Consider the following 57,671-nt stretch of genomic DNA (forward strand, 5'->3'; position numbering starts at 1 on the left):
CAGCATCCTTGACCACTGATCGCTGCGCTGGAAAGCCGGTGTACAGCACAACCTGATTATCCTCGATATGGTAGCCGCTACGTATGCTTTCGCTGCAACCCAGTAACAGGGCGACTATCGCGGCCAATGGCGAGTAAGCCAGTATTTTCTGAAAAGAGAATTTCATTCGATGGATGCGTCAGTCTATTACCAGCTACTACCCGAGCCTCCGCCACCTGAACTTCCGCCACCCCAACTGCTTGAGGAACCACCCGAATAACTGCTTGACGAACTATAGCTACTGCCCGATGAAGAACTTGACGATGAACTACTTGACGAACTTACCGTTCGTTTGGCAATCACATGCGCCGTTTCTTCCTGATGACCACAGGCTTCGCATTTGTAATTTTTGATGCTACGTCCTTCACGCTCATACGTAGCGTTTGCCACAACCCGGCTTTCGGTAAAATGCATAGTGCGTGAGTAACATTTTCGACAGCGATGATACGTAGCATCTTTCAGATTTTCATAGCCAATCGTTTCGGTGACGTTGTGAATCGGATTCCGCCACACATCGTAATCGACCGTTTTTAGGCGTTGCTCTACCTGCTGATAATCAGTCAGAAACCCTAACTCTTCACGATCATCTAATTTGGTCAGTTCATGCCCGTCAGCCGAACGTCGTGGATGATTTCGTAACGTATTGAGCCATTGGTTATCCTGCTGTTTTACCAGCCAGAACGGTATTGGAAAAAGGATCGCTTTAAACCATCCCGTTGCCATAGCCAGCTTCCAGCGATCATATTGCTGTTGCTCCGACATAGAACCGAAAAGTTCTCTAAATTTTTTGAGTCGACGCCAACGCGCTTCCCAAAGCACCAGACACATGTAGGCATACAGTATGCCAAGAACCTGCCAGCCGGGCAGCAGTCCCTGCTCGCGAAGCTGAATAAAAAGCGAGCCAAGTAGTATTGGCATCAGTATACACAGAAAAAATCCCCAGCTCCATCTGGTCAATCTTGATTTTGAGATTGCCTGTTCAATACTGGTTGTGGTGGCATCGCTGGATTTCAACCATACCATAAAAAGCTTCACCAGCGTCAGAAAAATGGCGAACAACATACACAAGACCATCACTCCCCCAGCACTTACGCCGTGATAGGGCTCAGGCTCATACTTCGATTCATCGTAAACTTCCTCTTTAGCTTCGGGTGTCGTGAGAATATAAATAACCTGTTCCACACCCGCCTGTATCGCTTTGTCGAAGTTTCCTTCTTTGGCGTGGGGAATCATGTACTGAGTTTGAATCCGTTTACAGATCGCATCCGGCAAAACGCCTTCCAGCCCATACCCGGTTTCCATCTCAATCCGGTGCTGATCGTTTACCAGCAGAATCAACAAACCGTTGTTTTTATTCTTATAGCCCAGCCCCCACTTGCGAAACAACGTAGTAGCGAAATCTTTGGGAACCGCTTCTCCGATAGAATTCACGCAGACAACCGCAACCTGCGCCGTTGTCGAATCTTCCAGCGCGCCCAGCATCGTATCAATTTCTTTTACGACGGATGCCGACAGGATCTTATCGGGATTGCTAACGTAGTGACTACTACGTTCCTGCTTCGGATTCGGCACCGTTTCGGGCGTGTATGCCTGTGAAAAGCACCGTATTGGTAAACTACCTACCAGTAACCAGCAAAGGATCAGGAAGTGGCGGAGTTTCTGATTCATGATCGAGGAAGTGAGATGTCGGAATAGCTAACTATCTGTAAAACTGATCAATAAATCAGTAACGTATCGTTAGAGTTGATAAGTGGAAAGGTCTGACCAGAAACCGGCTGTAAGTAGTTAATATCTGGCGGAATTTATATCGGATTCGTACAACGCTTCGGATAATTTCGGGGTCTTATTTCTAAATCCTCTCAACGATGAAGTATATCCTCATTCTCCTTTTCCTGATGACCGGATTGGCCTGTTCTCCATCCGACGACGCAGTTCCGGCCAATAATCAGCTTGTCGGCAAATGGCAATTGCTTACGTATTGTATGCCCTCTACCGGTTCGAGCTGTACACAAATTACTGTACCTTCCGACAAAGGGGTGTTCATTACGTTCCGAAACGACGGAAGCTTCACGGAGAGTTACGAAAATACAAAACCCGTCGATTATGCTTTCTTAGGTTGTGGTGGCGGAGATTATTCTATCGAAAGCAATTCAGTACGCATCAGAGCCCTGTGCATGTCGTCAACGTATGGGCGGTTGATGCAAATTGTTTCTGTCAATTCCACCCAACTCATACTCAACCCTTTCGGCACAGGCGACTATCTTTTTGTGAAGAAATAGCTTGTCTGCAAACAGGTTATACATCTGCGCTTACTTTTGTAGGTAGTACAGACAAACAAACATGACAACGGGATTGGTTTTCGGGAAGTTTATGCCGGTCCATAACGGACATCTGGCTCTAATTGATTTCGCCCGAAAACAGTGTGATCATCTGATTGTGTCGATGACCGTTGCGCCTGATGATGTTATTGACGCTACGTTACGCCTTGGCTGGCTCACTGAGTTGCTCGCTCCTTACCCAACCATTGAAGTTGTTACGGCAGCCGACGATTTTCATGACCCAACGTTGCCGCTCTGGGAAGCTACCAGATTATGGGCCGATTTCATTAAACAGCGTTTTCCGAAGGTAAGCGTCTTTTTTGCCTCAGAGGAATACGCAATTCCGCTGGCGCATCATTCTGGTTTACGCTACGTTCCGTTCGATCCGCCCCGACAGCAGGTTCCCGTTTCGGCTACGTTGATTCGGCAGCAACCTGCGCACTATTGGGAATTCATACCCAACGTAGTACGGCCATTTTTCGTCAAGAAAGTCTGTCTATTCGGTCCCGAAAGTGTGGGAAAAACTACACTCGCACAACAATTGGCAGTAGCCTATCGAACGCAGTACGTACTGGAAATGGCGCGTAACTTCATTACGTCTAATGCGTTTATTATAGATGATATTATCCAGATTGGGCGTGCTCAGACCGATGCCGTAAAAGCCGCTGAACGTACCGCTAACCGAGTTTTATTCTGCGATACAGACTTGATTACCACGCAGATTTATTCCGAAATTTATTTCAATCAGATTCCTCCCGAACTGACCACGCTGGAACGTAGTATTCAGTATGATACGTATATTTTACTGGACACCGATGTAGCGTGGGTAGCCGACAGTTTGCGCGATCAGGGTCATCGGCGGGAAGAAATGCTGATTTGGTTTCGTGAAGAACTCGACAAGCGAAAGCTAACGTATCAGTTCATTTCCGGCTCGTATGCCAAACGGCTGAACAAGGCTATTGATGTGGTTAACGATGTGTTACGTTGGCCATGTAATTATATAAACAGAATTGTATAAACAAGGGACACATAAACAACCGTAAAAGCCGTTAAAAGCTACTAAATCAGTTTTAGCAAGACCACAAAATAGGACGTTTTTTAGATACGAGTTTATAAAACAAAATATATTAATTAGAATTTTTAGAAGAATATTAAAGCATAATACTCTGATAATTATGATATTGCTTATTTTGTATTATAACTTTGTATTGAAACTAAAAGTCAACCTCTATGGCAGTTGCCAAACAATTTCTCAAAAGCAAACCCCTTGCAAAAGTAACGTTTGAATTGTCGGCTGAGGCCGTCAACGGTGCTAAAACGGTCGCCCTGGCCGGTGAGTTCAATGGTTGGGACGCTAGCTCTCAGGTCCTGAAAAAGCAAAAAGATGGTTCATACAAAACAACCGTCGAACTGCCTGTAGGAGGTGAGTATCAATACCGTTACGTGCTCGATGGCACGAAATGGGAAAACGATTGGGCTGCTGATAAATACGTAGCCAGCGGTATATCGAGCGAAGAGAACTCGGTTGTTGTTCTCTAGGAAAGACATTTACGTCAAAAAAACGGGTAATCAGATTAGTCAATTAGACTCCTGATTACCCGTTTTCATTAAAGGTCTTTTACCAAATCAGGTAAACTAAACCGTAAAGCTATCTGATTCAACGTAAGCTTTAATCAACGCCACTTCACCGTCTTTACCCGGTTGCGAATTGCCGTGTTCCATCCCAAAGATAAACTCTTTGTTTTCGGCCTTTTGCTTCTGGTAAATGTATTTAAAGACGTTTTTATAGTTGATTTCGCCGGTTGTTGGTTCTTTACGTCCCGGATTATCGCCAATCTGGAAATAGCCGATTTCGCTCCAGCACCAGTTAATGTGCGGAATAATGTGGCCTTCGTTCTTCTGCATGTGATAGATATCGAACAGAATCTTACAGGCTGGACTGTTCACCGCGCGGCAGATTTCATACGTCTGATCGGACGTGCGCAGGAACAGGTTTGGCGTATCGCTGAGCGGCTCCAATACCATTGTCAGGCCAGCGGGAGCCAGAATATCGGCCCCACGACGTAGCGCATCGATAACGTGACCTGTCTGGATACCAATCGGCAAATTCCGTTCAAAATCGCCGGGTACAACTGTCGTGAATTTGGCGTTAACCCGTTTGGCCGTTTCTACCGCTTTCCGACAACCATTCAGGAAAATATCGACGAATTCCTGTTTGCCAGCCGCCAGTGTATTCTGGCTGTTTCCGCCTTTATCAAGCACAAAAACGCCCATCGCCATATTGAGCCGGGCCATTTCTTTAGCAATTTTTTCCTGCGTTGCTGCATCACGTCCCATCATGCCGTTATCTTCCAGTGCCGTAAAACCCATATCGGCCATAAATTTGAGCTGGTCGATCAAGTCTTTACCTGCACTGTTTTCGAACATACCGAAGTGCGGAGCGTATTTTAGCTTAAAATTATTTTTGGCCAAAAAGTTAGGCTGGGAATGCCAGTTTCCGGCTACAGATTCGCCTGCGACGGCAGCTCCTGCCAGTCCGAAAGTCGATTTTACAAAGTTGCGTCGTTGCATGATGGTTTCAGAACCGGGATTTAACAGATTGATGGACTCAAACAGATTTTGTTTTCGCTTCAAGAAGCAGTTTTATCCATCAACAAAATCAGCTTAATCCATCAATCCGTTAAATCTCGGTTTTATTTGCGTTTTAAACTTGCTAGATATTCTACTAAATCCACTAATTCCTGCGTACTCATGGCTTCCTGTAAACCGGCGGGCATCATCGACGAGTCGATTTGTTTCATCGAAACCACATCGGCCATTTTGTAATTCTGCACGGCCCCTCCCGGAAACTTCATTTGCAGGTCGGTTTCGGTTTTACTCGACACGATACCCGTCATTGAACTACCGTCTTTAAATTTCACGTCCCAGCCTTCAAAGCCAAAGCTAATACCGGCGTCGGGATGCAAAATAGCCAGATATTGGCCTTCCTTGGGCAATTTAGAACCGATTTCAGATAATTTCGGGCCGAAATCCTGCCCATCGCTGTTGACCTGATGGCAGATAGAGCAGTTATTTTTGAAGACACTTAGCCCTTTTGAGGCATCGCCAGTCATGGCTAATAGTTCGTCCATAGCCGGAAGTTTTTTACCGCCTGCGCCCTGACTACCATCCAGATAAGTGGCTGCCGTTTGCCGAATATTCCGACGCCAGTCGTTGCTAACACCCTGCACAGCCGCTTTTTTGTAATCGCCTTTAATATCGCCCGATTTCAACAACGCCAATACCATATCGGCCCCTTCGCCACTACCACCCAAGGAACGAGTTGCTTCCCGACGTAGTGGAGCCGAACGTTTCTCATCCAGAGCTACTGTTTTCAGCATATTGATGGATTCTTTGTTGCCAACCCGACGTAGCGCAATGAGCATATTGGTAGCGGCTTCGGCGTCGCTGCCGTTCAGCACACCCCACACCAACGTAGCACCCTGTTGTTTAAGAAGTTGACGAGCCGCATCACGACCCATACCGTCCATTGCCTTTTGAATAGCTAATTGCTTGAGCCGTTCGTTTTCTGAAGTTGGTTCGTAGCGAGAGACCAGTTCAATATATTCGGGCTTTCCATAAACGTCGGCCATGACTTTTGCCAGTGCTTCTGTAGCCACCGAGGAATTTTTTACAAAGGCCGGGTCGAGGTGACGTAGCGCCAGTTTTGTTACGTCGGCGGCCGGCGCTCCGGTAGAGCCGCTATTAGCTTGCAGAATTCCCAATAGTGCATTCGATTTTTCAGTAGCACCGGGGTTAAAATCAAAAGCCCGGAAATAACGTAGTCGCTGGTTCAGATCAACCGAAGCATCACCTGCCAGCTTTGCCAGCAAGGGCACCGATTCTTTGGTACGGGCCCGCCAGACAATATCTCTACCAGCGGCATTAGCCAACGGATCAACTTGCTTTGCCCATGCCGTGTAGTAGGTATCCCAATTTCCATCGGCACCGATTCCGAGTGCTTCCAGCGCCCAGCGATCCTGACCGTCGTACTGACTGGCCAGTTGCGACCAGAGTGCGGGTGCATCAGCCGATGTACTCCGACGTAGTGCTATGGCACATTCTCGACGTACCTGTGGATCAGGGTCTTTAACCAACTGTTTTACATAGGGAATAATATCAAGTTTACGCTCGCGAGCGGCACGTAATGCCGTGATACGTATATCTGGATTGTCGCTTTTCAGTGCCGATTCAATATGTTTTGTGCCTTTATCCAACTGACTCAGTAGCCACAACGCCCGTGCTTTCATGCGTGGATTATCTGACGTTTTGTACAGTTTCGCCAGCGCTTTTTCGGCTTTTTTTCCCATGCCGTGCAGTTTCTGCCAACCCGCGTAGCGGAATGCCATGCTGGGACTTTGCAAGGCTTCTATTGCTCCTTCGGTTGTCGATACGTCTAGTTTTGGAATTGTGTAAGGGGAGTTGGGTGGAGCAACTCGGTAAATACGTCCCCGTTTCTGATCGCCAGCCTGATGGCCGCCCACACCGGGATCATACCAGTCGGCAATAATCAGCGAACCATCGGGCGCTACGCATACATCGGCCGGGCGAAACCACTGATCACGTGCCCCTTCGAGCAGGTTCACGATCTCAGCTTTATAGCCAGCACCCTGCTTTTGCACCGGATACGAACGTACTACGTTAGGGCCAGCATCACAGTGAATTACTTGATTTCGGAAAACTTCGGGCAATAATTTCCCTTCGTAAACAATGATTCCGGTTGGCGAACCGGCTCCGGTTTGAAGCAGATTCGGTACTACCCCGGGATCGTTCAGGTGCCAGTGACGTAACGGAATTTCGGATTCAAGATTATCGCGGTTTGCCTGCCAGCCCGCTCCCGTCATCTCGTCGGTATAACCGTAATTTCCGTATTCCATTACGTAGTTAATCCGAACGCTTTTATTCCCGTCATCGTCGTTGTCAGACTGCCACATCGTACCATATGAATCGACAGCTATTTCGTAATTGTTGCGGAAGTTTTGTGCCAGCAGCTCTACGTTCTTTCCATCAGGATCGCAGCGAAACACCATGCCCTGCTTGAAATTTTGCTTGTTGATAGTTTTTCCACTGGCTACGTCCGTAATCGCATTACCATCTTTATCGAGCAATTGCTCGCCCGAGTTTCCAAAATTGAAATACCATTTTCCGTCAGGCCCAAACACAAACGTGTGCATGCCGTGGTCATGCTGTTCGCCACCGATTCCGGTAAAAAGTAGTTCTTTTTTATCGGCTTTATCGTCGCCATTTTCATCGGTAAATACCCAAACATTCGGGCTATTCGAAACGATAACTTTATTGCCATGCACCCAGATACCTAATGGTGATTCAAGTTCGGGGCCCTGATAAAATACTTTACTTTCATCGGCCTTTCCATCGCCGTTGGTATCTTCCAGAATCACGATCCGGTCGCCTTCTTTTTTGGTCGGGTTTCCGTTGATGGCTGGGCGATAGTTGTACGCTTCACAAACCCAAACGCGCCCCCGTGCATCAACATCGATATTGGTTGGATTGGTCAGCATGGGTTCGGCAGCAAAGAGCGTAGCCTCAAGCCCCGGCGCAATGTTCAAGCTACCAACGGCATATTTGGGATCGTGCTTATCATCGTCGCCAAGTTTCGCGAACAAATTCGTCAGATACGATTCCGACGCTTTGTTAAGGTTGCGATTCTGATAAGCTCCTACGAAAAGACCACCCACTACCAGACTGGCAGCCGATAGAAGAACAGTCTGTCGGGAGCGGTCAGACCGTTTTTTTGATAGAAATGAGAACATGTGTTTATCGCTCGGGTGAAGGATTTCAGGAAAAGGGTATACGTTACAAAATGCGTAACAGGGTGATTTATACCTATCCGTGTGTCATTTTCAGCCGATGAAGTTTGGAATTTCTTTAGGTTCAAAGCGCAATTTGGCCCATTTGATACGTAGTAACTGCTTGTTTTAATCTACGCGCTACGTAGTTAAATCTACCCACTTTCTACAATTAACGGTAATGCTGGTGTTGGTTTATTACGTAATACCTGACACTACATAGTGCGCAACACATCACTACGTTAGCGAGTATTATTTTGTAATGGGGCTGATTTCAGGGGAATCTCACGACGTAGTGCCGTAGCCATTTCATTCAACACGTTTCCCGAAGCCGCCTGATTACTTAGATTGATACGTTCAACAGGCTGTTTATCCAGATCATACAACTCTGTACTCTTCACAGAGCCATCCCTATAATTCCGCCACTCGATATATCGATAACGACGATTACGTACCGAATACCCAATCAGGTCAGGGCTGTTTTTATACGTCCACGGTCGTGGGAATTGGCTAACTGCTACCGACCGATGCGCTAGATTAGTATTATCAAGCAGTTTTACGAACGAACGTCCCTGCGTTTGTTTCGGAGAAGGCAACTGGCAAAGCGCCGTCAGCGTTGGAAACAAATCGATCAGCTCTATCAATGCCTCACTACGTTTATTTTTTGCTTTACGAAATGGCGCCGATACAATCAACGGAACCCGAACGTCGAGTTCATAATTCGATGTTTTTGTCCAAATCCCATGTTCGCCCAGATGAAAGCCGTGATCACTAACCAATACAACAATCGTGTTCTGACTTAAACCAAGCTCGTCAAGTTTTTGCAGTAAGCGCCCTATCTGCGCGTCGACATAGCTAATACTGGCGTAGTACCCACGACGTAACTGCCGCTTCGTAGCCTCTTCCAATTCTCCTTTAAGTGGTATATCCGTGTATCCGCGAAGTTCGGCTGAAAGATGTCCAGCGTAAACGGGCGCATCTGTAGGCATTTGTTCATTGGTTTGGCTGGCAAACTGTTCTGGTCGATATTTTTTCCAGTAACGTTCGGGAGCCGAAAAAGGCAGATGAGGTCGCCGGAAGCCAACCGCTAGAAAAAAGGAGTGCTTTTTTAACTGGTCCAGCGCCTGCATTGCCGCCTGCGCTACCCGCCCATCAACATAAGCAGTATCCGACACATCCGCCTGTTCGGTGGGAGCCGCTTTCCAGAATCCTTTACCACCGTTACGGATATTTTCGGGCAATACGTATTTACCGCCTGCTTCATCCGTAATATGCAATTGTTCCGGTACTGACCAAGATTGCGCATCCTGATGATCGGCAGGGTCATGAAAAATCTTACCAATGCACTGTGTTACGTAGCCTTGCTGTTTAAACTGCTCTGGCAATGTTACTACGTTCGGCAAGTACGTTCGAACGGGTGTATTAAGATCCCATACACGAATCGAATCGGGACGAAGCCCGGTCAGCATCGATGCCCGCGAGGGTGCACAAACGGCCTGCTGGCAATACGCTCGTGTAAATGTTATTCCATTACGAGCCAATTGGTCGATATTCGGCGTTTGCGCTATCGAGTCACCGTAGCAGCCCAGATTTGGTCGTAAGTCATCAACAACAATGAATAGAACATTCTGTCGGCCTTTCGCATACGTAGTATTTCGAGCGTATTGGAAGCTTAACCCAACTATACTGACAACGCTTAGTAATATACACAGGTGCAGCGATTTCATTATTCAATAAATTAGCTCATCAATAAAGAGCTGCCTTTTTGAAATTTGTATAAATGTACTACTTATTCAGCAAATCATTACTTTAGCATTTCCGTAGGTCGGTATACATAATTCTTCTACTACCGATCTCGAGTATGAATGGAAGCGACACCTAAGATAGAACCGATAATTACCACCACCATGGCCGACCAGGTGGAAGAACGACTACGTGAATACATTACGCATAAAGCGTTTAAACCGGGCGATGCTATCCCGAAAGAAATAGAACTAGCTGAAGCACTGGGCGTTAGTAGAAACGTAGTGCGCGAAGCGTTGAGCCGACTTCGGATGTTAGGTATGATTGAAACCAAGAAACGCCGGGGTATGATTCTGACGCAACCCGATATTCTGAGCGGATTGGAACGGATGATGCACCCGCACATTCTGGGCACCGATACACGGAAGCAGATTTTCGAGTTTCGGCTGGTGCTCGAAGTTGGTCAGGCAGCCTTGTTGTTTGCCCGAAAAACCGATGCAGGCATTCAGAAGCTGGAAAATATTGTTAGCCGGGAAGCACAGGTTCAGACGATTCAGGAAAAAGTTGATTGTGAAATTGCGTTTCATTCAGCTCTTTACGAAATGGCTGGCAATGAAACGATTAAGCGTTTTCAGGCCATGCTAATGCCCGTATTTGAATACGTAGTGGAATACGAAACAGATCATGATTTTCACACGGTTGGCTCGGTAACCCACCGCGATCTGGTAAACATTCTTAAACACGGTACGCCCGAAGAATTCGCCAGCGGAATGCTACGTCACTTAGAACCGCATTTGCTACGTCTGGGCTAAAATTTAACTATCCAACAAAAAAGTAGTAGAAAATTAGGAGTTTTTATAGTTGATTATTTATTTCGCATTTATATGTACTACATAAGTGCAAGTAGAGATGCAGATTACAGACATAACGACTCGCCTGATTCGTATTAGTGCCGGAGCCTGGTTTCATCCTCGACCAGTTCCGGCAGGGCACGTACCGTATTGGGATTTTCCGCTAACTACGTTGCATACCAGCGACGGTATTGAAGGATATACTATGGACTATGGCCCGCTGGGGCAGGGACGAGCCTCGGCTTATGCAGTGCACGATGTTTTTTATCATGATCTGGTCGGAAAAGATCCGCTGAATCACGAAGCCATCTGGCAGGCATTTCGGCAGAAACAACGGCATCTTTACAATCTACGCGAGGCCATTTGGGGAAATCTGGACGTAGCGTTGTGGGATATCAAAGGAAAAGCTGCGGGCATGTCTATTGCTAAGCTTCTTGGCCAATACCGCGATAAAGTGCCTACCTACGCTACGTGTCCCCCACAGACAATCACGACTCTTGAGGAACTGGAGCAGGAAGTAACGCAGAAGATTAAACAGAGATTTCGAGGTATAAAACTTCAGTTATCGGGCGGCTCCGCGCTGGATATTCCCCGACTTCGGAAAGCGCGGGAATTGGTTGGGCCAGATTTCCCGCTCATGCTCGATTCATCAGCCGTTTTATCGTTCGACGATGCCTTAAAGATTGGCTATGAACTGGATGAGCTTCGCTACGAATGGTTCGAAGAGCCATTTCCAGATGCGCACATTGGTCTGTTGAAAAAGCTGGCCGACTCCATCCGAACACCGATACTGGCTGCCGAAACGGTTGGTTTATTTGAATTACCGAATTACATGTGTCAGGGTGCCATTGACCTCATTCGGGGTGATGTGCATCATAAAAGCGGCATTACGGGTATTATGAAAGCACTGGGCATGTGCGAAATGATGGGTTACGGGCTCGAAATCCATACCGCCGGTGCTCCCCTACTCGATGTTGCCAACCTGCATGTAGGCTGCGCTACGCGATTGTCCCGGTTTCTGGAGAGCCATCACCCTATGTTTCGGTTTGGGCTAAAAAATGATCCGCTGGAGATTCGGGAAGATGGTTGCCAGTATTGCCCAACGGGGCCGGGTCTTGGTGTTGAGTTAGACTGGGACTGGCTTGATAATCATACTGTTGAAATAATCCGAGGTTGTTCCTATTAGTGTTACACATGCCCTTATCCGATGAATCTAAATCCAAAGCCTCAACTTGTCAATCGACCACTCGAAGCCACCGATATTCGGGGTAATTGGGCTACGTTGATGCTACCTATTAGCGACGATGACTCCATCGATTTTGGTCGGCTGACCGACGAAATCGATACGTTGATAAGCTTCGGCGTCGACGGTATTTATTCGAATGGAACGGCTGGGGAATTTTACAATCAGACTGAAGCCGAGTTCGACCAGATTCACGAATTACTTTCAAGGAAATGCCATGCAGCCGGAATGCCATTTCAGATTGGCGTCAGTCATATAAGTCCAATCCTGTCGCTGGAGCGGTTGAAACGGTCGCTACGTTGGGAACCCGGCGCTGTGCAGGTTATTCTACCCGACTGGTTTCCGCCCACTCAATCTGAAATCGTTACGTTCCTAAGCCGTATGGCGGCTGTTTCGCTCGATGTTCGGCTGGTGCTTTACAATCCACCTCACGCCAAAGTCAAGCTGACACCTGAGCAGTTTGGGCACTTAAAAGAAGCGATTCCGCAATTAGTTGGAGTGAAAGTACCGGGTGGCAATAGTGAATGGTACGCACAGATGCGGCAACATATGCAGGGCTTATCAGTCTTCATACCGGGTCATTTTCTGGCAACGGGCATACAAGAAGGCGCTCACGGAGCTTATTCGAACGTAGCGTGCTTGCACCCAAAACTAGCACAGCGCTGGTCAGATTTAACACAAACCGATCTCGGCCAGGCACTGACTTGGGAACAGGGTATTCAGCAATGGATGCGTGAATATATTGCCCCGTACATCACTGAGAAAGGGTATCCAAATCCCGCTTGTGACAAATTCATGTCGGTAGTTGGCGGCTGGTCGGAAGTAGGGTGCCGTATGCGCTGGCCGTACCGTTATATTCCGGATGAAGATGCAACAGCTGTAAGACTAGCGGCTCAAACGTTAATTCCCGCTTTCGCTGAGGAATTCGCGGACAAATGACTTCACGTAATTAAATGTCATTATTTCCATAAGGAATACAAAAAAATAGGTCACTTGCTTTGAACTTTCCAGAATTCTAAAGAACATTGTGTTATTATGTCCTACTTATTCACATAACAACAAAATACTCTTACTATTCCTACTTAATCCAATTTGTTATGCTAAAGTGTTCTATAATTCATGTTTGTAGCTGGCTGGTCGGACTAATCTTCTGGGTTAGCGCATCCAATAGTCAGGCGCAAACCCGATTGCAGGTGCAAGGGCAGGTTACAGGCGGAGACAACGACGGTTTACCGGGCGTAAGCGTCGTTATAAAAGGCACGACAACCGGTACTGTGACCGATATCAATGGCGCTTATACGTTGTCGGTACCGGCGACCAATGCTACGTTGGTCGTTTCCTTCATTGGCTACGTAACACAGGAAATTCCGGTCAACGGACGTAGCCAGATCAACATATCGCTTAAGGAAGATGTAAAGGCGCTGAATGAGGTAATTGTTGTCGGTTATGCCGAACAATCTCGTGCTAAAACGAGTGCATCGGTTTCGAAGCTCGACAATAAAGAGTTGCAGAATATCCCCTCAGCTAGTCCGGTGCAGGCATTACAAGGAAAAATGGCGGGAGTTTCCGTGCCGGTTCTGTCGGGCCAGCCGGGGGCAGCGGCTAATATTGTAATCCGGGGCGGCACTACGTTAAATCCGTATGGCACCAGCACCGGTACAGGCGGTGGCGATTTGATTGGCGCTATCCAGTCCAGTAATCCTTTGGTGGTTATCGACGGTGTTTTCCGGAATTTCAACGACGTAAATTCCGATGATATCGAATCCCTGCAAGTGTTGAAAGATGCTGCTTCGACTGCCGCTTATGGAGCGCGGGGGGCCAACGGCGTTATCATTATCAAAACCAAGTCAGGAAAAAATAATAACGGTCGTGGCAACGTAACGTTTCGTTACCAGCATGGCGTTGAAACACAGGCGCGTAATTACGAATATCTGAACGGACGCGACTACCTGACACTGGCGCGTAAAACCTGGGCTCGTGGGCTCGACGTTTTCGATATTAATACAAAGCTTTATTCGGCTGGTAATTCGGCTACTACGCCTACTTATACACGGCCCGGCCAGTATGGTGCTGCTTATTTTACAACAGCTTACCTCGATAATCTGGTTTCTGTGGAAGGACAGCCTTACGTCAATAATCTCCTAGCCAATGGCTGGCAAACTATCGATGATCCGCTCAATCCGGGCAAATCAATCATCTTCAAAGACAACCAGTATCAGGATCTTATCTGGAAAACGGCCAGTACCAACAATTATAACGTAGCAGTCGATGGTGGAACCGAACGTAGCAATTACAACGTATCGTTAGGCTACGTCGATCAGGGCGGGGTGTTTCTGGGAACGGGCTACAAACGGTTCAGCGGACTGGTAAATGCTGGTTTCAAAGTAAGCGACCGATTTAAACTTGACGCGAATCTGTCGTACCTCTGGAACGATAACAAATTCGTCGACAATACGCTCAATCAGCTGGTACGTGGGGTTCGAATTACGCCCCTAAACCGGATTTATGCTGAAGATGGTAAGCCTTTTCTAGGCGAAAGTGTATCGGTTCGGAACCGATTACACGAACTGTATTACCAGAATCTGAATGCCAATACCGAGCAAACTACATTCCGGCTGGCGGGTGATCTGGAAATCGTAAAAGGGCTTCACTACCGACCATCGGCATCGCTCTACGTTAATAATTACCAGTACATTTTCTTTGAGCGGTTTTTCCCCGGTCAGCAGGTACAACGGCAGAAAGTCGAACAGTCGAACCAGAGTCGACAAATCATGACCGATCACATTCTGCAATACGATCACACGTTTGGCTCGCAACATAATCTAACCGCTCTTGTTGGTTTCAACTTTACCCGATTATCAGCGTTTAACCTCGGCGCAAACGGACAACGGTCAACTAACGATTATAACATTACCATTTCGGGCGACCCGCAAACAACGTCGGTCAATGGCGTACAGCAACCGAATTTCACGGTTAGCTCTACGTTGAATGTCAGCAAAACGGCCAGCTTTTTCGGGCAACTTAACTACGATTACGACGGGAAATACTTGTTTGGCGCTTCGCTACGTTATGACGGTTTCTCCAGTTTTGCCCCAAACAATCAGTACGCGTTGTTTCCCTCCTTATCGGCAGGCTGGAACATTCATCGGGAATCGTTCTGGAAGGTGCCGTTCATGAATCAGCTTAAAATCAGAGCGAGTTACGGACAAACGGGCTTGTCGAACCTGAGCTATACTGATACGTATGGTGGCTACGGCGCACGGGCTTATGGTGGTAATGGCGGTATTCTCCGTACTACGTTGGCGAACCCGAATCTGCTTTGGGAAACGACAGAAACAGTAGATGCGGGTATCGATCTAAGCCTGTTCAACCGCGTTACGTTGACGGTCGACCTCTACAATAAACTCACCAAAAACCGGCTCGATAATTTACAGCTACCAACCGAATCGGGCTTCAACAGCATTCCGTTCAACATTGGTAAACTTCGCAACCGGGGTATCGAAATCGAGCTAGGTGCTACGGTGCTGAAAGCGGGAGCATTCTCGTGGAATACTAATTTCTCGTTTGCCTTTAACCGGACAACGGTGGTTGAACTGCCGCCAAATGGTCGGGATAAAAACCGGATCAATGGTGGTGCCGTTTATGACCCAGCACTGGGCCGCGATATTGACGTAGGTGGCTATGCCGAAGGCGAACGTCCCGGTGGCGTCTGGGCGTGGAAGTCGCTCGGCATTTACGCCACCGACGAAGAAGCGAAAGCCGCTCCACGCGATTTACTGGTTACGAGCGTCGCATTGGGGAAACCCAAACACGGGGGCGATGTGAACTGGGCCGACCTGAACAGCGACGGCCAGATCGACGGTAAAGATCTGGTATTCATGGGCTATCGCGTTCCAGATAAGATTGGCGGTATGCAGAATACGTTTAGCTGGAAAGGCATCACCGTTCGCTTCACGATGGATTACGCGCTCGGCCACATCGTCAGCAATGGTGCACTGGCCCGCTCTATGGGGCAGGCACGGGCTTCGAATGAAGGGGCACCCAGTCAGGCATTGAACAGCGATGTCTGGCAAAATCCGGGCGATGTAGGCAAAATATACCCTCGTTTCAGCTTCGGCGACGCCGATTTCGGCTACCGGAATCACTTACGTGGCGCATCGGCGGTCGGTTATACACAAGTTGGTCTGGAAGGCTACAGCACCGATAATTCCATTTACATTTCGAAAGGCGACTGGCTGGCATTCCGCGAGGTCTCTATCTCGTATCAGGTTCCCAAAACGATTACGAACCGGATCAAAACTGGTTCGATACAGCTCAACGCGGGTGTTTATAACCTGGGCTATTTAACCGGCTATACGGGTCTAAACCCAGAAGTCTATAAAGGCTTCGACGAAGGCGGTTATCCACGGCCTCGTCAGTTTACACTAGGTGCTACCATCCGTTTCTAACCTTTTCCGACATCGACGATGAAAAAGATACTTATAACCTGTAGCTGGATTGCCGCACTAAGCTGTTTCTCCTGCGAGAGCCTGCTGGAAGTAAAACCCGCTTCACAAATTACGAATCAGGTTTACTGGCAAAACGAAGATGATTTCTCGGCTTACCTGACTGGCATTTATCAGCTCTACCGGATTCAGATGAACGACCTGGCGTTCGGCGACGACCGTAGTGACAGCTACGTACAGGGAAGCCTCCCCCGTTTTTCGGCCTACTGGTCGCAGGTGATCAACGCGGGAAATTCAAAAGACTGGACACCGTATTACTCTGTTATCGGGCACGTTAATCTGCTGCTCAAGCAAATGGATGGTTTCAACTTTGCCAATCAGACGGTTAAAAACCGGACGAAAGCCGAAGCGCTTTGCCTACGAGCCAGTATGTATTATTACATGGCCAAAATCTGGGGCGACGTACCACTAACGCTTGATGCTATTGTCGATGAGAACGTACCGCTTCTGGCCCGCACGCCCGTTGCCGACGTATTCAAACAGGTATTTACCGATCTGGATGCCGCCATCGCGTTGTTTCCAGAAGCCGGCTTTGTCGACAAAAATCGCTATTCGAAGCCAGCCGCCTATGCCACCAAAGCTGATGCTAAAATGTGGACGGCTAAAGTTCTAAACGGTGGAGCCGCTGATTTCAACGATGCGCTGGCGGCCATTGCCGAAGTCGAAAAATCGGGTGTGAGTCTACTGCCCTCGTTCCGAAACATTTTTGTGTCGACCAATAAGAAAAATGCAGAGATTATCTTCTCCCTGTATTTCAACCGCAACGAAACGGGTTCGGATATGTATGCACGTAACGCGCTGCCGCTCAGCAATTATTCGGGTACGGCTACCAATGCAGCCGAGTTGTCGCTGGTGAAAGAGCCGGGAAATGCGCAGGCTGCCTACACCGCTAGTCCTGAGATTCGGACATTGATCGACAAATATCCCGGCGATACACGTAAGGACGTAAGCTACATCTGGGAATTACAAGGCACGAAGCAACTGCTGGCCTGGCCAAATAAATTTCGAGGCACACTCTACGCCGAAGATCGTATTGCCGACGACGATGTAATCATCTATCGGCTGGCCGATATTATTCTGCTAAAAGCTGAAGCATTGGCAGCATTGGGTCGCCCGGCTGATGCGTTGGTCGAACTTAACAAAGTCCGCAAACGGGCTGGCGTAGCCGACTTTACGACGACGGACAAACAAACCCTCGAAAAAGAAATTCTGGACGAGCGGGGCCGGGAGTTATTCCACGAAAATAAACGCTGGTGGGATCTTGTCCGGTTTCACAAAGGCGGCACCATTAACGTCTACAACGTAGTACCAAACCTGAAAGGCAAAACCACGCCGTTGTACTGGCCCGTTGCTACGCGTGTGCTGGCGCTGAACAACAAAATCAAACAAACCGAAGGGTATTAATTTGATTTCACCGTAGAGACAAGGCATGCCTTGTCTCTACATCCGGATGGTTATGGTAGATACAAAAACGATATGAACAGACTATTTCTTGCCGCTACGTTGTTTCTAGGCATCGGCCGTATCCCGGCAGAAACGGGCATAACTGTCAGCGAGAAACAGTTCGCGACGCCTGTGTTGACTGGCAAAACCAACAACCCGATTCTGCGACTGGCAATCAATGCAGCAGAAGGCATTTCTGACAAAGAGGCCACTACGTTCGCGTTCGATACAAAAGGCACAACACACGTAGCAGATATTACACGCGCCAGAATCTATTACTGTGGCACCGATTCGGTTTTAAGTACTGCACTTACCAGAAAAACCGCCGTTCTTTTCGGAGAAATAGAGAAAATTGGCAGTCAATTTTCGGTAAAAGGCAAGCAAGCACTCAAGCCCGGCATCAACTATTTCTGGCTTTCGTATGAACTGAAAAAAGGTGCGAATCTGATGGGTTACGTCGATGCTACGTGCGAGGTCGTGAACGTAGCGTCGGAACGTATCAAACCACAACAATCACCGAACGTAGTGAAGCAACGTATTGGTGTCGCGCTACGTCAGCACAACGACGATAATGTCCATACCTTCCGTATACCCGGATTAGCGACAATCAGGCGCGGTACGTTACTAGCCGTTTATGATGCCCGTCGTGGTAGTGCGCGTGATTTGCAGGGCGATATCGATATTGGTGTTAGTCGGAGTACGGATGGCGGTACTACGTGGGAACCCATGCGAATTGCACTCGACAAAGGTACGTGGGGCAATCTGCCGCAGAAATTCAACGGCGTTTCGGACCTCTGCATTCTGGTTGATAAAAACTCGGACAACATTTTCGTGGCCGGTCTGTGGATGTACGGCGTGCTGAACGACGAGGGAAAGTGGATCGAAGGGCTGAATGAAACAAGTACTGACTGGAACCATCAATGGCGCAACAAAGGCTCTCAACCGGGTTTCGATGTGAAACAAACGTCGCAATTTCTCCTGACGAAAAGCACCGACGACGGTAAAACCTGGAGCGAACCCGTTAATCTGACGCAGATGTGCAAAAAGGACGACTGGTGGCTCTGGGCACCGGCTCCGGGCGCTGGCATTACGTTAGCTGATGGTACGCTGGTTTTCCCAACGCAGGGGCGCGAACCCGACGGGCGGCCTTTCTCAAACATTACGTATAGCAAAGACGGCGGCAAAACATGGTCAACCAGCACTAAAGCCAGCCCCGAAAGCACCACCGAGAATATGGCCGTTCAACTGACTGACGGCTCTGTTATGCTAAACATGCGGGCGAACAAAAACCGGGGTAATCTATCAGCTCAAAATGGCCGGGTTATCGCCGTAACGAATGATCTGGGCAAAACATGGCGCGATCATCCTTCTTCGTCCAGCGCCTTACCCGAACCAACCTGCATGGGCAGCATTCATCGACATGAGTATACTTCAGATGGCAAGAAACGTAGTCTTTTGCTGTTCGTAAATCCCAACAGCAAAACCGACCGCGATCATATTACGCTGAAAGTGAGTTTCGACGATGGCATGACATGGCCTGAGAAGCACTGGATTTTGCTGGACCAGCTCAAAGGACGTGGCTACTCGTGCATTACGTCGGTAGATGAGAAAACTATTGGTATTGTGTATGAAAGCAGTCAGGCCGATCTGGTTTTTCAGAAAATTAAACTGGATGAGTTGCTAAAGTAGGGGTAAACCAAACCTCAACAAATTGAATATGCTATTGCCTAAATCATAGAACCGTATGAAAAACTTCCTTCTCTCCCTGATTGCCAGTACACTGCTAATGGGCAGTTGTCGAACGGCTAAAAACACGGCCACTACGAATCAGGAGCCTGTTTTTGAAACAACCGCTACGGTTTTCGATCCCGGTACTACGTATGCAACAACCCGTATTCCGGCGTTGGTCATGACTAAAAAAGGAACATTGCTGGCCTTTTGCGAAGCGCGGGTAAATAATATGAGCGACTGGGCCGATATCGACATTGTGATGCGACGTAGTACCGACGGCGGCAAAAACTGGGGCGATAACATAGTAATTGCCGCTCGTGAACCCAAACGCCCCACCTCGAACTGCACACCCATTGTTGACCGCGATGGCAAAACAATTCATGTGTTGTATCAGCGCAACTACAGCAATTGCTACTACGTCAAGTCAACGGATGATGGCAGAACGTGGTCGGTGCCTACCGACATTACGTACGCCTTCGAGAAATTCCGTCCCGAATACAATTGGAAAGTATTGGCTCCCGGCCCCGGTCATGCGATTCAGTTGCAAAAAGGTGCACGCGCAGGTAGACTAGTGGTTCCAATCTGGCTCTGCGAACCGAATCCGAAAATTCCGGGTGGCGATCACAGGCCATCCTGCGTAGCCACAGTTTTTAGCGATGATTTCGGCAAAACGTGGCAGCGGGGAGACATTATCACCAACACAACTGCTGAAATTAAAAACCCCAGCGAGCACGTAGCGCTCGAAACTACCGACGGCCGCGTGATGCTCAATATACGTACCGAATCGGACCCGCACCGCCGGATGGTTGCCTATAGTTCGGATGGTGCTACCGGTTGGACAAAACCAGCTTTCGACGATGAATTGTTCGATCCCGTTTGCATGGCAAGCCTGATTCGGGTAAGCGGTTCGGATAAAGGCGGCAAAAATCGGATTCTGTTTGTCAACCCCGACAGTGAGAACGATACGGAACCGATGAACAATCGAGGAAACCGCAAGCGGCAGAATCTGACCGCCAAACTAAGCTACGATGATGGGCAAAACTGGTCGGTAAAAAAAGTGATCGACCCCGGCAAAGCGGGCTATTCCGATCTGGCCGTTGGTCCTGATGGTATGATCTACTGCCTATACGAAACCAACGAAGCCGAAAAGCAATCCTGGCGCTATAAAGTCGTGCTCAAACGGTTTAATCTGGCCTGGCTCACCGATCAGAAAGACACAGGCAACGTAGCGACTTTAACGAAATAAATTACCTGAACGCATGTTAAATCCCCCAAAAACCGAAGGGCTGTTAGCAGCTCCATTCACACCGTTTCACGAAGATGGCTCACTCAATTTGTCGCTGATTCCAACACTGGTCGATAAACTGGTGGCCGATGGACTCAGCGGGGCTTTCATCTGCGGCAGCAACGGCGAAGGCCCGAACATGACTACGCAGGAGCGCATGACCGTGGCCGAAGCCTTCGTAAAAGCGTCGGCGGGACGATTGCCGATCTGGGTTCACGTTGGACATTCCAGCATTCGCGAATCGCAGGAGTTGCTACGTCATGCCTATTCTATCGGTGCCGATGCAGCCTCGTCGGTCGCGGCCTTTTATTTTAAGCCGTCATCTGTCCAGAATCTGGTTGATAGCATGGCCGAAATTGCCGCTGCCGAACCGAACATGCCGTTTTATTATTACCATATTCCGGTTCTGACAGGTATCGGGCTGGATATGGTCGAATTTCTGCGCCTGAGCGAAACCCAGATTCCGAACCTGCGCGGCATCAAGTACACCGCCAATACGCTCTGGGAATATCAGACCTGTCTCCGCTATGAAAATGGTCGTTACGACGTCCTGTTTGGGTACGATGAAATGCTGCTACCCGCATTGAGTTTAGGGGCTCAGGCAGCCATCGGCAGTACGTATAATTTTGCCGCTCCTCTTTATCTGGAAGTTCAGCAGCACTACGTAGCAGGCAATCAGGAAGAAGCCCGCACCTGCATGGCGCATCTGGTCGATATGGTACGTGCTTTTGTCAAATATCCGGCGATTCCAGCTCAGAAAGCCATTATGCACATGCTGGGTTATGATGTTGGTCCATGTCGGTTACCATTAACCAAACTAACATCGGCACAGTACGATCAGCTCTATACCGAACTGGACACCATCGGCTTCTGGAAACGGCTTCAGGACGTATCAGAAAAGCAATCGCTGAAGGTAGCAGGAAACCCAAACGGTCAGTTACGTTAAGCATTAATTTTCAGTACTATGCATCGTTTTGTCGTACCCTTTTTATGGCTACTACTGATGAGTCAGTTTGCACAATCCCAGTCGCTTTCGTGGGGGCAATTACCGCCTGTACCTGATCCAGTCGGTTTTGCGGGCTCCATGGCAGGTGTCAGTAATGGCGCACTGCTAATTGGTGGGGGAGCCAACTTCCCCGATAATATTGGTCCCTGGGGAAAAACACCAAAGACATGGTACGACGACGTTTTTGTACTGGAAAATAAAGGCGGCTCCTGGAAAAAAGCAGGTACGTTGCCCCGAAAAATGGGCTATGCTATCTCGCTGACCACGCCCGAAGGTGTTTTATGCATCGGTGGAGCCGACGGCGAACGGCATTATACCGACGTATTTATGCTGAGTTACCAGAACGGTAAACTCGCCACCAAAACGCTACGTCCGCTGCCGCAACCACTCGCCAATGCTTCCGGTGCCCTTTTGAACGGTGTTGTCTACGTAGCGGGTGGTATCGAATCACCAGCAGATACCACCGCCGAAAACCTGTTTTTATGTCTGGATTTGATGAAACCAGACGCTCAATGGCAACGTCTTTCGGGCTGGCCGGGGCCGGGTCGGATGCTGGCCGTTGCGGGTGCGCAGGATAGTAAATTCTTTCTCTTCAGCGGAACGGAAGTTTATCAGGATACTCAGACGAAGGCCATAAAACGGCGCTATCTGACAGATGCTTACGCGTACAATCCAGCCCAGAAAAGCTGGCAACGCCTTACCGATCTGCCACATCCAACCGTAGCGGCTCCTTCGCCAGCCTTCGCAGCCGGACAAAACCATTTGCTTGTATTGGGTGGAGATGATGGTGCAAATGCCGACAAAAATACGATTCTGAAAGAAAATCACCCCGGTTTTCGCACCGATATACTGGCCTATCATACACTCACCAATTCATGGGCAGCATCGGGTTCAGTATTCACCGACAAAAAAAATGACGCGCCTGGCAATCCGATGGCCAGTACATGGGCTCCCGTTACAACCCCATCGGTCGTTTGGGACGGACAAATTGTGTTGCCGGGTGGTGAAGTACGACCCGGTGTACGTACCAACCGTGTGCTGACGGCTTCGCCTATACAACAGGCAGGAGCGTTTGGGGGCTGGGATTGGGGCGTTGTCGGCTTTTATTTTCTACTGGTCATTGGCATCAGTACCTATGTAGCGCGCAAAATGGGAGCATCTACCGACGACTTTTTTTTGGGTGGACAGAACATTCCGTGGTGGGCCGCTGGGCTGAGTATTTTCGGGTCGAAACTAAGCGCATTGACATTTATTGCGATTCCTGCCAAAACGTTCGCTACCGATTGGACGTACCTGTTTGCCAACGTAATGATTGTAGTGGTAGCGCCCATTGTAGCGTATTGGTTTCTGCCTTATTTCCGTAAGATCAAGATTACCAGCGTCTACGAATTTCTGGCACTACGTTTCAATCAACGGGTAAAACTACTGGGAAGTCTTACGTTTGTGCTATTTCAGGTTGGGCGTTTGGGTATCGTTACGTATCTGCCCGCGCTGGTGCTAAGTACGGTTACGGGACTGAATCTGATGGCCTGTATCGTGCTGATGAGCGTAATTACGGTGCTCTACACAATTTCGGGCGGTATCGAAGCGGTTGTCTGGACCGAGGTGGCGCAGGTTGGGATTTTGCTGGGTGGAGCCTTCGCGAGTTTATTTTTTATCGCCAACGCGACAGGTGGTTTCGGGTCGATGTTTCGTGAAGCGACCGAAGCCGGAAAATTGCATCTGATCAATCCTGGGTGGGCCATTACGGAGCCGGTGCTCTGGGTCGTGCTGGTCGGTAATTTCCTGTCACAACTCACTACGTACTCGTCCGATCAGGTAGTTGTACAACGCTATCTGACCACGCCGACGGAAGCCGAAGCACGTCAATCGATCTGGACCAATGCGCTGCTGGTGATACCGGCAACGCTCATTTTTTTCAGTGTAGGCACTGCACTCTGGGTATTCTTCCGACATAATCCGGGCGCTCTGAACCCAATGGGACGTACCGACGATGTGTTTCCCTGGTACATTTCTACCCAACTGCCAGTCGGTCTGCGAGGGCTTGTGATTGCCGGGCTATTTGCCGCAACCATGTCAACTATTTCATCGAGTATGAATTCGATTGCTACGGTAATGACGACCGATTTTTACCGACATCTCAAACCAAAATCATCTGATAAACAACGTTTTCGATTTGCCCGACTTGCTACGTTAGGTTTAGGAATTGCCGGTATTGGCATTGCCATCGGGCTGGTTTACCTGCAAAATGCATCCATCTGGGATCAATATCTGAAGCTAACAGGGATGTTTGGCGGCTGTCTTGCGGGCATGTTTATTGCGGGAATTTTCTTTCCGAAAATAAACAGTCAGGGTATTCTGATTGGCTTTCTGCTGAGTGCTCTCCTGCTTTATTTCGTACAGGCCAACAGTTGGGTTCATTTCTTTTTATACCCCGGCGTTGGTATTATCGGCTGCATTGTTTTTGGCCTCCTATTCAGCCCTTTATTTCCGCAGAAAAACCCAACGAAAGAACTCGTAGCGGGTATTGATCAATAAAGTAATCCCTGTTGAAAAACTGAACTATCAAGCCCGACATTGGGGTAATTCAGCTAATCAACAGGGATCTCGGTTAAAAAGAGAAAAGTAATTTTATTCTTCAGAAGGCATTAAATCCTGATACCAGAAGCCCGTATCCCACGATTTATCCGACGTATCTGTATGGCAATCGGTGTTTCCCGAAGTCGTGTATGTGCGTCGGACGATTTCACCTTTCACAAATGGAATGGGCGATGTAAAAATAGGGCCATCGTACACAAACGAATGATATTCACCATTTTCGCCACAAGGGTCTACGTTTTTGGGCAAATCTTTAAGGAGTTCTAAATCTAGTTCACGTCCGATAAAATCAGCGCTTAGCTGTTTCTCGTTCACGCATACCAGCACCGCCCGAAATCCTAAATCGACAAATTCATGCACCAATTCGGTTGTGTTACGTTGCCACAGCGGGAAAGCCGCTTTCAGGTTTACCTGAGCGAGTTGATTCTCGCGGTATTGTCGTAAATCTTCGAGAAAAATATCACCGAAAATCGACGTCGTTACGTCCTGTTTTTGTAAGCGTTGCAACGTATCATACATCCGGGCATTATAATCCTCCATCGATACGTTGCCCGACAGACGTAGCATTTCCAAAGGCAACTGCAAACGGCTGGCCTGCGCCTGAAGCAACTCAATCCGAACACCGTGCATACTCACTCGCTGGTGCTGATCATTGACCGACGTCAACAAGTGCGTTACGTCCCATTTCCCTAACCGAAGGCTATGATACAGAGCGAGGGACGAATCTTTGCCCCCGCTCCAGTTCATAACAGCTCGCTCCCGGCTCATCGGAAATAAAAACCAGAAGGCGCAATTTCAGCTTTCACGGAATCAATCAGCGTACCGCCTTCGTCATACCGGATTACGTAGCCAGCCTGTGTATAAAGTTGTGGAGATTGGCTGCCATAAATCTGGCGGGTTTGTGGGTCAATGCCCAGTGCCGCAAACGAACGAGCAATCACCTGACTGCCTGAAGCTGTAGTCGAAGTTGTTTCCAGCCGATATGTTCTTCCACTTAAGGTGTAGTAAAAACGACGTTTATCGGCGTTAAGCGTGATATTACCGGGCGTTGCGGCAAACGTCAGACGCTTAGCCGTTGTGCGGTCGGCTGGGTTAACCTGAACCAGATCTTTACCTGCCAGTATCCAGAGTTTTCCGTCGGCATCAACGCCAATCGGTTCGGGTGCTACGCCAAAATCAATACGTTGCTTCTCCGTATCCGTGTTTGCATCAATAACCAATAACGTTTTGTTACCGCTGAACGCATTGCTTCCGACAAATACCTCGGTTCCAACCAATACCATACGCTCAGCACCTTTTACAGCTGGTATTTTCTTCGTGACTTTACCCTGATTCAAATCAACAACGGCAATATAGCCGGGGTCTTTGTAAAACGTTCCGTTCGAGAAATCGCCCGATACGTCCCAACAGCTAACATAGGCTTTGTTCGGGCCAGCCATAATCACCTGACGCGGATTTTCGATGTCGGGCGTTTTCAGCGTGAACCGACTTTTAAACGTACCGGCTTCAACCACTTCAACTTTATCCTGACTAGGGGTACTATTATCGACTAGAATGATACCCTTACCATTCACTTCCGTATAGCCCTGCATACCACCGCTTGCTCCCAGACTCGGATTTGCTGTCCGAAAAATATCGGTTAAGGCCGTTTGGCTACCCCGTGGCACGAACGAAATTGTGCCGTTGTTCTGACTAAAGTTACCCGCGTTCAGGATAATAACGCCTGATTCGTAGGGTGTTGGCTCTGGGTCAGATGTTTTACAGTTCCAGGCACTCAGCGCCACGATGGCCAGAGCCACTCCTTTCGTCACTTGTTTTTTCATTGGTTGTCAGATGGAAAATTAATAATCACATTAAGCGCCCAGTTCCGTCCGGGAAGGGCATTGCGTTTGGCGCTGATCGCCAGCGCATCAAGTATATTATTGGCTTGTGCCTGCACACGTATCGGCACAGTTCCGAGCTTTGTTGTCTGTTCAAGCAGGATATTGACTAACGTAACACCCTTGAAAAACTGGCTGTTATCGAACGTAACGTAGCGTTTCGACGTAGTCTGCACCTGTACCGTTAGTCGAGTTTTGGCGCGTTGAACATAAGCATTCAGCGTACCCGTATGTATCGGAACGAATACGAGTTGCTTGCCGATAACATCCTGTGCATACACATTATAGGCACGCTCCTGCGATGCCCGCGTAAGCCCGTACCCCAATCGTAAACCTGCCTGCCAGTCGTTACGTACAAAACTCAACGTAGCGTTAGCCTCAATTCCACGGGCTACAACCAACTGAAGGTTCTCGACATGGTAATTTTTATCCGGATTCCAGAAAGCCCAGTCGTCAACCCGGTTGCGATATACGGTTGCTTCGGTATTGAGTTTAAGGTAATCCGACAACGTAACGTTTGCCGCTAGTCCACCTTCTATATTAAATCCGCGTTCCGGTCGCTGGTCGGGGTTTCCCAGTACGAGCCAATAGCGTTCGTTCAGGGTTGGCACCCGATAACTGAAACCTACCGATCCTTTGGCCGTCAGCACCACAGCATTACGTTGCAGTAACCGATATTCGGCCCCCACCGAAGGCGTTAACGGTGGATGGAATCGTGTAACGAAGGTTTGCCGAAGATTAGCCGAAACCAGCCAGCGCGACGTTTGCAGACGTAGTAGCGCGTACAAATCCTGCCGATTTTCAGTAATCAAACCACCGCCGTATCCATCCGTTCTCGTTCGGTAATGCGACCATTCGCCACCAAGCCGCAAATTCAGAGACAATGATTTGCTTGTTGGCGCGAAGTTAAATTCGCGTTCTGCGCGGCCAATAAAACGGTCGGTTTCGGTGTGACTGGGTTGTAAAAAATCACCTTTGCCGTAATCAATAATATCGCGAATCCAACCTAACCGAACGCTCAACTGGTTCACTTCATAGGTAGTCAGAAACCGGGCCGACTGCGTGCGGGTACGTTCGCGGGCAATGGCATCCTGTGGGGCAATCACCAGATCGTTGTCGGTAAGCCACGCATTTACAGACAGTTGCTTACCACTTTTATGCCGAAAAAATAAATCTTGTACCAGTCCGCGTTGTGCCGTAGTCGATGGCTCCATAAAATAACCGTTACGTTCCTGATACGGATATTTATTGTTCAACTGGTGCCGATAGCCGAATGTCCGGCCAGAAAACTGCCACGATTCGCCCAGCGCGCTTCCGTAGCGAATACCCAATTGCGTCTGATAATTTTGAAACGAGCTTATTTGTTGCCCCAGTGTTACACCCACTTTTTCTTTCCAGTCAGGCGCACTGCCTAGCAAAATACTACCACCGACAGCATCGGAACCAACCACGCAACCACCCGCCCCGTACTGCACCGAAAGGCGGTTGAAACCCGCTACCGGAAGGGTCGAGAAATCGGTCTGGCCCAGATTTGGCTGGTTGATGTTGATACCATTCCAGAGAACTGCCGTATGATTGGCCGACGTACCCCGAAACGAAACCGTAGCCAACTGACCAGAACCGTAATTTTTAAAGGCGAGTGGCGTATTGAACGTCAATAAATCAGCGAGGTTACCAAACCGAAACTGGAGCAACGTAGTAGAATCGATACGCTGGAGTTTCTGCCCGGCAATGAACCGCTCGGGCGCGATGGCGCGTACCGTCACCGCCGACAGCGTACGCGATGAATCCGTTTGCGCATAACTACGCTGTCCGGCACACAAGCCGACAGAAAGGCCCAATACCCACCACCAAAGGGCTCGAATATTCACAGTTGCTAATCAAAAAAGTGTGTCGACTACTCAATTCGACACGCGATCAAGGCGTTTCCTCCGAACACCCAAACAGCGGATTATCGTCGGCAGGTCTCCTGGCTCATCAAATCGGCTCGAACCTTCCCGCGCTGATAATCAGGGCAGTGGCTACGTAGTATGAACCGATTTTTAACGAATAATGTAAAATGGATAATGAACAACGCTTGTCCTTATCGATGATTCATTTTCTATTATTCATTAACTATGATTTACAGTTGCGGGGACAGCGTTGGTATTGCACCAACTTCCCTTTTAAGCCGTGAAAGCCACCACGAAATGGCATCAGGCACCGAAAACTAAACGCAAAGGTAGCGTTATTTGCAGAATATTCTTAACAACCTGATTTATGAACACATCGCTCTGGTCGTTACAGGGGCAACGCGCACTTGTAACAGGCGGCACAAAAGGCATCGGCGAGGCCATTGTTCGCCAATTTCTCGACCTCGGCGCAGCCGTGTTTATCGTAGCACGAGATAATACGTTACTTCAGCAGCAACTAACCGATTATAGGCAACAGGGACACGTAGTGGACGGGTTAGCCGCCGATATGAGCCAGCCCGGAGCGGCTACGCAGGTAATCGAAGCGGTTGGTAAAATTTGGGATAGGCTGGATATTCTGGTGAATAATACGGGCACCAACGTCCGTAAATCGACTGCCGATTATACCTCTTCTGATTATGAGTTTGTCTTGAATACGAATCTCCGCTCGGCTTATGAAATGAGTCAGGCGGCTTACCCGTTATTGAAATCGTCGAATAACGTAGCGATTTCTGACGCTACGTCTGGGGGGAAAATTATCTTTATTACGTCCGTTTCGGGATTGGCATCTACCAGCAGTGGTTCGCTGTATGGCATGACCAAAGCGGCACTGGTTCAACTGACACGTAATCTGGCGGTCGAATGGGCGGCCGATGGGATTCGTGTTAATTCGGTAGCGCCTTGGTACATCAATACACCGCTGGCTCAACCGGTTTTGACTAACCCTGAAAAATTAACGGGTATTTTGAAGCGTACGCCGATGAATCGGACTGGCGAGCCAGAAGAAGTAGCGTCGGTTGTTTCGTTTCTGAGCATGCCCGCATCCAGCTACGTTACCGGACAAACGCTGGCGGTCGATGGCGGCTTGATGGCGTGGGCGTTTTGATTGGGCTACCAACGGTTGAATGGTCATTTTATCCCATCCCAACCCTTCCCCTGAATTCAGGGGAAGGGCTTATTCTACTGGCTAACTACTCAAATCCCAGCGATCATCGCCTTCATTTTCGTCATGGCGGTTTTCGTGACGGTAGCTGCGTCCTGCTCGTAGTATTTTTTATTGAAGACTTCCAGCGACAAGATGATAGGCTGATCGGTACGCTTGATGATTTTCAGCGTCTCTTTAATCGGTGCAACACCATCGCCCACAAAAACCCGGTCGGCATCGGTAATTTTCTCGCGGGGGAAATCGGCGGTGTAGTCGTTTACGTGGAAGATTTCGATACCGGGTTTACCTACCAATTTTAAACTATCCATACTGGAGCCGCCCTTGTAGAGGTGATAGATATCGAGCAGCACCCGCGCCGACGGATGACCGCTTTCGATAGCCACAAACATCACTTCGCTCAACCGGCTCAGATTAGGTGAAAAGCCCCATAATTCCAGTTGAGGTACCACACCTGTTTTATCGCCCATTTCCAGAATAGTACGGTAACGCTCGGCAGCTTTATATAAATCAACCTTCGGACTTCCGGGCGATTGGGCACCGATGGGGGGCGTTGCTACGCGCTTACAACCTACTTCGGCCAGCATTTCCATCTCGCGCTTCATCTGGTCGAGACCTTTTGTCCGGGTGGCTTCATCATCCACAATCCACGGCGCGAAACCAATGGCGTTTTCAACCTTGATTCCTGTATCGGCCAGAACTTTACGGGCATCAGCCGTCGTAGCACCCGATTTCAGGTAATTCTGCAAGGTTTCAATCCATATTTCAACAGAGCGAAATCCCGCTTTCGAAGCTACTTCCAACTCTTTCACAAAACCAAGTTTGTGGCCGCGAATGGTACTCATATTCAGGCAAAGCGTGAATGGAGCCGCAGCCGTCGGGCTTGATGCAGGTAAAGCGGATGTCGACATAAGCGATGCGCCGGTGGTGGCCGTCAGCGCGGTCAATGCCTGACGACGAGTTACGGATTGAGCCATAAAAAAGGGCGAATAATGCCAGAAGCGTTTAGATAACTGTCCTTCCTGAATCGGTTTGTTTTCGGACAATGGATTTATGCAGTCAAAAACCAAAAACCAGCCTAAACTACTCCTTTAAAACAGCGGTTCGTTTACCTGCGTATCGAACACGCCCGTCAGCACGCGCCCGTTACGTTTCACCTGTACCCAGATTCGGTAGTGACCCGCGCGGGGAAAAGCATATGGAAACTCAACCATATTGTTGACTTTCATGACATGGTTCATACCGGGCAATTCGGCCATCAACAACCGATTTTTTTCGGTTTCTGAAACCGTTTTCAGTTTCTGAATATACGTATCGATACTATCGCGAAACTGAGCGGCATTCGGATAATGAAACGTCCGCGACGTATCGGCAATACGGCTCACCAGCGAACCTTCGGCAGCCATCGAATACGTACCAACGGGATGCAAATGAATGTATACCGACCCATCGGAACGTAGTATGGCGGCATGACCGGGCATTCCCAAATAGGGTTCTATTGGCGCAGCTTTACCCTGCGCATCGGCAACGGCAAATTTCAAGGTATAGAGCTTGCCAGATTCCAGAGACTCACTGGGCTCATCCATCCAAAGCATAGTCGAGCCATCGTCCAGTTTCACGCTGGCGCTGGGTTTACCACAAACAACCATGTCGTTATCCAGATGCGGTACGTTCACGGCATTGGCTTTTACGCCCATCGGATCGGTAATAAGCCAGCTATCGTCCGGGTCAGATGGTTTGGCGTTGGCAGCCGCTTCGGCGCTGATTTTCAGAAAAGGTACGTCGACGGTATCTGTTAACGTTTCGGCAAAACCGCTTCGGTACACTACGTCCGAATAAACCAGGTACTTACCGCCCGGAAGTGATGGCAAAGCGGCTTCAAAATTGAGCGAATCACGTCGATTAGGGTGCAGATGGGCAAACGCATCCAATCCCGGAATACGTACCAGAAAGGTGTGCATCAATTTACCGTGATCAGGAAGCAGATAACTGAATAACCGTTTTCGCTTTCTGTCTCCCGACGTATCGAACTGAATCGTGAGGTGCCGTTGCGCATCGCCAATACGTATCGACGTATTGATACGTGCTGGTTTATATAACTGTTCTTTTTTATAATCCTCGGCCGTACTGTTCCACCATGATCGCCAGCCCACCATAATCAACGTAACGGTCACTAAACCTATCGCCATTCCTACCAGCCGCTTCCGCTGAAGCTTCGGTGTTTCGGGTTGGCCGGGTGCTGTAATTCCATCGGCATTGCTGGCACCAATAATCGTGATGAGCATAACGACCAGCAACAGGCCAATAGCCGCCAAGCCCCATCCGGTTCCGGCGGGCATATCGCGCATGGCCGTGGCAATGGCCATAACGGGAACCACAACCTGCTCTTTTCCATCTGGCCCATCAATACTGATTTCGACACTTGACGAGCCAGAATCCATCAGCCATAAATCGGCTTCATAGCGATTCTGACCAACAGGTGTAAGCACATCATGCGTAGGTGCGCCCTTGTCGCCGGAACGAAAATAGATTGGTCGTGCGCCGATACGTATCACCCTACCCTGCTCTACAAACACGGTCACCTTTGCTGTTCCGGGCACTACGTCGGGCGGGCTGATACTGATAAGGAGCTGGTATTTACCGACTTGCTTCTGAACAATTACGCCCGAACTACCAATGTGCGCATACGTAGCAGACGTAGTGATGAGAAAGAAAAGAGAGAAAAGCCATGCTACTGGCTTCCAGTTAATCATATTCATGAATGAGGTTTTATAATCAGGTATTGTTAATAATGGCTTCGACAGAACACGGGTTTTTATGATTTTCAATGAGCTATCTTGTGAGATTTAAAAACAGGTCAGGATAATCATAACGATCATAAAAAATCCGTGTACTATCGACTAATGGTAGTGCAAGGCCCCAACAGGCTCTGGCTGTTTGATTAAAATTGAGGGTAGTTACAACTCAGCTTTCGGATCAAACAGCCGGAGCCTGTTGGGGCCATGAATTCTAGCGGGCGATACGTTTCATCCAGTTGCCCCAGAAAAGGCCAATGCGTGCCGATAACGTAGCATAGAGTAAAGCTTCGCCGAAACCGAGCCAGAAATCAGCCGTCGACTGACTGTTCCAGGGCGCGTAGGCGAAACGGTACTCCCAATCCGGCGGGCTATCGTATGACCAGGAATTAGACAGGAAGAAACCGTTACGTGCGTAGGGTGATGTTTGCAAAAATTCGCCAAAAGGCCACTGAACAGCCAGTAATAACAGCATAAATACAACGGCATAAATAAGAGCCAATACCCAATCATTTATCTTCCTGCCCACTTCAGGCTTCTCAAAGCGATGCATCAACCAATCAAGTGCAAACGCAGGAACAATGAGCAGCATCGGGAAGTGGAAAGGCTGGTAATGGGTGATTGGATTCAATACAGGCCCTAGTCGCGGAGTAGCTGGAAAAAACTGAAGAATCCAGCTTGGCAGAACCAGCGCTAACATATGTAAACCTGCAATGGTTGTTATTGGCCAACGTAGCAGCGACGCCCGGCCAACGGCCAGTACATAAAACGGTAACACAATAGCCGCCGTTACGTAGTAACCCGAATGATGTGACTCAAATCGACCCATCGATTCCGACGCCACTCCGAATAGCATAGTCAGCAGTAAAGCTGCCGAAATAGCAAAAAGCCATTTCAGTCGTGTAGCATGAGGGCCCTTAAGCATAAGCTCGCCCTCTGGCATTGTTCGGTATTGATTCTGAAGCGCCAGCACGCCAACCATCGCGCCAAACTGAACGGTCATGATTCCGATTGCCAGAATGGTATGCGGAGGAGTCAGAATCTGAACATCAAGGCCATACGTATTATGCCACCACTCATCGAAAGGAGCCGACGTGAGCATCATCAAAGCGCCCCAAACGCAGAACATAGCACCTAATGGCCCGTAGAAAACACCCCAGAATGGAACCGCTTCGGCCCGGCCCGGATGATTTCGGGTAAGCGTCAGGTTTAGAATTTGATAGGCAGAAAAAAGGCCGGCAATAATTGCTCCGACATAAATTACTACGTGTGGAGGAGCCAGCAAACCATCGCGGCCGATGGTCATGTGCCACATAATATCCCACAGCAAACCCATAACCACGCAGAACGATGAAAATACTACGGCATAAATATACTTGTGAATAGATGGTACGGTAGAAGCAAATTCGGAATGCATAGCAAGAGGAAGTATTAACTTAATCAAAAATAAGAATGCTGAATCAGATAGAAAGGTTGCGTCGAAAAATGGTTTATTCTACGGTCAATTAGTTATGGTATCTATTTGGCTACAAACTGAATAAAAAAAGCAGTACCTATTTACATAAGTACTGCTTCAGTAAAAAACCTGACTATTACGTCTTGGAATTATTTGGCTGGTTTTTTGAAGATAGCTTCGTCAACCGGGCCGTTGATGGTAACTTTTTCGGTCGTAAATGTTAGTGCACCTTGTGGCGACATCATTTCCATCGTATTTGCCATCTTGATTCCATCTTTCTCTTTATAGTCAGAAAAGGAAATTTCGCCAGCCTGACCGTTCATATCTGCTTTGAATTTGCTGGGCAGATACGTAGTAACATCCAGATATTCATCTATTGTCCGGCCTTCTTTCGTTTTAATTTTCAGGTGAAAATTATCTTTACCGTCAACCTTTTCTTTGCCGACTAATTCAACCTCATTGCCTTTCGTTTTATAATTTACCAATGGGCCAAACGGATCAAGCTGACCAGCCATTTGTTTCAGCATTTCGGCGGGCATATCTTCTGGTTCTCCAGAACCGCCCATCATAGCCGGACGAATCATCCAGCCCGTTGAACCGTCAACGACCTGAATCATTGCATTTCCCATAATCGACGATTCAGAGCGCATTGATTTCCCAACAACAACAGTCGATTTGGTCGGAATGGCCATGCCCTGCACTGCCAGCGACTGTTCGGTATAGATCGATTTTACACTTGCCAGTTTTTCGGCACCACCGAGTGCGGCAACATGTTTATCCACAATTTCATCAACAGTTTGTGCATAAGCACCAATTGAGAAGCAAACGGCTAGTGTAGCGGCTAAAATCTTGTTCGTTTTCATTAGAAAATATACTTAGTTGGTTTAGTTTATTGAATGTTTTGGGGAACGTTAGTTCCGTTGCTGGCCACCTCCAGGAGCACTACCGCCACTTTGCTGACCATCACTTTTTACGTCATCGTTATTAACCGACTTGGCTTTCTTGCGAGGAGCGTCCATGGTCATTTTACCGATTTTCAATGTAAAGGTCAGACGAACACCCCGGTTGTAAAGGTAAACATCATTTACCTGACTAAACAATGGCGAGTTTAAGACGGTGTGTATATTGAATCGGTTACTCAGGAAGTTTTCAGCAGCTAAACCAAGGCTGGCTTTTTTGTTGTTAAACTCTTTCTTCACACCCACCGTGTAGAAGCCGAAACCGCCCTGCGTTCCCTGTAGCTGAACCTGATTTCCTTGCAGGAAGCCAAATGCCTGAGCACCCCAGCCATTCTTGAAGGTAGCGTTGATGAACGAGCCACCGCTGATGTTCATACCGTCGTTGGTCATTTCAATCGACTTTTTGTCGAGTCCCATTGCTTGCCCTGTCAGCGACGTATAGAACGCATTCAGAAAGATACCGATGTTAATTTTCGATGTTGCTGCTACGTTAGCAAACAGGTTTGTACCGTAAGCCTGTTGACGACCAATGTTCTGATACGTAGTGACAACAGCACCAGCAATGGTATCGGATGGCTGACTTACCTGCGTAATGGCGTTGTTGGTTAAGCGGCCAAAGAACGTAGCGTTAATAAACGTTTTACCGATGGTTTTACTCACACCCAACTCCATGTTATTGGTTAACTCAGGACGCAGGTTCGGGTTTCCCTGCTGAATAGCTTGTGGGTTAGCCGCGTTGAAGTTCGGGTTTAGTTGTTGCAGACCCGGCCGTTGAATCCGGCGATTGTAGCCTAATTTCAACGTAGTACCTTTAATTGTTTTCGATGCGTTGATACTTGGCACCAGCACCCCGTAATCACCAACTCCCAGATTACCGCCTTCGCGTGTGCTGGCATCAATGAAGGTATGCTCATAACGCAGACCACCTTTCAACGTGTAGCGATTTTTGGTCGTGTACGTATATGACGAATACGCAGCAGCAATGTTCTGGTGGTACGTCAGTTCGCCCAAGTTATTGGCTTCGGTTGTCAGCGGGCCCGATGCTCCGCCAAACAGGTATTTGTAATTACTAGTCACTTCCCGGAAGATTCCCTTACCACCAAACTCAAGCATCTGATTCTTTTTGATTGGCGTCTGATAATCCGTCTGAAGCGTAAATTCTTCGTTCACATTGCTGTTCAGGTTCTGCTGGCGGCCTGTCAATGCACCTGTTCCGTTAAACAGATTGGCATCGAAATTATTGGTCAGGTCGTTGCGGCTATAGAGCGTCGAAATACTCCATTCCTGCTGTGGTTTGAACGTATGCAGATAATCGACGTTCACATCGACCGTACCCGACAGGTTTTTGGCGTCAACGTTCCGGTTCGAAGTTGACCCAAGCACACCGTTGGAGAACAATTGCGTTACTAAATCCTGCTTGTTGGCAAAATTCCGCACACCATAACGTACACCTGCCGTTAAGCTCTGGTTTTTGGCCAGATCATAGTCGAAACCAAGATTATACTGGCCAAATAAGCCCTCGCTACGTCCGTCACCACTCTGGCGCGTCAATGTTGTTACGTCGCCAACGCGGCTGGTCTGATCCAGATTTGTCTTTGTGATGGTGTTGTAGATACCCCGACCAAAGCCACCGAGAGTAAAACCCGCCTTACCTTTGCGATAGTTACCATTTAGCGATAACTGTGCTCCCCGGTTACCGACCCCTGAATCAATATTGAGGTTTAGCCCCTGCAAGCTGTTCTTTTTGGTGATAATGTTGATAATACCACCCGAACCTTCTGCATCGTATTTCGCCGAAGGGCTGGTAATGACCTCTACCGTTTTAATCTGATCGGCCGGAATTTGCTTCAACGCATCCGATACGCTGCTGGCTACAATCGTAGATGGTTTGTTGTTAATCAAAACCCGAATATTCTGGCTACCACGTAACGATACGTTACCATCTAAATCGACCGTAAGCAGCGGCACTTTCCGTAATACGTCAGCAGCATCGCCCCCTTTGGCCGTTATGTCTTTTTCGGCGTTATAGACCAGACGGTCCACTTTTTCTTCAATCAAAGCAGCCTGTCCTACCACCGTTACTTCTTCCAGCGTTTTGGTGTTCGACGAAACTTTAATCGTGCCCAAATCGAGTGTCTGGCCGTTGGTTAGCGTTAGATTGCTGATCGTTTTATTGCGAAAACCGACAAAACTCACCAATACGTCGTAGTTACCGGCAACTAGTTTTGTCAACGCAAATTTTCCTTTTTCGTCGGCAACGGTACCGTCGATGGTTTTGTTGGTGGCTCTATTATAGAGCGCAACACTGGCAAACTCAATAGCCTTTGACTGTGTTGAATCGACAACAGATCCGATAATCTTAGCATTTCCTTTCGGGCTCTGGTCTCCGGCAGTGCCGGGCAGTGCTTTTTGTTGGGGCGCCCCCCCCATACCCGGAAACTGTGCCCAGGCTGACGTTAATGATGAAGCGAAGAGTAAAAAAGTAGCGGTTAAGTAGACGTGCGTTTTCATAGCATATTTCTGATGCTACAAAGTTGCCACCGATTTCTAAGGTCAGAAACTGAAAGTGGACGAAGTTGGGATTCGACGGGATGGATGACGGTTTATCGCTGATGAATGAAAACGATGGAATAACTTTTCAATTAATGTACACCTTTCAGCAAAAAGGTTGACATCTATTCCGATAAAACAAAATCGGTTAAAAAAAATGGCACGGATATGGCTAAGCCGAGTTAACAATCAGTGAATAAAACAGGTTTAAAAGCGTCATATAGCGCTACGTATCTGAGCTACCGGAACACGAATCCACTGATTAATAGCGTTATTTGCATAAGCATTCCCGATTTTAACGGCACAACCATGTTTCGCTTTAAGACTCCCATTCAGATACACATCCTCAAACTCAGTTTCTTATTGGCCGGTTTGTGCTTGTTTATGAGTGCCTGCGTACCCGATTTTTTATTATCGAATCCCGACTGGGTTGTTATCGAAGCAGGCGAACATGAACCCAACCCGAAACGTAAAGTAGGTATCATCATTGCCCCTACAGAAATTACGGCGACCGTTACGTTCGACAGTACCTGTATTTATGATATTGGGAAAGCCGACGCCGACGATTGGAACAAAGTGATTGGATTGGGATTTGTTGGCTCGAAAGATCAGGATATCACAACAGGCGTACCTCCGCACCAGGTCGATGGCGCGCGGGTCGGCTGGCGCTGGAACCCACAACGCGGACGTATCGATTTGGGCGCGTATGTGTACGTTGGCGGTGTGCGCACCGACTTTAAAGTAGCCGAAACGTCAATTAATACGCCCACCAAACTGACCATCAAAATCGACTACGACCGTAAAGTTTATCAGGTGCTAGGTGGCAAAACCATTCCATTTACGCATAACAAATCATTTGCCTACAGCACGGGCCTATATTTCGGTGGTAACCAGCCTGCTCCGCACAAGATTCAGGTGAAGATTGTAGATTAAACCATCTGAATTCAGCCATACTTATTCGCTACGTAGCGAATGTCAATTTTATAGAGCAGACGTCAAAAGAAAGAGTAATACTTCAGTCATTATCTCTTTCTTTTGACGTCTTTCTGTTTGCACGATGACCGTTTCTCCGTTCGATATTATCCTATTATTAGGCACAACGCAGGGATTTATTCTTGCTACGTTGCTCTGGACAAATCAGAAGCGAAATCGGCTGTCGAATCGACTTTTAGCTACGCTTATTTTTCTGCTCAGCCTGATGAGCCTGGCCGTAGGCATTCCGATTAGCAATCGTTGGGTTAGCCTTGCCGTCGAATTATTGCCGCTCATTGTCGCCATGCCGATTGGGCCACTCCTCTACTTCTATTCCAAATCAATGCTCGATATGTCGTTTCAGCTTGGCAAACATGAACGATGGCATTTCTATCCGGTTGTGCTGGATTTAGGAGCCCCACTAATCGGCTGGGTGTTTATTAGTGGTTTACTGCTGGGCATTATCGAACAGAAAAACGGGCCAAGTTGGGGACATGTGATGGACGAGTATAATACGTATGTCGATATTCCGCGCTGGGCTTCCGTAACGATTTATCTTTTTCTGACGAAGCGACTGCTTAAGCAGCACAACGTAGCAGTTTCTGCCATTCAGCCTTCGCAAGTACGTTGGCTTCGGCAATGCGTCAATGCCTTTCTGATTTTTCAAGTCATCTGGTTTATTCACCTGGTTCCGTATATTATTCCATCCTCACGTAACGCTTTACTCGACCAGTTTGGGTGGTGTCCTATTTATGTTCCCATAACCATACTTATTTATTGGATGGGGCTAAAAGGTTATTTACAAACCCGCACCACGAACGTAGCAATCCAAACTACCAAACCAGTTGGAACCGAAATTTCCGAAGAAACCGTAAAGCAGGTTACTGATACGTTACAACAGGCTATGACCAAAGACCGGATTTTCCTCGACCCCGAACTGACGGTTGAAAAACTGGGACAACATACCCAACTAACGCCCAAACTTATCTCGGCGGTTCTGAACCAGCACCTGCATAAGAATTTCAACAGTTTTATCAATGAATATCGGATCGACGAAGTAAAACGTCGGCTTATTGATCCTATGCATGAGCGCCTGACACTCACAGGAATTGCCTTCGATTGCGGTTTTAATTCACAGGCTACATTTCAACGGACGTTTAAACAACTAACGGGCCTATCGCCGAAAGAATATGTGAGCCAGCATACAAAAAATAGTACTCAAATCCAGATTTGAGCAGATTGCTACGTTGTTTCCAGGCTGATTTGTGCCAAAAACAACACGCTATGAAATCATTCTTGTGGGCGCTCGCTACGTTGCATCTCCCCTCTTTGTTTATATCCGTTTCGGCGCAATCGACTGCCGAAAAATTGGATGAGTATTTACAGGCTGTTGCCAGACAGAATCGATTAAACGGAACAGTACTTATTGCCGAAAAGGGAAAAATTCTGATTCAGAAAGGCTACGGCTGGCGAAATGAATCGGCGAAAATTGCGAACGATACGTCGAGTATTTATCAGTTAGGGTCCATCACCAAAACGTTTACCGGAGCGGCCATTCTGCAACTACAGGCCGAAGGAAAACTGTCGGTTAACGATAAGTTGAGTAACTATTTTCCCGATTACCCAAATGCCGACCAGATTACAATTAACGACCTATTTGCCCATACGTCGGGAATTTACGATTTCAAGAATTTCCTCTACCAGAAAGACGGCCCCGACAAACTGGACGTAACGCGTCCGATAGCGAAAGAACGGATGGTTTCGCTTTTCAGTAATAAGCCCACAACCGGAAAACCCGGAGCAAAAATGCAGTATACCAACTCTGGTTATTATCTGCTTGGGCTAATTATTGAGAAATTGACCGGAAAACCGTTTGAAACTGTGATTCGGGAGCGGTTTCTGACACCACTACGTATGACGCAAACCGGCTTCGATTTTATCAACCTGAAACGTACTGAAAAAACTGTTGGCTATACATATTATAAAGATTCGGTTCTGGTGGCTGAGTCGCCAATCGATTCGACGGTTGGGTATGCGGCTGGTGGTATGTACAGCACCGTTTGTGATTTATATCGGTGGGCGCAGGCCATTCAGGCGAGTCGGTTTCTGAGTACAGCCGACTGACAACGTGCGTTTACGCCCATTGGCAAAACAACCTGGAGCTATGGCTGGGGAATCAATACGTTCAAAGGCAATAAAACACTGGCCATTCAGAACGGGAATCTGCCGGGTTACGCTACGTTCTTTATGCTGGCACCTAAAGAAGACGTTATTTTTGTAGTGCTGGCAAACATAGATGATGCATCGGACCTGACAACTCTTGACCCGATTGTTCGGGATCTGGCGTTTATTACGTTCGGCGAACCGTATCAAATTCCGAAGAATCGCAAAACGATTACACTTAACGAAAAACTGCTACGTCAATACGTCGGCAATTATCAGCTTGAGCCTAAGCGAATTCTGTCTATTACGTTCGAGAAGGGGAAATTATTCTTACAGGTTACGGGACAGGGAAAATTTGAAATTTTCCCAGAAACTGAAACCGACTTTTTCCTGAAAGCCGTTGACGCACAACTTACTTTTCATAAAACCGAAACTGGAAACGTATCACAAGTGGTGGTGCATCAGAATGGCGATTTCGTGGCAAAGCGGATGTAATTTCTCAACTCCCTTTTTAGAGATTCTTATGAAGCAATTATTCTGGGCTGTTGCTATTATATTGATTCAACTAGCGGCTGTTCCGCTTCAAGCACAATCGGTAAAAACTACGGCCGAAAAGTTAGACGAATATCTTCTGTCCGCGCAACGGGCTTATCGTTTCAACGGCGTTGCGCTGGTGGCTCAACGGGGTCAGATTTTGCACCACAAAGCGTACGGCCTCCGGCATGTCGAATCGGAAGCGCCCAATGATACCATCACCCGCTTTCCGATTCTATCGATTACCAAGTCGTTTACGGCGGCACTGATTCTGAAATTGCAGGAACAGGGAAAACTTTCGGTAGACGATAAATTGAGTAAATACGTGCCCGACATTCCGAACGGCGATAAGATTACGCTTCATCACCTACTGACTCATACGTCCGGTCTGTTCAATTTTACCGACATCATTGGCGAAGAAGACTCGGCGATTGTTTGTCACCCAGTATCTAAGCAATTATTACTGGATTTACTAAAAAGCAGGCCCGTTGAGTTTTCGCCCGGTAAGCAATTCGGATATAACAATTCGGGGTATTGCTTGCTGGGGATGGTTATTGAGAAGATAGAAGGCAAGCCGTATGAACAGGTTATGCGCGAACTGGTTTTTCAGCCGCTCGGCATGAATCAGTCAGGCTTCGATTTTATCAATCTTCCGAAGCCGATCAGGGCGTTTGGTTACGATACGCTCACCACCAACTATTATTCACCCTACCCGCATTTTGATTCGACCGTAGTCTATTCGGCGGGGGCCATGTACAGCACAACCAGCGATATGCTCAAGTGGGGGAAGGCTGTAGCAACTCAACAGCTTCTCTCGGCTAGTTCATGGAAACAGGCATTTAAACCTCGAATGAATAACTATGGATATGGCTGGGAAATAGGCCACTACATCAACAAATCATATATTCGACACAGCGGGGGATATCCGGGTTTTATGGCCGAGTTTGTCCATTTTCCTGATGAGGACGTAACGATTATTTTGCTCAACAATTTTGGTAATTACGGCGATTCGGTATTCCCGACCGTGATGGGTTTGTCGAGCATCGTATTCGGAAAACCATATGATCTTTGGCCTGCCCGTCAGCCGGTAACGCTCGATGAGACAACTCTCAAACAATACGTTGGGCACTACGTACTGAACCGCCAGTTTGCCATCGATATTGACCTCAGAAACGGTCAGTTATACGCCTTGGGACGTAACAAAGTTCAAGTTCCGGAACTGGCCATGTATGCCAGCAGTCAGGACAAATTTTTTGTCTGGGTTTACAACAACCGGGTTACGTTCAAACGAGATGCTTCGGGCCGGGTAATTGGTCTTACAATTCGTGAACATGGCGAGGATACGGACTGGAAAAAGACCGACTAAAACACTCATCGATGGTCGGTGTTACATATAGCATCACTATTGACGCATGGCCAACTATCAGCCCCTCCACGACTGGAACGTAACACCCGCCGAAGCCGTCGCGCTCCAGCAAACGTTACGTTCGCAAATACGTATCGAACCGCTCGCGAACCCGCCCAGAACCATTGCCGGTTGCGATATTTCGTTCAATAAATTTGAGGAAACGGTTTACGCCGGTATTGTTGTGCTGGATCTGGAAACGCTCGAAACCATCGAGGAATCGGGCGTTGTCAGTACCGCTACGTTCCCCTACATTCCGGGTCTATTGTCGTTTCGTGAAATTCCTTCCTTGTTACAGGCATGGCAGCAATTGAAAACCGAACCCGACGTAGTGATGTTCGATGGCCACGGCACAGCGCACCCACGCCGGATTGGCATTGCCTCACACGCTGGCCTGTTTCTCAATCGCCCAACATTCGGTTGCGGCAAATCAGTATTAGTCGGCAAATACGACGAGCCTGCTCCCGAACGAGGTTCATGGACACCGATGCGTCACTACGGTGATGTGATTGGTGCAGCACTACGTACCAAAAATAAAGTAAATCCTGTTTACGTGTCGCCCGGCCATCTCATTGATCTGGCAACCACTATTGACCTGACGCTACGTTGTCATGGAAACTACCGAATTCCAGAACCCACACGTCGGGCGCATAATCTGGTGAACGCGCTACGTCGGGAAAGTAGTTTGTAGTTTTTATTTATTTATAGTTACAAAAACATTCACTAGTAATCAATAAACATCATTTAATATACCAAAAATGTAAGAATTAAATTATTATATATCGTTAAAGAACGTTTTAAAGAATAAATTACACAATTAGTATAAGGAAGTTAAAAGATTGCGGCTAATGAGTTGCTTTTCAGTAGATTTGTAAACGCTCAAATTACACTTCTATGCTTCTACGACTACCCGCAGCTAAGCTGTTATGGCTTCTATGTGTCCCGTTTTTTCTCTCTCTCACTGGCAAAGCACAGAATCCGTTAGTAACGGAGGATTTTAATGCAACAACGCTGCCTTATGCGCTGGCTACCAGTCCGAGCTCATGGTCAGCACACAGTGCCGCAGGAATGAGCGGTTTATCGGTAACGGCCTCAAACCTAACGTTTCCAGGTCTTGTAACTACCGGAGGAGCTGTGGTTGTATCAGGCGGCAGCGGGTCACGTGAAGATGCCAACCGCCCAATTAGTGCAACGATCAACAGTGAAAGCGTGTATGCTTCTATGCTGATCAATGTCAGTACGGCCAGTGCTACGGAAGATTATTTCTTTCACTTCATGAACCCTACGTCAGGTACGGATTTTAGCGGTCGGCTCGTCATAAAGGCAAGTGGCGGTGGTTTTCAGATTGGCGTAAACCGGGCGGGCAGTACGACTAGTTATGCAACCCCCACTGTATTAAGCTATAACACGACCTATTTTGTCGTTATCAAGTACACCTTTGTTAGTGGTACAACCAACGACATTATTTCGCTCTACGTAAGTCCAACATTAGGTGGTAGCGAGCCCCCAACCACCAGCGCGACCTATTCGGCAACAACAGGCGCAGATGCCAGTTCCATTGCCCGGATTGGCCTTCGTCAGGGCAGCAATGCCTATTCGGTAACGGCTGATTTCATTCGTGTTGGCACAACCTGGGAAAGCGTGACCAGTAGCTCATACACACTCGCGGCAAATCCAGGAGCCTTAAACGGTTTCTCTACCATTCAGGGCACCGCTTCCGCATCTCAGAGTTATACATTAACAGGAGGAAATCTCACCGACCCCGTTTCTGTTTCGGCGACAACAGATATTGAGCTGAGCGCCGATGGTACTACGTTCAGCACAACGCCTTTAGTATTTACACCAACGTCAGGCTCTTTATCGCAGGAAGTCTACGCCCGAATCGCCAACACAGCGCCTTTGGGCGCTTTTAACGGAACCATTACCAATACAGCATCCAGCACATTGTCGGCTTCTGTGGCCGTCAGTGGGCAGGTTACCGATCCAGCCATTCCTGTCGTGTCAATTACGGCTACTGATGCTACGGGCGCTGAAGAGAATTCTGATCCTATTGTTTTTACAGTTAGCCGCACCGGTGACGTAACGAATCCGCTTAACGTAACGTACACCGTCGGCGGAACGGCTACAAATGGAGTAGATTACACACCAACACTCACGGGAACCATAACGATACCTGCCAGTCAGTCTTCGGTAGATATAACCCTAACTCCAGTTGACGATGCGCTGGTTGAAGCCACCGAGACAGTAAGCCTTACATTAACTGGTGGCGTCGCCTATAATCTGGGTACGGCCACCGCAACCGCTACCATTACCGATAACGACGTAGCACCACCTACCCGCATTCACACAATTCAGGGTAATGGGCATATTTCGCCATTGGTCGGAACAACGGTAAACAATGTACCGGGCATTGTAACCGCGATACGTAACAATGGTTTCTGGATTCAGGACCCCAATCCAGATGGCGACGATAATACGTCGGAAGGAATTTTCGTATTTACCAGTTCAGTCCCAAGCCGCACGGTTGGCGAAGCAATAACCGTAAATGGCATTGTACAGGAATTCCGGGGCGCTGTGCAGAATCTCAGCATCACCCAGATTACCAGCCCTACCGTTACGGTCATTTCAACCAATAATGCGTTGCCCGAACCCATCGTCATGACAGCACAGGCTGGCGCAGGTCGACGGATGCCAACGAATGTAATTAGCAATGACTTTCCGGTCAGTGGCGATGTAGAGCTTTCGGTATTCGACCCGGCAGAGGATGGTCTGGATTTCTTTGAAACGCTCGAAGGCATGCGGGTTCAAATCAACAATCCGGTTACAACCAGTTTCCGCAACAATTTTGGTGAAATATATGTGATTGCGGACAAAGGAGCAGGAGCTACCGGGCTGAACTCCCGAGGTACGCTTACCATCAGTGGAGCCAATACGACTGATATTAACAGCGCCATCACCAACAGCGATTTTAACCCGGAACGTATCCAGATCGACGACGTAATTTATGGTAATGGCAATACACCTAATGAGAACATCGGTACGTTGCTCAATACCATTGTCGGCGTTGTGAACTACGACTTCCAGAGCTACGAAATTTTACCGACTATAGCTCCTACTGTTTCGGCAGCAAACGTTCCGCTCACCAAAGAAACAACCAGCCTACTACCAACTACCAACCAGTTAACCGTTGCTTCGTTTAACGTTGAAAATCTGGCGGGTAACGAACCTCAGGCAAAATATGATGGTCTGGCTGCGGGGATAAAAAATAGCTTAGGCTCTCCCGATATTCTGGCCCTCGAAGAAATTCAGGACAATAACGGAGCAACCAATGATGGTACCGTTGATGCATCAACAACGTTAAACCGGCTGATTGCAGCCATTACAGCTGTGGGTGGCCCAACCTATGAGTACCGTCAGATTAACCCTGTCAACGGGCAGGATGGCGGTCAGGCAGGAGGTAACATCCGGGTCGGTATTCTGTTCAATCCGGCACGGGTACAGTTTGTAGATCGGCCCGGTGGTGGCCCAGCCATCAATACTACAGTAAGTGACGTAGGCGGTCAGCCCCGCATTTCGTCCAGCCCCGGCCGACTATTAGACCCTAACCCTAGTGAAGTCGATAGCTATCCTGGCGATGACTTTACCGCCACACGTAAACCACTTGTTGGTGAGCTTATATTCAATGGGCAGCCTATTTACCTGATTGTTAACCACTTTTCTTCGCGCGGAGGAAGTGGCGCATTATCGCAGCGATTCCAGCCACCTGTGCAAGAAGAACAGGCTCGGCGGGAGGAGCAGGCCAAAGTGGTAAATGATTTTGTGGATCAGTTATTGGCTGTTAATCCAAACACGAATATCGTTTTAGCGGGCGATTTCAATGAGTTCCAGTTTTTACCGGCACTTCAATACCTGAAAGGTAATGCCAACGGCGGCACAGCCGTTCTGACAAATCTTATTGAGACGCTACCGGCCGAGGAACGCTATACGTATACGTTTGATGGTAACGCTCAAGCACTTGACTACATTCTGGCCAGCAATTATATGAATAGCAAACTCGATGCGTATGATGCAGTACACCTTAACGCCGAGTTTCTGGATCAATTGAGTGACCACGACCCAAGCGTTGCCCGTTTTAATTTTCCAGCAGTTGCTGCACCCCTAGCGCTGACACTGACGGCAAACCCAACAACTATACTAACCACAGGCACCACAACGCTGTCGGCAACAGTATCGGGCGGAACAACACCCTATAGTTATACCTTCGCCGGGCCGGGTGCGATTACACCAAGCGGAAATACGGCTACAGTATCGGGTTTGGCAGCGGGTATACAGACGTTCACTGTAACGGTGAGTGACGTAACAACCCCGACGACTCAGACAATTTCGGCTACGGTAAGCGTTACAGTAGATCAGGCGAATACGGCTCCGACGGTAGCTAATGTAATCGGTTCGCAAAGTGCTACGCAGGGAGTCGCTTACAGCTTCTCTATTCCAGCTAATACGTTCACCGATACCGAAACACCTTCGAGCTTAATGCTAAGTGTGAGTGGACTGCCTGCTGGTCTGAGCTTTACCGCCCCTTCAACCATCAGCGGTACACCTTCCACAACCGTTGGCTCTCCATTTTCGATAACGGTTGTAGCGACTGATCCGGGTAGTTTGTCAGTTTCTACTACGTTCCAACTCACAATTGCTCCACCACCGAATACGGCTCCAACCGTAGCGCAACCGATCGGTCCGCAAAGTGCTACGTTTGGAGTAGTATATAGCTTTGTTATACCAGCAGGAACCTTTACAGACACAGAGACGCCATCGGGTTTAACACTTAATGTAAGCGGCTTACCTGCTGGTCTGAGCTTCACGGCTCCAGCAACCATTAGCGGTACGCCCTCAACTACGGTTGGTTCGCCCTTTACTGTCACGGTAGTAGCAACTGATCCGGGAAGCCTGTCAGTTTCTACTACGTTCCAGTTGACCATTTTACCTCCGCCGAATACAGCACCTACAGTCGTAAATCCTATTGGCTCGCAGACTGCTACGTTGGGAGTCGCTTATAGTTTCGCAATACCAGCGGGAACCTTTACAGATACGGAGACACCTTCGGGACTCACGTTTAGTGTGAGTGGCTTACCAGCCGGACTAAGCTTCACGGCACCAGCTACCATTTCGGGAACACCATCAACTACAGTAGGATCGCCGTTTACGGTGACGGTTGTAGCCACTGACCCCGGTAGTTTATCCGTATCGACGACGTTCCAACTTACTGTGGCACCTCCGCCAAATACGGCTCCAACGGTAGCACAACCCATTGGTTCGCAAACGGCTACAGTCGGACAAGCATACAGTTTCGCCATTCCAGCCGCTACGTTTACCGATGCGCAAACACCCGGTAACCTTGTCTTATCTGTGAGTGGCTTACCAGCCGGGCTTAACTTCACAGCTCCATCTACGATTTCGGGAACACCATCAACCACCGTTGGTTCGCCATTCACCGTTACGGTGGTCGCTACCGATCCGGGAAATTTATCGGTTTCTACTACGTTTCAGTTAACGGTACGTCCTGTGCCTAATACGTCACCCGTTGTAATAGGCTCGATTGGCAATCGGACAGCCCCGGTTAATCAGGCTTTTGCTATGACTATTCCGGCTGGAGTTTTCAACGATGCAGAAACGCCGAACGGCCTTACACTAAATGTGATTGGGTTACCAACCGGGCTAAGCTTTACGGCACCATCAACCATCAGTGGAACGCCTTCTACAACGGTTGGCTCGCCGTTCACAATTACTGTAACAGCGACTGATCCGGGTGGGTTGTCCGCATCTACTACGTTCCAGATTACGGTGAATAACACTACGTCCTGCGTGAATATGGTGACGGTGAAAGCAGGTAACTGGAACGACGTAACAGTGTGGTCGTGCGGTCGCTTACCAGTGAACACAGACATAGTGACGGTCAATCATGTGGTAACATTACCAGTAGGTTACACAGGTAATGCGCAACGAGTAAACCTAAGCACAACAGGTCGGATAATTCATCTAGCCAACAGCCGCCTGAAGTTGGTTGTGAATTAATTATCTAGCAATGGAGTCGTCTCGAATTTGGAGCTGACGACACAAGTGATAACCTCCTGTTTTGTGGTTTGGTGATCATAGAACAGGAGGTTTCTCATTTATACGGCGAGAACCCAAACGATATCTAACAACTACTCTTACAGTTAGTTTGCCCCTAAACGATAAAGCGGTGCTGAGAAAAATCTCAGCACCGCTTTATCGTTTAGGGTTGTCATTACTCACATAGGAGATTCTTGCTCAGGTTATAAACAAGAATTCTTACAGATTACCTTTTTTCATTTCCTTCACAGCGAAATCAGCAGCACGCGCGGTTAACGCCATGTAGGTCAGCGACGGGTTAACGCAGGAAGCCGATGTCATACAGGCACCATCCGTATTAAATACGTTCTTCACTGCGTGAATCTGGTTATGCGAATTCAGGACCGACGTTTTGGGATCACGACCCATACGAGCGGTGCCCATTTCGTGAATACCGATACCCGGATTTTTGGTGGTATCGTTATAGGCCGTTACGTTTTTAAAACCAGCCGCTTCCAGCATTTCGGCAGCGTCGTTCATCATATCGACCCGCATTTTTTTCTCATTTTCGCCGTAAGCGGCATCGAATAAAATGATGGGAAGCCCCCATTTATCTTTCTGATCAGAAAGTGTCATGCGGTTGTTTGGATCAGCAATCATTTCGCCAAAACCACCCAAGCTCATTGTCCATGGACCGGGAGTGGTTAAGCTTTCTTTGAAATCAGCACCGAAACCGGCCATACCATTACCCCGGTTCCAGCCTCCACGACCAGCGCCCCCCTGATAACCAAAGCCACGCACGTAATCGCGCTTATCGCCGTTCCAGTTGCGGTAACGAGGAATATAAACCCCATTAGCCCGACGCCCGTAGTAATACTGATCTTCCATACCGTCGAATGAGCCAGAAGCCCCGGCAGCCAGATGGTGGTCCATGATATTACGGCCAAGCTGATCCGAATCGTTACCCATGCCATTCGGGAACCGGCTCGACTTCGAATTCATCAGGATAGACGTACTGGCAAAAGCCGACGCATTGAGGAAGATAAGCCGGGCGAAATACTCGCGCACTTCTTTGGTATTCTGGTCAATAACCCGAACGCCAGTAGCTTTTCCTTTTTTCTCATCATAAATCACTTCCGATACGATGGAATCAGGACGTAGCGTCAGTTTACCCGTTTTCATAGCCGCCGGCAACGTAGCAGCTTGCGTGCTGAAGTAAGCACCATATGGGCAACCACGCATACACTGGTTACGGAACTGGCAAGCCGCCCGACCCAGATCGTAGTGCAATTGTTTGGGCTGGGTCAAGTGTGCCGTACGACCAATGGTTACAAGCCTCTTCGGAAACGCTTTTTCAATACGTTTCTTCGCTTCTTTCTCCAGACAGTTGAGCTGCATGGGAGGCAAGAAGTTTCCATCAGGCAGTACGTCGATGCCATCTTTATTTCCCGAAACACCCACAAACGTTTCGGCATGGGTGTACCAGGGAGCCAGATCTTCGTAACGTATCGGCCAATCGACACCAATACCTTCTTTTCCGTTGGCCATGAAATCTTCTTTGTTCCAACGGTAGCTCTGACGACCCCACATCAGCGACCGACCACCTACGTGGTAACCGCGAATCCAGTCTACCTTACGATTTGGTTTTTCGAGGTAAGGGTTTTCTTTATCATTCTCGAAATGGTGCCGCCACTCTTCATTAGCGGTATAACCAGTACGCATATTAGCCCAATATTCTTCGGCGGCTAACGTAGTAACCCGACCACGGTGCGGGAAATCCCAGGGATTATTCGTGGCTGTTACGTATCCTTCAATGTGTTTAATATCGCGTCCGCGCTCAAGCATGAGCACTCTCAACCCTTTCTGAGTTAGCTCCTTAGCGGCCCACCCCCCGGAAATACCAGACCCAACGACAATGGCGTCGTAGGTCATATCTTTTTGTGCGTCTATATTAAGGTTCATTCTAGTAAGTAGAGTTATAGGGTTATAGAGTTGTATAGTTATAAAGTTGCAGGGCTATAGTGCTGTAGGGTTATTATTCTGAAGAACTTCATAACCCTATAACTTTACAACCATATAACTCTTTAACGTTTCAACTTTATAACTTTCTTAGATTGCCCAGGCTTTCTGACCGGGTTTGAGTGGTACACAGCCATCGTAACGACCCGGAACGGCTACGTATTCGAGCGCCTGTGTTGCGCCAACTTCAGACGTAAAATAGCCCGTTAGTGTCATGTCTTTCAACATCGAAAAGAACGGAGTATATTTTTTCTTGGCGTCGGGCATTTGCAGATCGGCCTGCGAGTTCTCCACCTTTGTAACGGCTTTTGTAGAGGCCATCTCAGCTCTACGTTCTTTATCGTCGGCTTCGAGCTTTTTCACCACCTCAATACGTTGGGCAGGATCGAGCTGAACAAACGCTTTCCCGTATGCATCTTGACTGAGCTTGTTCGTTTGCGCTAAGCCTTCAACAAAACGTTTCTGATCTTCTGGCTTGTAGCAATCCTTCACCAGAATATCAATAAGTTCATTCACCTTCGCAGCTTTGGCACCGGGTGTTTTTGTCGCCGGAATGATCGTTTCCGCCAGTTCAGCAATGGTAGCATCCTGATCGGGCGTAAAGAAGACCGGTTTACCGGTAAGGGCACGTCGAGCGGCCGATGCCTCGAGCGTATCGGCCAGTGCGGGCAGCGTTATGGTTGCGCCTGCCAGTGCAGCCACCCGCATGAGGGCGTCTCTTCTATTCATAGGTTTTCGAGAAAATTAATCTTTCAAATAGAACGAAGTAAGGAATTACAAATGTATAAAATCCGGGGAATGGTTTGTGCTATTTGAGGATACAGTTTTGAGAAAACGCTTTATTTAGAACAATGACAATCATTAAAAAATTAAAAACTCAGTTACTGACGTATCAGTAGCTGAGTTTGAAGAAGATAGACTGTATAATATCTGCTAGCTTTTCAACTCTTGAACAGCCAGCCAGCTCATCAGACCAGCGCCAGTTTCCAGTGCCGCTTCATCAATATCGAACGTAGGCGTGTGAACACCCGAAATAATGCCCCGCGCTTCGTTACGTGTACCAAGCCGATAAAAACAGGAATCTACAACCTGCGAGTAGAAGGCGAAATCTTCACCAGCCATCCATAAGTCGAGATCCACTACGTTATCGGCACCCATATATTCTACCGCCTGAGATCGTACTCTTCGTGTCAGTTCGGGGTGGTTTTTCAGGTACGGGTATCCGTGTACAATCTGAAATTCACAGGAGCCACCCATCGCTTCGGCCATACCTTCGGCCAGTTTCACCATTCGTTTTTTACCTTCGGCCCGCCATTCTTCATTCATACACCGGAACGTTCCCTGAATTGTAACTTCATTGGGAATCACGTTCGTTACGCCATCAGCAATAAAACGCCCAAATGATAATACGGACGGACTGGCAGGCGGCCGGTTTCGACTGATAACCTGCTGCAATGCAACAATAATATGTGAAGCAATCAATACCGGATCAACCAGATTATCGGGCATGGCAGCATGGCCACCTTTACCGCGAACGGTCAGGTACAGCTCATCGGTACTTGCCATGTACATGCCTTCGCGGAAGCCGATTTTACCAACCGGAATGTTTGGTGCTACGTGCTGCCCGATCATACTGGCAGGAGCCGGGTTTTCCAGTACGCCTTCTTTAATCATCATCGATGCTCCGCCCGGTGCTTTTTCTTCGCCCGGCTGAAACACCAGCTTTACCGTACCATCGAACTGGTCGCGCAGTACGTGTAAAATACGGGCAACACCTAATAAACTCGCCGTATGCACATCGTGGCCGCAAGCGTGCATCACACCATCGACAGTTGATTTGTACGGAACATCATTAGCTTCGTGAATAGGAAGTGCGTCCATATCGGCCCGCAAACCAACCACTCGGGATGCTACGTCTCCGCTTTTACGGCCTTCGATCAGGGCCACTAAACCCGTATCAGCAATACCTTCCTGCGGTGTAATACCAATAGCTTTGAGCTGATCAGCGACAAAACGGGCTGTGTTACGTTCCTGAAACGAAAGTTCAGGATGCATATGCAGATGTCGACGAGTCTCTACAATGTCGGCTGCGTATTGCCGGGCAAGTGATTTAATGGAATCGAGCATGATAGGCCGGGCCAAGCTCTGTTTGGCCCTTCATAATCGGTTAAATGGGTCAAACAGAGCTTGGCCCAACCAACGTCCGTATTACGTTGTTGATATAAACTGATAATCGCTGATAACCGTTTCCAGAAACGCCCGATTTGAGAGTGTACTCTGAATACCTGTTACGTCTTTAATTTTAATAGCGGTGCGCATCAATACGCTTTCATCGCCCTGACGTAGTACGCTACGTATAATCGTAATATCGCGGTCATTTAACAGATGAACGTCGGGAAATTGTACTACGTAGTGTTCAGGCATAACAGGCATCTGCACATCGTGCAACGAAACAGCAGGTTTAAGCCGCACCACCGTAGTACCGGCAGCAATGTCGCCCAACCGCTGCCCTTTGCCGTTAATAGCGACGGTGATGATGGGAATAAGTCCACCCATAAAACTGATCGATTCGATAAGTCGTAGCACCCATCTTATCAAATAAGCACCTAATGTAGGCGAAGAACCATCGAGCATAACCACCCGAATACCCAATGCTATTTTACCCAGACTACGCCCGTTGAGCAACGATTCGCAAAGCAGATGGTAAAACATGAGTGGGAGCAAAACCACCACAATATAGAACGTACCGGGCGTGATTCCCATGCCTGCCGGAATGGCAACTGTTAATAAAAACCAGCCCAAAAACACGAGGTAATCAATCAGTATGGCCAGAATACGTTCGCCAATGCTAGCCGGTTCATATTCCAGTAATACGTTCTGAGAGGTGCGAATAGCAATAGGCATACGAAGCGTTAATCAGAAAATCGACAGTTGGTTACGGTTGTAGTCAAGTGTATAAGCGATGGCTCTCAGATCAATTCTTGATAGAGAGCCATTTATCAAAAGTCGGAAGTATGCTTGGTTCAGCAAAACTTTTCGTAGAAAATACGTAGTGGTTTGGTCACATCCCCTAACTTCGCTAATTTGAGCATATTCCTGATGCCAGCTAGTTTTATTTATGCGCGAAGCTCTTTTCGTAAAACAAAATACCGACAAATGGAAAGCCATTGAAGAGGTTCTCGCTCATAGGGGTAGCCAACCCGACCCCGACGACCTGACCGACCGATTTATCGAATTAACCGACGATCTGTCCTACGCCCGTACGTTTTACCCCGAATCGAACGTAACGCGCTACCTGAACGGCCTCACCGCTCAGGCCCACCGGGGGCTTATGCAAAACCAACGCGAAGAACGAAACCGCTTCGTTACGTTCTGGAAATACGAACTGCCGCTGTTGTTCAAACAATCGCATCCAATGCTCGCCCTATCGACAATCATTTTTTTGACAGCCTGCATTCTGGGCGCAGTATCGGCAGCACACGACAGTACGTTTGTACGGCTGATTCTGGGCGATGGCTACGTAAATATGACCCTCGAAAACATCGAAAAAGGTGATCCACTTGGTGTCTATAACAGCCGCGATCAGTCGCTAATGTTTATTCAGATTACGCTCAACAACATTTTCGTCGCTTTTCGAACGTTTATACTTGGCTTATTTGCCTCTTTCGGAACCATTGCCATGCTCTTCTATAATGGGGTGATGTTGGGGTCGTTTCAGTATTTTTTCTACGAGCGGGGTTTATTATTGGAGTCAGTTCTGAAAATATGGATTCATGGTACGCTCGAAATTTCAGCGATTGTTATTGCCGGATGTGCTGGCCTGACAGTTGGTAACAGCCTGTTGTTTCCGGGTACGTATTCCCGACTGGGGTCTTTTAAACGCGGTATAAAACAGGGGCTAAAAATTTCTATAGGCCTTGTTCCTATATTTATTACGGCCGGTTTTCTCGAAAGTTTCGTTACCCGCCTAACCTTGCCTCCGTTGGTCAGCGGCAGCATTATTTTAGTTTCGGCCGCTTTCATTGGCTGGTATTTTGTGTTCTATCCTATTCAACTAAACCGTAACATAAACGCATGATTAAACTATTTGAACAACGTGATTTTGGCAATAAAATCAACGTAACGTTTCAATACGTATCGCAAAACTTCCGTAGTCTGGGGATAAGCCTGCTTTATATTGTTGGCCCGGTGGCACTCATTGCGGGCATTGCTACAGGATTGATGCAATCGAACATGTTCGATTTGGGAAGAATGGGGCCGGAGGCTGAAGCTGATGAGAAATTTATTCAGATGTTTCAAACGTTTTTTTCGCCTGCCTTTGGCTTAACTATTCTGTTTAGTTTGCTGGCAGTTTTGGCAGTTAATCTGGCTACTTACGCCCACATGCGCGTATATGCCCGAAAAACCAGCCCCGGTTCTCCAGAACCGCTCAACGGTGTTGTCGATATTTCGGTGACTGAAGTTTGGGAAGAAATGCAGCCCGTTCTTGGCCGTGGAATTATTATCAGCATCCTTAGCTCAATTGTTGCAGGCGTTGCAGCCTTGTTTTTTATTATTCCGGGCATTTACGTAGCTATTGTGTTATCACTGGGGCTGGTTGTTACGTCATTTGAAGGCACTGACTTCGGCCAAACATGGAATCGTTGTTTTACTTTAATTCGGGATAAATGGTGGTCTACGTTTGGGTTGATTTTCGTGATGGGAATCATATCGGGGATTCTAGGCTTGCTGTTTACCATTCCGGCGGGTGTTATTGGTTTTTTAGCGAGCCTTAAGCTCCTGCCCGATGGTTTGGGAATCTGGCTTGTTCTGGGGAGTGTGATCAGCACTGTTGGCAGCACATTACTACGTGCCTTGATTTACATCGCGATTGGTTTTCAATACACCAATCTTGTTGAGCAGCAGGAAGGCAGGGGGTTACTATCGGCCATTGACAGCATCGGCACTACTCCAACTCAACCTCGCGCCATGGACGAAGGTGATTATTAGCACCCATAACATTTGTCGCTATTTTTCGACATAATCAACGGTTTATCAAACCATTACAAACTTGCCGATAAAACGCTTATCTATTCTGTTTGGGATCATTGTAGCCTTGTCGACTGGGGATTATACGTATGTAAGCGCCCAGCAGAAGCCTATATCCAGTACGGTAATTTCTGGTCTGGACGATAAGGCTCCTTTACGCATACGCTATCCAGACTCCGATCATCTAAGCAGTTTACAAACCGATCACGATTATCAGTATGGCAACGATACACCACCGCCCGAAAACCCGCTAGCTCGTTTCTTTACCTGGCTGATCCGGAAGTTTTCCGAGTTTTTGAACAGCACGGCTTACGTATATTTCTGGCAATATGTATTTCTGGCAGCCATTGGTGCACTCGCCATTTATTTACTTATTAAAGCTGAAGCAATCGGCTTTCTCTTTCCAAAAAAAGCTCAATCACGTGATTTGAATTATGAAAATCTGATCGAGAATATTCATGAAATCGATTTTAATACGGCCATTGAAGAAGCCATAACGGCACATAATTTCCGATTGGCCGTGCGCTTACTTTATCTGCAAACGCTTAAACACCTGAACGACGCCGGTAAAATTGACTACAAGCCAGATAAAACGAATCGTCAATACGTTAGTGAGTTAGCTAGTTTATCCATTCAGGCTGATTTTGAGCAGCTAACCCGCCAGTTTGAAGTTGTTTGGTACGGAGATTTCCCAATCAATGCATCACAATTTGGTATAATTCAGGCTCAGTTCAGGCAGTTTAGTTTGCCAATGAGATCAAAATCTGTAAACTCCACGCTGTAAACCGCTTTGCTACGTTGCCAAAACCGAATAAATATTTACTGATTTTGCTCGCGACGATAACGACCTATATTCTGGTTGAATATTATCGTCCGAAGCCGATTAACTGGAGCCCAACGTACCAAAACGATGATAAAATTCCGTTTGGAACGCAGGCTTTATTCGAACTGTTGCCCGACGTAATGCAGCAAGCGCCTATTCAAACGACTCGCTTACCGATTTACAATTTTCTATCAGAAACCAAACTAACAACACCTAGCAATTACGTATTCATCTGTCAGGAATTTAATGCCGAAGCTCCCGACCTGAAAAAACTGTTACCTTACGTTCTACGAGGAAACAACGTCTTTATTTCAGCCTACGACCTCCCCGACTCGCTGGGCATTGCACTTGGCTTTAAAACCGATTTGCAAGAACCCACTAAAGCCGACACAACGCTACGTCAGTACTTTGTTAATCCGCAGTTGCGAAAAGCGAGCGGCTATAATTTCCGCCATGATGATGGCCGCAATTTCCTCGTTATTAAGAAGCCGGAACGTATTACCGTGCTTGGACGTAACGCTCGTAAAGAGCCGATTTTTATACGTATTCAATACGGTAAGGGGCAGTTTTTTATCCATAATCTACCATTGGCTTTCACAAATTACTACGTACTCGATAACAAAACGTCTGACTACGCCTTCAAAGCACTTTCGTATCTGCCAGCATTGCCAACTTATTGGGACGAGTATCAGAAACAAGGGCGTTTCGATGAGGATCAGCAGTCAATTTTCCGATATATTCGTTCACAACCTGCCCTGAACTGGGCGTATTACCTGATTATTTTTGGACTCATTTTATACGCCATCTTCGCGGGGAAGCGAACGCAACGTATCATTCCGGTGGTTGAACCGCCCAATAATATGTCGCTTGATTTTGTAAAAACTGTTGGCCGAATGTATTTTCATCAGGGCAATCATGATAATCTGGCTCGTAAGAAAATCCACTACTTTCTGGCCGATCTGCGCGAACGGTATAATCTGAATACGAATGTGCTAGATAAAGAATTTACCGAAACTTTAGCCCATAAAAGTGGCGTATCACTCGATGAAGCCTCGGACCTGATACGCCTGCTACGTAACGCCCAAAAAAGTATTTCGCTGTCTGAATTTGATTTATTAACGCTTAATCGAGCTATTGAGAAATTTAAAACCGGAGTTTGATGCTTGACTCAATTAGTCTGGATTAAATGCGGTAAAAATTGATCTGCAACTTTTTACCCATGTTAGCTAAACATTGATGGATGGCATAAAAAACAGCGCGTCTTTTTCTAAATAG

41 protein-coding genes and 1 riboswitch (1 of these 42 cut by a window edge) are annotated in these 57,671 nt (G+C 47.9%); of the genes, 24 read left to right on the forward strand and 17 right to left on the reverse strand.

Annotated elements, in window-relative coordinates; genetic code table 11:
- Window positions 1–166, reverse strand: the start of a protein-coding gene (locus tag ACYVD4_RS03560) for a DKNYY domain-containing protein (RefSeq protein WP_460942467.1). 677 nt of this gene lie to the left of the window's left edge; only the first 166 of its 843 coding nucleotides appear in the window; its start codon is at window positions 164–166; its stop codon lies off the left edge, out of view.
- A 20-nt stretch (window positions 167–186) separates the two neighbouring features.
- The gene (locus ACYVD4_RS03565) at window positions 187–1,707 is read right to left on the reverse strand and encodes a TPM domain-containing protein (protein WP_460942469.1); all 1,521 of its coding nucleotides are present in this window, start codon (window positions 1,705–1,707) and stop codon (window positions 187–189) included.
- 197 nt (window positions 1,708–1,904) lie between these two features.
- On the opposite strand from ACYVD4_RS03565, the gene ACYVD4_RS03570 reads away from it, so the two are divergent.
- The 3 genes from ACYVD4_RS03570 (at window position 1,905) to ACYVD4_RS03580 (ending at window position 3,896) form a co-directional block, all read left to right on the forward strand.
- A complete protein-coding gene (locus ACYVD4_RS03570; protein ID WP_460942471.1) occupies window positions 1,905–2,318 on the forward strand; it encodes a lipocalin-like domain-containing protein in 414 nt (137 codons plus the stop codon).
- A gap of 61 nt (window positions 2,319–2,379) precedes the next feature.
- The gene (locus ACYVD4_RS03575) at window positions 2,380–3,375 is read left to right on the forward strand and encodes an AAA family ATPase (RefSeq protein WP_460942473.1); all 996 of its coding nucleotides are present in this window, start codon (window positions 2,380–2,382) and stop codon (window positions 3,373–3,375) included.
- Window positions 3,376–3,587: 212 nt separating this feature from the next.
- Window positions 3,588–3,896 carry an isoamylase early set domain-containing protein gene (locus tag ACYVD4_RS03580; protein WP_460942475.1) on the forward strand — a complete coding sequence of 103 codons (309 nt, stop codon included), beginning with the start codon at window positions 3,588–3,590 and terminating at the stop codon, window positions 3,894–3,896.
- Window positions 3,897–3,992: 96 nt separating this feature from the next.
- On the opposite strand, the gene ACYVD4_RS03585 is transcribed toward ACYVD4_RS03580, so the two are convergent.
- From ACYVD4_RS03585 to ACYVD4_RS03595, 3 genes are all read right to left on the reverse strand, one after another.
- Window positions 3,993–4,928 carry a hydroxypyruvate isomerase family protein gene (locus ACYVD4_RS03585; protein WP_460942986.1) on the reverse strand — a complete coding sequence of 312 codons (936 nt, stop codon included), beginning with the start codon at window positions 4,926–4,928 and terminating at the stop codon, window positions 3,993–3,995.
- 122 nt (window positions 4,929–5,050) lie between these two features.
- Entirely contained in the window at window positions 5,051–8,167 is a 3,117-nt protein-coding gene (locus tag ACYVD4_RS03590) for a PVC-type heme-binding CxxCH protein (RefSeq protein WP_460942477.1), read from the reverse strand.
- A gap of 278 nt (window positions 8,168–8,445) precedes the next feature.
- Complete coding sequence (locus ACYVD4_RS03595) at window positions 8,446–9,930, reverse strand: sulfatase (protein ID WP_460942479.1); 1,485 nt, start codon at window positions 9,928–9,930, stop codon at window positions 8,446–8,448.
- Between the two features lie 138 nt (window positions 9,931–10,068).
- Between ACYVD4_RS03595 and ACYVD4_RS03600 the strand changes: the two genes are divergently transcribed.
- The 9 genes from ACYVD4_RS03600 to ACYVD4_RS03640 all read left to right on the forward strand — a co-directional run bounded on the left by ACYVD4_RS03600 (window position 10,069) and on the right by ACYVD4_RS03640 (window position 24,548).
- Complete coding sequence (locus ACYVD4_RS03600) at window positions 10,069–10,758, forward strand: FadR/GntR family transcriptional regulator (protein WP_460942481.1); 690 nt, start codon at window positions 10,069–10,071, stop codon at window positions 10,756–10,758.
- Between the two features lie 97 nt (window positions 10,759–10,855).
- Entirely contained in the window at window positions 10,856–11,983 is a 1,128-nt protein-coding gene (locus tag ACYVD4_RS03605; protein ID WP_460942483.1) for a mandelate racemase/muconate lactonizing enzyme family protein, read from the forward strand.
- 21 nt (window positions 11,984–12,004) lie between these two features.
- Window positions 12,005–12,979 carry a dihydrodipicolinate synthase family protein gene (locus tag ACYVD4_RS03610; RefSeq protein ID WP_460942485.1) on the forward strand — a complete coding sequence of 325 codons (975 nt, stop codon included), beginning with the start codon at window positions 12,005–12,007 and terminating at the stop codon, window positions 12,977–12,979.
- A gap of 158 nt (window positions 12,980–13,137) precedes the next feature.
- The gene (locus ACYVD4_RS03615; protein ID WP_460942487.1) at window positions 13,138–16,488 is read left to right on the forward strand and encodes a SusC/RagA family TonB-linked outer membrane protein; all 3,351 of its coding nucleotides are present in this window, start codon (window positions 13,138–13,140) and stop codon (window positions 16,486–16,488) included.
- A gap of 18 nt (window positions 16,489–16,506) precedes the next feature.
- On the forward strand, window positions 16,507–17,949 hold the full coding sequence (locus ACYVD4_RS03620) for a RagB/SusD family nutrient uptake outer membrane protein (RefSeq protein WP_460942489.1): 1,443 nt from the start codon (window positions 16,507–16,509) through the stop codon (window positions 17,947–17,949).
- A 72-nt stretch (window positions 17,950–18,021) separates the two neighbouring features.
- Complete coding sequence (locus ACYVD4_RS03625; protein ID WP_460942491.1) at window positions 18,022–19,677, forward strand: BNR-repeat neuraminidase N-terminal domain-containing protein; 1,656 nt, start codon at window positions 18,022–18,024, stop codon at window positions 19,675–19,677.
- 55 nt (window positions 19,678–19,732) lie between these two features.
- Window positions 19,733–20,965 carry a sialidase family protein gene (locus ACYVD4_RS03630; RefSeq protein WP_460942493.1) on the forward strand — a complete coding sequence of 411 codons (1,233 nt, stop codon included), beginning with the start codon at window positions 19,733–19,735 and terminating at the stop codon, window positions 20,963–20,965.
- Between the two features lie 13 nt (window positions 20,966–20,978).
- Window positions 20,979–21,950, forward strand: coding sequence for a dihydrodipicolinate synthase family protein (locus ACYVD4_RS03635; RefSeq protein ID WP_460942495.1), 972 nt, complete (start codon window positions 20,979–20,981; stop codon window positions 21,948–21,950).
- A gap of 18 nt (window positions 21,951–21,968) precedes the next feature.
- Complete coding sequence (locus ACYVD4_RS03640) at window positions 21,969–24,548, forward strand: sodium:solute symporter family protein (RefSeq protein WP_460942497.1); 2,580 nt, start codon at window positions 21,969–21,971, stop codon at window positions 24,546–24,548.
- A 93-nt stretch (window positions 24,549–24,641) separates the two neighbouring features.
- On the opposite strand, the gene ACYVD4_RS03645 is transcribed toward ACYVD4_RS03640, so the two are convergent.
- From ACYVD4_RS03645 to ACYVD4_RS03655, 3 genes are read right to left on the reverse strand one after another with little or no spacing between them, the layout of a single operon-like run.
- Window positions 24,642–25,376: a Dph6-related ATP pyrophosphatase gene (locus ACYVD4_RS03645; protein WP_460942499.1), complete on the reverse strand. Its 735-nt coding sequence runs from the start codon at window positions 25,374–25,376 to the stop codon at window positions 24,642–24,644.
- The gene (locus ACYVD4_RS03650) at window positions 25,373–26,431 is read right to left on the reverse strand and encodes a YncE family protein (protein WP_460942501.1); all 1,059 of its coding nucleotides are present in this window, start codon (window positions 26,429–26,431) and stop codon (window positions 25,373–25,375) included. Before ACYVD4_RS03650 ends, ACYVD4_RS03645 begins: the two co-directional genes overlap by 4 nt.
- Complete coding sequence (locus tag ACYVD4_RS03655) at window positions 26,428–28,359, reverse strand: TonB-dependent receptor plug domain-containing protein (RefSeq protein WP_460942503.1); 1,932 nt, start codon at window positions 28,357–28,359, stop codon at window positions 26,428–26,430. The genes ACYVD4_RS03650 and ACYVD4_RS03655 overlap by 4 nt, the downstream gene beginning before the upstream one ends.
- Window positions 28,360–28,430: 71 nt before the next feature.
- Window positions 28,431–28,710, reverse strand: a riboswitch (cobalamin riboswitch).
- Between the two features lie 37 nt (window positions 28,711–28,747).
- Here ACYVD4_RS03655 and ACYVD4_RS03660 point away from each other — a divergent pair.
- Window positions 28,748–29,545, forward strand: coding sequence for an SDR family oxidoreductase (locus tag ACYVD4_RS03660; RefSeq protein ID WP_460942505.1), 798 nt, complete (start codon window positions 28,748–28,750; stop codon window positions 29,543–29,545).
- A gap of 89 nt (window positions 29,546–29,634) precedes the next feature.
- Here ACYVD4_RS03660 and ACYVD4_RS03665 read toward each other — a convergent pair whose 3' ends face one another.
- From ACYVD4_RS03665 to ACYVD4_RS03685, 5 genes are all read right to left on the reverse strand, one after another.
- Window positions 29,635–30,579, reverse strand: coding sequence for a sugar phosphate isomerase/epimerase family protein (locus ACYVD4_RS03665; protein WP_460942988.1), 945 nt, complete (start codon window positions 30,577–30,579; stop codon window positions 29,635–29,637).
- Between the two features lie 114 nt (window positions 30,580–30,693).
- A complete protein-coding gene (locus tag ACYVD4_RS03670; protein ID WP_460942507.1) occupies window positions 30,694–32,361 on the reverse strand; it encodes a hypothetical protein in 1,668 nt (555 codons plus the stop codon).
- A gap of 250 nt (window positions 32,362–32,611) precedes the next feature.
- Window positions 32,612–33,814, reverse strand: a complete 1,203-nt coding sequence (locus ACYVD4_RS03675; RefSeq protein ID WP_460942509.1) for a hypothetical protein — start codon at window positions 33,812–33,814, stop codon at window positions 32,612–32,614.
- A gap of 188 nt (window positions 33,815–34,002) precedes the next feature.
- Window positions 34,003–34,716 (reverse strand): outer membrane lipoprotein-sorting protein, encoded by a 714-nt coding sequence (locus tag ACYVD4_RS03680; protein WP_460942511.1) that lies wholly within the window; start codon window positions 34,714–34,716, stop codon window positions 34,003–34,005.
- Window positions 34,717–34,764: 48 nt separating this feature from the next.
- Complete coding sequence (locus tag ACYVD4_RS03685) at window positions 34,765–37,323, reverse strand: TonB-dependent receptor (protein ID WP_460942513.1); 2,559 nt, start codon at window positions 37,321–37,323, stop codon at window positions 34,765–34,767.
- 348 nt (window positions 37,324–37,671) lie between these two features.
- Between ACYVD4_RS03685 and ACYVD4_RS03690 the strand changes: the two genes are divergently transcribed.
- The 7 genes from ACYVD4_RS03690 to ACYVD4_RS03720 all read left to right on the forward strand — a co-directional run bounded on the left by ACYVD4_RS03690 (window position 37,672) and on the right by ACYVD4_RS03720 (window position 48,508).
- Entirely contained in the window at window positions 37,672–38,295 is a 624-nt protein-coding gene (locus ACYVD4_RS03690) for a hypothetical protein (protein ID WP_460942990.1), read from the forward strand.
- Between the two features lie 124 nt (window positions 38,296–38,419).
- Complete coding sequence (locus ACYVD4_RS03695) at window positions 38,420–39,568, forward strand: helix-turn-helix domain-containing protein (protein ID WP_460942515.1); 1,149 nt, start codon at window positions 38,420–38,422, stop codon at window positions 39,566–39,568.
- Between the two features lie 50 nt (window positions 39,569–39,618).
- Window positions 39,619–40,458: a serine hydrolase domain-containing protein gene (locus ACYVD4_RS03700; RefSeq protein ID WP_460942517.1), complete on the forward strand. Its 840-nt coding sequence runs from the start codon at window positions 39,619–39,621 to the stop codon at window positions 40,456–40,458.
- Window positions 40,459–40,581: 123 nt separating this feature from the next.
- Complete coding sequence (locus ACYVD4_RS03705) at window positions 40,582–40,992, forward strand: DUF3471 domain-containing protein (RefSeq protein ID WP_460942519.1); 411 nt, start codon at window positions 40,582–40,584, stop codon at window positions 40,990–40,992.
- Window positions 40,993–41,020: 28 nt separating this feature from the next.
- Window positions 41,021–42,397 carry a serine hydrolase gene (locus tag ACYVD4_RS03710; RefSeq protein ID WP_460942521.1) on the forward strand — a complete coding sequence of 459 codons (1,377 nt, stop codon included), beginning with the start codon at window positions 41,021–41,023 and terminating at the stop codon, window positions 42,395–42,397.
- 46 nt (window positions 42,398–42,443) lie between these two features.
- Window positions 42,444–43,127, forward strand: a complete 684-nt coding sequence (gene nfi, locus ACYVD4_RS03715; protein ID WP_460942523.1) for a deoxyribonuclease V — start codon at window positions 42,444–42,446, stop codon at window positions 43,125–43,127.
- 203 nt (window positions 43,128–43,330) lie between these two features.
- Window positions 43,331–48,508 (forward strand): putative Ig domain-containing protein, encoded by a 5,178-nt coding sequence (locus ACYVD4_RS03720; protein ID WP_460942525.1) that lies wholly within the window; start codon window positions 43,331–43,333, stop codon window positions 48,506–48,508.
- 258 nt (window positions 48,509–48,766) lie between these two features.
- On the opposite strand, the gene ACYVD4_RS03725 is transcribed toward ACYVD4_RS03720, so the two are convergent.
- From ACYVD4_RS03725 to ACYVD4_RS03740, 4 genes are all read right to left on the reverse strand, one after another.
- Window positions 48,767–50,488, reverse strand: a complete 1,722-nt coding sequence (locus ACYVD4_RS03725) for a GMC oxidoreductase (protein ID WP_460942527.1) — start codon at window positions 50,486–50,488, stop codon at window positions 48,767–48,769.
- Between the two features lie 147 nt (window positions 50,489–50,635).
- Complete coding sequence (locus ACYVD4_RS03730; protein ID WP_460942529.1) at window positions 50,636–51,274, reverse strand: gluconate 2-dehydrogenase subunit 3 family protein; 639 nt, start codon at window positions 51,272–51,274, stop codon at window positions 50,636–50,638.
- A gap of 204 nt (window positions 51,275–51,478) precedes the next feature.
- Window positions 51,479–52,672 (reverse strand): M20 metallopeptidase family protein, encoded by a 1,194-nt coding sequence (locus ACYVD4_RS03735; RefSeq protein WP_460942531.1) that lies wholly within the window; start codon window positions 52,670–52,672, stop codon window positions 51,479–51,481.
- Window positions 52,673–52,753: 81 nt separating this feature from the next.
- Window positions 52,754–53,449, reverse strand: a complete 696-nt coding sequence (locus tag ACYVD4_RS03740) for an RDD family protein (protein WP_460942533.1) — start codon at window positions 53,447–53,449, stop codon at window positions 52,754–52,756.
- 214 nt (window positions 53,450–53,663) lie between these two features.
- Here ACYVD4_RS03740 and ACYVD4_RS03745 point away from each other — a divergent pair, with 214 nt between their 5' ends.
- The 4 genes from ACYVD4_RS03745 to ACYVD4_RS03760 all read left to right on the forward strand — a co-directional run bounded on the left by ACYVD4_RS03745 (window position 53,664) and on the right by ACYVD4_RS03760 (window position 57,556).
- Window positions 53,664–54,623 carry a stage II sporulation protein M gene (locus ACYVD4_RS03745; protein ID WP_460942535.1) on the forward strand — a complete coding sequence of 320 codons (960 nt, stop codon included), beginning with the start codon at window positions 53,664–53,666 and terminating at the stop codon, window positions 54,621–54,623.
- Window positions 54,620–55,534, forward strand: a complete 915-nt coding sequence (locus ACYVD4_RS03750) for a hypothetical protein (protein WP_460942537.1) — start codon at window positions 54,620–54,622, stop codon at window positions 55,532–55,534. Before ACYVD4_RS03745 ends, ACYVD4_RS03750 begins: the two co-directional genes overlap by 4 nt.
- Window positions 55,535–55,595: 61 nt before the next feature.
- A complete protein-coding gene (locus ACYVD4_RS03755; RefSeq protein WP_460942539.1) occupies window positions 55,596–56,357 on the forward strand; it encodes a DUF4129 domain-containing protein in 762 nt (253 codons plus the stop codon).
- 14 nt (window positions 56,358–56,371) lie between these two features.
- Window positions 56,372–57,556, forward strand: coding sequence for a DUF4350 domain-containing protein (locus tag ACYVD4_RS03760; RefSeq protein ID WP_460942541.1), 1,185 nt, complete (start codon window positions 56,372–56,374; stop codon window positions 57,554–57,556).
- Window positions 57,557–57,671 lie beyond the last annotated feature (115 nt).

This window comes from Spirosoma daeguense, from assembly GCF_054776875.1.

Excerpts from the sequence above, each read along its gene's own strand:
- ACYVD4_RS03565 (WP_460942469.1), bottom strand. The coding sequence starts at position 1,707 with ATGAATCAGAAACTCCGCCACTTCCTGATCCTTTGCTGGTTACTGGTA.
- ACYVD4_RS03570 (WP_460942471.1), top strand. The coding sequence starts at position 1,905 with ATGAAGTATATCCTCATTCTCCTTTTCCTGATGACCGGATTGGCCTGT.
- ACYVD4_RS03575 (WP_460942473.1), top strand. The coding sequence starts at position 2,380 with ATGACAACGGGATTGGTTTTCGGGAAGTTTATGCCGGTCCATAACGGA.
- ACYVD4_RS03580 (WP_460942475.1), top strand. The coding sequence starts at position 3,588 with ATGGCAGTTGCCAAACAATTTCTCAAAAGCAAACCCCTTGCAAAAGTA.
- ACYVD4_RS03585 (WP_460942986.1), bottom strand. The coding sequence starts at position 4,928 with ATGCAACGACGCAACTTTGTAAAATCGACTTTCGGACTGGCAGGAGCT.
- ACYVD4_RS03590 (WP_460942477.1), bottom strand. The coding sequence starts at position 8,167 with ATGTTCTCATTTCTATCAAAAAAACGGTCTGACCGCTCCCGACAGACT.
- ACYVD4_RS03595 (WP_460942479.1), bottom strand. The coding sequence starts at position 9,930 with ATGAAATCGCTGCACCTGTGTATATTACTAAGCGTTGTCAGTATAGTT.
- ACYVD4_RS03600 (WP_460942481.1), top strand. The coding sequence starts at position 10,069 with ATGGAAGCGACACCTAAGATAGAACCGATAATTACCACCACCATGGCC.
- ACYVD4_RS03605 (WP_460942483.1), top strand. The coding sequence starts at position 10,856 with ATGCAGATTACAGACATAACGACTCGCCTGATTCGTATTAGTGCCGGA.
- ACYVD4_RS03610 (WP_460942485.1), top strand. The coding sequence starts at position 12,005 with ATGAATCTAAATCCAAAGCCTCAACTTGTCAATCGACCACTCGAAGCC.
- ACYVD4_RS03615 (WP_460942487.1), top strand. The coding sequence starts at position 13,138 with ATGCTAAAGTGTTCTATAATTCATGTTTGTAGCTGGCTGGTCGGACTA.
- ACYVD4_RS03620 (WP_460942489.1), top strand. The coding sequence starts at position 16,507 with ATGAAAAAGATACTTATAACCTGTAGCTGGATTGCCGCACTAAGCTGT.
- ACYVD4_RS03625 (WP_460942491.1), top strand. The coding sequence starts at position 18,022 with ATGAACAGACTATTTCTTGCCGCTACGTTGTTTCTAGGCATCGGCCGT.
- ACYVD4_RS03630 (WP_460942493.1), top strand. The coding sequence starts at position 19,733 with ATGAAAAACTTCCTTCTCTCCCTGATTGCCAGTACACTGCTAATGGGC.
- ACYVD4_RS03635 (WP_460942495.1), top strand. The coding sequence starts at position 20,979 with ATGTTAAATCCCCCAAAAACCGAAGGGCTGTTAGCAGCTCCATTCACA.
- ACYVD4_RS03640 (WP_460942497.1), top strand. The coding sequence starts at position 21,969 with ATGCATCGTTTTGTCGTACCCTTTTTATGGCTACTACTGATGAGTCAG.
- ACYVD4_RS03645 (WP_460942499.1), bottom strand. The coding sequence starts at position 25,376 with ATGAGCCGGGAGCGAGCTGTTATGAACTGGAGCGGGGGCAAAGATTCG.
- ACYVD4_RS03650 (WP_460942501.1), bottom strand. The coding sequence starts at position 26,431 with ATGAAAAAACAAGTGACGAAAGGAGTGGCTCTGGCCATCGTGGCGCTG.
- ACYVD4_RS03660 (WP_460942505.1), top strand. The coding sequence starts at position 28,748 with ATGAACACATCGCTCTGGTCGTTACAGGGGCAACGCGCACTTGTAACA.
- ACYVD4_RS03665 (WP_460942988.1), bottom strand. The coding sequence starts at position 30,579 with ATGGCTCAATCCGTAACTCGTCGTCAGGCATTGACCGCGCTGACGGCC.
- ACYVD4_RS03670 (WP_460942507.1), bottom strand. The coding sequence starts at position 32,361 with ATGAATATGATTAACTGGAAGCCAGTAGCATGGCTTTTCTCTCTTTTC.
- ACYVD4_RS03675 (WP_460942509.1), bottom strand. The coding sequence starts at position 33,814 with ATGCATTCCGAATTTGCTTCTACCGTACCATCTATTCACAAGTATATT.
- ACYVD4_RS03680 (WP_460942511.1), bottom strand. The coding sequence starts at position 34,716 with ATGAAAACGAACAAGATTTTAGCCGCTACACTAGCCGTTTGCTTCTCA.
- ACYVD4_RS03685 (WP_460942513.1), bottom strand. The coding sequence starts at position 37,323 with ATGAAAACGCACGTCTACTTAACCGCTACTTTTTTACTCTTCGCTTCA.
- ACYVD4_RS03690 (WP_460942990.1), top strand. The coding sequence starts at position 37,672 with ATGTTTCGCTTTAAGACTCCCATTCAGATACACATCCTCAAACTCAGT.
- ACYVD4_RS03695 (WP_460942515.1), top strand. The coding sequence starts at position 38,420 with ATGACCGTTTCTCCGTTCGATATTATCCTATTATTAGGCACAACGCAG.
- ACYVD4_RS03700 (WP_460942517.1), top strand. The coding sequence starts at position 39,619 with ATGAAATCATTCTTGTGGGCGCTCGCTACGTTGCATCTCCCCTCTTTG.
- ACYVD4_RS03705 (WP_460942519.1), top strand. The coding sequence starts at position 40,582 with ATGCTGGCACCTAAAGAAGACGTTATTTTTGTAGTGCTGGCAAACATA.
- ACYVD4_RS03710 (WP_460942521.1), top strand. The coding sequence starts at position 41,021 with ATGAAGCAATTATTCTGGGCTGTTGCTATTATATTGATTCAACTAGCG.
- nfi (WP_460942523.1), top strand. The coding sequence starts at position 42,444 with ATGGCCAACTATCAGCCCCTCCACGACTGGAACGTAACACCCGCCGAA.
- ACYVD4_RS03720 (WP_460942525.1), top strand. The coding sequence starts at position 43,331 with ATGCTTCTACGACTACCCGCAGCTAAGCTGTTATGGCTTCTATGTGTC.
- ACYVD4_RS03725 (WP_460942527.1), bottom strand. The coding sequence starts at position 50,488 with ATGAACCTTAATATAGACGCACAAAAAGATATGACCTACGACGCCATT.
- ACYVD4_RS03730 (WP_460942529.1), bottom strand. The coding sequence starts at position 51,274 with ATGAATAGAAGAGACGCCCTCATGCGGGTGGCTGCACTGGCAGGCGCA.
- ACYVD4_RS03735 (WP_460942531.1), bottom strand. The coding sequence starts at position 52,672 with ATGCTCGATTCCATTAAATCACTTGCCCGGCAATACGCAGCCGACATT.
- ACYVD4_RS03740 (WP_460942533.1), bottom strand. The coding sequence starts at position 53,449 with ATGCCTATTGCTATTCGCACCTCTCAGAACGTATTACTGGAATATGAA.
- ACYVD4_RS03745 (WP_460942535.1), top strand. The coding sequence starts at position 53,664 with ATGCGCGAAGCTCTTTTCGTAAAACAAAATACCGACAAATGGAAAGCC.
- ACYVD4_RS03750 (WP_460942537.1), top strand. The coding sequence starts at position 54,620 with ATGATTAAACTATTTGAACAACGTGATTTTGGCAATAAAATCAACGTA.